The following is a 57,671-nucleotide window of genomic DNA, read 5'->3' as shown; positions in this document are numbered from 1 at the left end:
TTGATCACAGGGATAATACAGTTGGTGGTGCAGGACGCATTGGACACAATGCGGTGCTGACGTTCGAGCAACTGGTGGTTCACACCGTAAACCACCGTGGCGTCAAGATCATGAGCGCCCGGATGCGCGAACAGAATTTTTTTGGCGCCAGCCGCAAGCTGGGCTTCACCGTCTGCACGGCTGCCATAAACGCCAGTGCAATCAAGCACGACGTCAATGCTCAGTTCGCCCCACGGCAACTGGCTGGCATCAGACTGATGAAGTAAACGGATGGAGTCATCGCCGACGTAAAGGTTTTCACCTTCCTGGCGGACATCCCAGGCAAAGCGCCCGTGGCTGGAGTCGTATTTAAGCAGATGTGCCATGCCTTCAGGGCTGGCGATTTCATTGATGGCAATGACGGAGATTTCCGCCCGACGCCCGGATTCGTATAACGCGCGCAATACGCTACGGCCAATGCGACCAAAGCCATTAATTGCAATACGTATTGGCATACATCTCCCTGTTACACGGTTGTTACTCAATATCAGTAACACCTATAGTAATGCAGCGTGCGTTTACGGTGAATCACCATCATCATCTGTCCGCACAATGCATGCGGCAGAAAAGTTTCAGTTTCAGGCACGATAACAACCTGGTGACGATGTTAAGCTCAAATAGCCTGACTGAAACGGTTCAGCTGAGAATAAACCAAACGATGAATAAAAGGAATAATTCGTAGAACAACCCCGCATTAATCGCGCCGATCGCTGAAAAAAACACCAGTCGATTCTGTGTATTCACAGTGATTTTACTTTTTCGTCACCTTTTCGACAGTGATTTTTCGCAAAAAATGACCGAATGAAACATTTTCAGAATGCAGGCAGTGTAACCGAGTCCGCGTCAGAAGGGTTTGACCTGCGTCATTTCGTACGAAACTGAGAACCGGCGCATGAAAATGCAGGCGAAAAAAAAGCACCCGAAGGTGCTTTTAAGCAGTTTTAAGAAAGCGGGATTACTTCAGTAACGCCTGTGCCTGAGCAACAACGTTATCAACAGTGAAACCGAATTCTTTGAACAACAGTTCTGCTGGCGCAGATTCGCCGAAGCTGTGCATTCCGACGATAGCACCATTCAGGCCAACGTATTTGAACCAGTAATCAGCAATACCGGCTTCAACCGCAACGCGCGCAGAAACGGCTTTCGGCAGGACAGATTCACGGTAAGCCGCGTCCTGTTTGTCGAAGGCATCCGTGGACGGCATAGAAACCACGCGCACTTTAGTGCCCGCAGCAGCCAGTTTGTCTGCCGCTTCTACCGTGATACCGACTTCAGAGCCGGTCGCGATCAGGATCACTTCCGGCGTACCGTCGCAATCTTTCAGCACGTAACCCCCGCGCGCCACGTTGGCCAGCTGTTCAGCGGTACGTGGTTGCTGGGTCAGATTTTGACGGGAGAAGATCAGGGTAACCGGACCGTCATTACGCTCGATGGCGTATTTCCATGCCACGGCAGATTCAACCTGATCCGCAGGACGCCAGGTGCTCATGTTTGGCGTAACGCGCAGGCTGGCGATTTGCTCAACCGGCTGGTGTGTCGGGCCATCTTCGCCAAGACCGATGGAGTCATGGGTGTACACGAACACGTTGCGGATCTTCATCAGTGCGGCCATACGCACGGCATTACGCGCATATTCCACGAACATCAGGAAAGTCGCAGAGTACGGCAGGAAACCGCCGTGCAGCGCGATACCGTTGGTGATCGCGGTCATACCGAATTCACGTACGCCATAATGGATGTAGTTACCTGCCTGATCGTCGCCGATAGACTTCGAACCAGACCACATGGTCAGGTTGCTTGGTGCCAGGTCAGCAGAGCCGCCCAGGAATTCAGGCAACACTTTACCGAACGCTTCCAGCGCATTCTGGGAGGCTTTACGGCTGGCGATGTTCGCAGGATTAGCCTGCAATTGTTCGATGAATTTCTGTGCTTCGGTTTCCCAGTTTGCTGGCAGCTCGCCGTTCACACGACGTTTGAACTCTTTTGCCAGTTCAGGGTGCGCTTTAGCGTAAGCGTCAAACTTGTCGTTCCACGCAGCTTCTTTGGCTTTGCCGGCTTCTTTCGCGTCCCACTGCGCATAGATATCTTGCGGGATTTCAAACGCCGCGTATTTCCAGCCCAGTGCTTCGCGGGTAGCGGCCACTTCGGCTGCGCCCAGTGCAGCACCGTGTACATCGTGAGTACCGGCCTTGTTCGGCGAACCGAAACCGATCACAGTTTTACACATCAGCAGGGAAGGTTTGTCGGTAACTTTGTGCGCTTCTTCAATAGCCGCTTTGATAGAGTCAGGATTGTGACCATCAACACCACGTACAACATGCCAGCCGTAAGCTTCGAAACGTGCCGCAGTGTCATCGGTGAACCAGCCTTCTACGTGGCCGTCGATGGAAATGCCGTTATCATCATAAAACGCGGTCAGTTTGCCAAGTTTCATGGTACCGGCCAGAGAACACACTTCGTGAGAAATGCCTTCCATCATGCAGCCGTCGCCCAGGAATGCATAAGTTTGGTGATCGACAATGTCATGGCCTGGTTTGTTGAACTGTGCTGCCAGCGTACGTTCTGCGATAGCAAAACCGACGGCGTTCGCGATGCCCTGACCCAGCGGGCCAGTGGTGGTTTCAACGCCAGGCGTATAACCGTATTCCGGGTGGCCCGGGGTTTTCGAGTGCAACTGACGGAAGTTAGCCAGTTCGCTCATCGGCAGATCATAGCCAGTGAGGTGCAGCAGGCTATAAATCAGCATAGAGCCATGACCATTGGACAGCACGAAGCGGTCACGGTCAGCCCAGTGCGGGTTAGTCGGGTTGTGATTCAGGTAATCGCGCCACAGCACTTCGGCAATGTCTGCCATGCCCATAGGGGCGCCAGGGTGGCCGGAATTCGCTTTCTGCACGGCATCCATACTAAGTGCGCGAATAGCGTTCGCAAGCTCTTTACGAGAGGACATGTTCTACTCCAGGTCGGATTAAAAAAGCAGTCAAGAAAGTCATTTTCTCAGACTCGGCATTAAAACGGCAATCTCTAATCACTCTCGTGATTAAGTTCACAAAATCCGCTTTTAAATCAGGGCGTTTTTTCGGACTTACACTATAGATCGTGCACTGCGAAAAACCTACCTTAACGCTATCCTTACAACCAGAGCCTTTTTCAGGCTACAGTTTCTGTTTTGTTAACTTTTTCTGGGAACACAAATTGATGAAATTTCACCCTCTTCTGTTAAGCCTTTTTACCGCGTCACTGGTCAGCGGTTGTGCGACCGTCAATACCGACACTTTAATGCAGTCCGGCGCGCAGGCTTATCAGGCGTATACCCTGAGCGATGCCGACGTCAAAACGCTGAGCGTGCAGTCTTGTGAAGAAATGGATAAAAAGGCGCAGATAGCACCCGACAGCAGCGAATACGCACAGCGCCTGAAAAAAATCTCCGCTGCACTGGGCGATAACATTAACGGCACGCCCGCCAACTATAAGGTTTACCTGACCAAAGACGTCAATGCCTGGGCAATGGCCAACGGCTGTATCCGCGTTTACAGCGGCCTGATGGACATAATGAACGACAATGAAGTGGAAGGCGTGCTCGGCCATGAAATGGGCCACGTCGCACTCGGCCACACCCGTAAAGCCATGCAGGTCGCCTACAGCGCCACGGCGGCACGTTCCGCGATTTCGTCACTCGGCGGCGTCAGCGCAACATTGTCACAATCGCAGCTGGCGGATCTGGGCGAGAAATACGTCAATGCGCAGTTCTCGCAGAAACAGGAATCCGAAGCGGATGATTACTCGTTTGATTTGCTGAAAAAACGCGGTATCGACCCGACAGGTCTGGCAACCAGTTTTGAGAAACTGGCAAAACTGGATCAGGGCAGCAGCATCGGCTGGTTTGATGATCACCCGTCTTCAGAAGCACGTGCTAAACATATTCGCGAGCGAATTGCTGCCGGGAAGTAATAAAGAGATGCATAACAAGTCATCCTGCGGTTCGTCACTAAAAACGTCGGGCCTCTGACTTTTAATTTCCGTGCTAATCATCCAGGCACCTTCGGGTGCCTTAATATTTTTCCTTTCTGCCTCCCCTCCTCTTCAGCATGTCATTACGCCTGTATGTTATGTAAGCAAACAAAACCTGATTACCTTATCCACCTTCAATAGCACAATTTGTTTATCATTTTCACGGATTTTAAAACTAAATCCATCATATATTTTGATATATATTTCTATGCAGTTTTCCATTTCAATTAGAAAAATCGATCCTTAAGATCTCTTTATCTGATAATTAATAACTTCCCTAAAAATAAAATTCAATACTTAAAAAATAATTCTGGGGTTCATTACAGATCCCACAATGAAATATTTAGTTACATTCATATTGCAGTGTGTACAACTTGATATAAACAACAACGTAATTATAATTCCCCCTTAGTAAGTCTTTGAAAAAAGCTTATTTAATTCACTACTACTTTTACTTTACTATTTTGTTATTTTCATAATGAAAAGGACATTTCATGAAAAAAATTAAGACGCTCTTCCCTTTATCCGTCTTTTGTCTGGCATTCGGCAGCTTATCTGCCCAGGCAGCGGATTTGGGATTAATTACCTTTGATGGTGCGGTCTCTGACACGACCTGTGAAATCACCACTAACAACGGTATTGCAGCGAATAATGTCACTATCTCAATGCCTGTGGTGACGAAAGCGGCAGTGGATGTCACCACTCGCGCTGCTGGCGGTGTCGGTGCCAAAGAGTTCGAGTTAATGCTGAATGATTGCGCCGAATCAGTGAAAAAAGCCTCCGTCAGCTTCTCTTCACAGCAATTTGCTGAATTGTCCAGCGGTACGCTGAAACCTGATGCTACCGTCTCTGGTAGTGCGCAAAACGTCAGTGTTGCGCTTTACAACAACACAGCAACCAACGTTAGCCAGGTTCTGATCGGCGACCCGACTGATGTGGCACAAAGCGTGGCTCTGGTCGAAGGTCGTGGTGTGTTTGCCTATAAGGCAGCCTATGTACCTAGTGCTGACTGGTCTGCAACAAATAGTGTTCAGTCGGGTAAAGTGAATACTAACGTCACCTTTACTATGAACTACGAATAATATTCAACGTTAATTAATGATTAAGCGTACCCAATGAACAAACAGGTGCGCTTTTATTATAAAATTTAATAGAGGGAAATATGAATTTTATACCGACACCAAAAATTGTTTCATTCTGCCTTGCCGTTCTGGGATTTATTGCTTGTGATGTCTGCGCAGATGTTGTCATTTCTGGTACCCGGATTATTTATCCGGCTCAGGCGAAAGAGATTACGGTGAAACTGGATAACCGCGGTGAAAAAGCCTTGCTGGTTCAATCCTGGCTGGATGATGGCCGCGAGGATGTGAATCCGCAGGAGATGAAAATTCCTTTCCTTGTGACCCCCCCTATTTCACGAATGAACGCCAAACAAGGCCAGACAGTGAAAATTGCCAGCCTTGGGGGCGAATTACCCAAAGATAAAGAAACTGTATTTTGGTTTAACGTTCTTGAAATTCCGCCTAAAGCCAAAAATAGTACCGATGAAAATTTGCTTCAGTTGGCTTTTCGTACCCGCATAAAGTTGTTTTATCGTCCTGAGGGGCTGAAGGGTTCAGCTTCTGAAGCAGCGACGGCATTGACATGGAAAATAGTGAAAAATGGTCAACAGGTTTTTGCAGAAGCGAAAAATACCACCCCTTACTTTGTCACGGTGAATGAAGCTTTTCTGAATACGAATGGCCGCAAGTACGAACTGGAAACAAAAATGATCGCCCCCGATTCCACTCAGTTGATGAAAGTCGACGGGCTGACGACGACGGTAAACACAGGGAAGATAAATTATACCGCAATTAATGATTATGGCGGAAATATAAAATACGAAGCATCCCTTTAAATAAACCCTGACGCCATCTGATTCATAAAAAAAGCAATATTATGAAAAAAAATAAAATCACAACGGGATTATTACTGCTTCCATTGACTATAGGCGTCAGCGCTGTGTGGTCACCCAGGTCCGTGGCGGAAACTGCGGTTACCAATGATAAATCCGATGAGCAAGTTGGAGATGATGATGAAAATGTAGAGTTTGATAGTCAGTTTCTCTACAGCACAGCAAACAGTGAAAAAATAGACACCCGCCGTTTTAGCAAGGGCAATCCTGTTGTGCCAGGCGTTTACAGCGTCGGTATTTTTATTAACGGTTCATTAAAACTAAACTCTAAAGTCAATTTCGTTGATAACGGGACGAATATTGCCAGCCCGTGTCTCACGCAAAAATTGCTTGAGCAGTTAGATATCCTCATCGATATCGATAAAGAAGATACTGCAGATATTTCGCCGGAAGGCGGGGAAACAACGTGCATTAATCTGACCGAAAAACTCAGTCATTCAAAGGTCAAATTCAATTCATCGGAACAACGCCTGGATATTACTATTCCGCAGATTTATCTCGCAAAACGTCCTTCTGGTTATGTCAATCCGGCTCTGTGGGAAGAAGGCATTCCAGCGTTCATGCTTTCTTACGACATGAATGCCTACCGTTCAAGCGCTGACGGAGATTCTCGCGACAGCGCCTATGCAGGGCTGAATTATGGCGCGAACTTATCTGGCTGGCGTTTTCGTGCCAGAGGTTCAACCAACTGGGATCAGGAAAATGGCCTGTCCTATACCAGTCAGGATGCTTATGTTCAGCACGATATCACCGGATTAAAAGCCCAGTTCGTTTTGGGTGATACTTACACTCAGGGCGATGCCTTTGATTCCATCAATCTGAGAGGATTCAGGGTGTTCAGTGACAGCCGCATGCAACCGGGTTCATCTAACAACTATGCGCCAGTGATCCGCGGCACCGCAAACAGTAATGCGAAAGTGACTGTCCGCCAGAGCGGTACGGTGATTTATGAAACCACCGTACCGCCGGGACCTTTTGCTCTTGATGACATTAACCCAACGGGTTATGGCAACAGTATAGACGTGACAGTAGAAGAATCAGATGGCACCCGGCGTTCTTTCTCAGTGCCCTTCTCCTCGGTCACACAGATGTTACGCCCCGGTAATAGCCGCTGGGATGTAGGCTTCGGCAAACTCAATGAGAGTTCATCCAGCAACTCCCCCGAGGTGGCGGTGCTGACTGGCTATTATGGGATCAATAATACCTTCACCGGCTATGCCGGTGCTGAAGCGATGTCATCGGACTACCTTGCGCTGCTGACAGGGGTTGCGATGAATACCCCGGCGGGTGCATTTGCCTTCGACATTACCCACTCCCGTGCCGATATCGACGACGACCGGTCACTCGACGGTCAGAGCTATCGAATCTCTTACAATAAGCTGTTGACTGAAACCAATACGTCGCTGAATGTTGCGGCTTACCGATTTTCGACACAGGACTATCTGAGCTTACGCGATGCCGCTTCACTTCAGGATGAACTCAGCCGGGATCCAATGAATGAAGAGGAAACTTTTAAAAATTACGACAGAATGAAAAACCAGATACAAATTAATGTTAACCAGCCTCTGGAATATCGTGAACAGAGTTATGGTTCTCTTTATATGACGGGCAGTTGGGAAACTTACTGGAATCAAAATAAGAAAACGTCTCAGTTTTCTCTCGGATATAACAATAGCTATCGTTGGGCAAACTATAGTATTTCCCTTCAGCGTGAGTATAACGAGAATGGCGACCAGGATAATCGACTGTATGTTAATCTGAGTATTCCTCTGGAAAACATTTTCACGCAGGGTAAACGTCCCGGTGGATTTACCAACCTAAATGCCGGCATAAGCACTGACTTTAAAGGCTCCTCGCAAATGGACATGAGTGCTGGCGGTTATAGCGAGGATAATCGCTACAACTACAGCGTTAATACGTCATCTTCACTCGCCGACTCAGAGAATTTAAATCAAATTGGCGGATACGGAAGCTATAACAGCGCTTACGGCCCCGTGAGTCTTTCCGCCTCTTTAACCGATGACGGAGGACGGCAGGCTTCCTTCGGCTCCAGCGGAGGTATGGTTATTCATGCTGACGGGATTACATTTGCTCCCGGAAACATCAATGACTCCGATACGCTGGCACTGGTCAGCGCCAAAGGGGCGAAGGGCACAAAAATGAGTACGGGTGAAGGTCGGATTGACAGTAACGGATATGCAATCACACCTTATCTTTCACCCTATCAGGAAAATACGGTGGGTCTGGACATCAGCACACTGGAGGCAGACGTTAATATTGTTAATACCAGCACGATTACCTACCCGCGCAGTGGTTCAGTGGTATTAGTTAATTTCGAAACCGATGAAGGCCGCTCAGTTATTATGGAGTTGCAACGTTCCGATAACGGATTCATTCCTTTAGGTGCTGATGTTTTTAATGATAAAAACATCCTCGTGGGAAATATGGGCCAGGGCGGAATGGCTTTCATTCGCGGTATCGATGATAAAGGGATACTGCATGTTGTCTGGGGAAGTCAGTCTGACCAATCCTGTCAGATTAATTATTCCATCCCGGAAACCCCGGAAAAAGTGAACATGACAATCATGTTAAAAAATATCCTTTGCACAATCACCCATTGATTTCCGGGTAAATAGAATAAACAGGAGAAAAAGAATGAGAAAGGGATACAGAATATCATTCTCGATATTTTCAGCTTTATTTATCAATATGAACATGACACCGACTTTCGCACAAAATGTTAACGTTACTTTTAGCGCTAATATTATTGAAACGACGTGTGAAATGAGACTGGAAGGCGGTTCAGGAAATGGCATTAACAATACCATTCCTGTTGGTTCGGGCGGAAAGGTGGGGTTAGATAAAATTATTGCCGGTGATAATGCTGCTACGGCAACCTTCAAAATAAAAATTGTGGAATGCCCGGCGGGAGTCACATCGATTAAAACCACCATAAGGGGCACGCAGTCAAATTATGCTGACACATTGATTACTAGTGGAATTACAGGTGAAGGGGCATCCTCCTTTTTGGGCGTTTCTATTGCACGTGCCTCGGCGTCAAACCAGCCTTTTGTGATTAATTCCACCAATGACAGCCAGCGGCTCAACTGGAGCAGCGCAGAAATCAATGCAAAAGAGGTCACCCTGATTTCACGCCTGCAAGAAACGCAAGCAAATAAAGGAACAACGGGGAATTTCAGCGCCGTTGCCACCTTTAACTTTAACTATGAATAAAATAGAAAAAACAGGTTATGAAAGATCTGCATGGAGAAAAATAACGTGAAACCCAAACAAATTTTACTGCTTTCAGCAGCATTCATCATGACGTGTTCAGCACATGCCGTTGAGCTCACGCCGACTGAAAATTTAACCGCTACTTTTACTTCTACTATTGAAGCAGGGACTTGTGCTGCCCAGATTCAAAACTCATCAGGGACACCGACATCCGCCATTAACTTTAATGATGTCTATAAATCAGAACTGAAACAGAAAAGTAAAATTCAGCCTTTTAAACTGGTTTTCAGCGATTGCTCCGGCGTTAAATCCGCCGAGATCACCGCCAACCCAACAGCAGGAGCCTGCTCCGGTACCGGAGCCAGTGGTGATTCATTTGCCAACAATGGCGGCACTGCAGCGGCGACTGCGGTTGAACTCTGGCGGAATGCACCTGACAGCGGCACTCAGTTCAGTTGTGTCGACAGAGCCACACCGCAAACGGTCACACTCACCACTGCGGGCACAACCCTGAATATGAATGCCCGAATGGTGATTGCAGCAGGCAGTACACTATCAAATGTTACCTCAGGGAACTTTATTGCACCGATCACGTTTGTGATTATCTATCAATAAATCGCCGAGCAAAGACTAATGGAAGGAATATGATAAATCACCCGGTGAATATGAATAACACATTATTACGCTTGTTAACGGTATTAGCCGTGGGGTTTCCTTTGGTCACCAGTGCGGAAAGTGATCTCAACCTGAATATACAAGCTAATATTCTCGAGACGACCTGCCAGTTAACCGTACAAAATGGCGGCGCCATTCATTTACCTACCGTTAGCGTCAATTATTTTGATGATCGCGGTTCCCCGCCTGCGCCAATATTACCCACCGATCAGCTGGGCGGTTATCCGTTCACTGTTAGCCTGAGCGAATGCACGGATGTGATAGAGAATGTTCATTTCAGTTTTGCCCCGCAATCAGGAAATTTCGCACCTGGCTCTAAACAGGTATTTATCAGCGAAACAGACGGTGCAGCAGATGGCGCCGATAACGTGGGCCTGGTGATATTTTCCCAGAAATACAACACCAATGTGCTGGAGGCAGACGGTTCTTCCGATGTGAATTTCCCGATAAACGCCGCAACACCCGTTGCTGAAATAACGGACTATCACTTCTATACACGTTATCAGAATACAGGTGCTGTCTCAGCAGGCCGGGTTACATCAAAAGTATTAGTGAGTGTTAGCTATGAATAATCATTTACCTTTTAATACAGTGTATATACGGTCGTCTCGTTTCATCCGTACATTCATTTTTACCGCTTTATTAGTACTAACGGGGGATTTAACCGTTAAACCGGCTGAGGCGGCAGTAGAATGTTATTTCAGGGATGCCCCCTACACCGCAACATTAAGCTTTTCCGGCTCTGTGGTTTCCCTGTTACCGCACGTGGCCAGGACGCAAATGATTACGGACTTAAATCAAAAAGCAACCACAACTAAGAATGCGCGTACCGATTGTAGCCCGGGTGATTCTGGTGAGATTTTATATGGGATCGCCGGCGCCATTCCTCAGGTTGACGATTACGCGGGTGTTTCCCCCAGTGCGGGGTTATATGCCACCAATATCCCGGGGATCCTCTATTCAGTTCAAATCAGAGGCACCGGGGCCAGTTACAGAGTTCAAGCTTTTATGCCTTATTTTTTCTCTGACAATGAAACCACGGCACAGAATACCACCAATTTGGAAAACTCAATGGATGGGGGTCAGTGGTATGATTACTATATTGTGCTTTTTCAGACCCCCCAGTTCACCGGTATACCCGCAGGTGTAACCTCCATTCGACCGGCTTCGGCGGGTTATATTGGTGGATTCAGGGTGGGTAAGGAGGACATTAACAACCATCGTATTAGTCTGAATATGAGTACTTTCTCCTTCCCCGTGCAAACGCCAACCTGTACTGCGCTGGTCAGCAGTGCGGGCGGCGGTACTATCCCGCTGGGGGATTACAGTGCAGCAAAAGTCAATTCAGGGGCTACCAGCGTGACGAAATTCAGCCTGAATGCTTCCGGCTGTACGAATGTGAACATGTTTAAAACCCGGATGACGACGAATATTGTCGCGCCGGGGAACAATATGTTGTTGGGTAATTCAGTGACATCAAATGCGGCAACGGGTGTGGGTGTGAAAATTACCACAGGTTCTGGCAGCCAGTTGAAACCTAACGACACCAATTCCGTTTACTCAGTGACTGATTTGAATATGCCCTCATCTAAACAATTACAGTTCAACGCGCAACTGGTCGGCGATTCCAGGAGTATTTCGGTAGGACGCTTCTCTGCCACCGGTACTTTTGTTGTCAATTATGAATAGTAAAAAAATGGCGAAGGAGGACCCCTTCGCCATATTATTGTGACGGTAATACGACGTATTATTTCAACGAATTACTCATCTTCTTCCAGATACGTATAACCGTATAATCCGGATTCAAACTCTTCAACAAACTGCGCCTGCAATTCCGCATCCAGATCAGTTTCTTTTACCTGATCGCGGAAACGGGCCAGCAACACATTCGGATCCAGTTGCACGTATTCCAGCATATCCGCCACGGTATCGCCTTCGTCGGACTGCTGCACTTCAATGCTGCCGTCAGGGAAGACAAAGACATCTACTGCTGCAGTATCGCCGAACAGGTTATGCATGTTGCCGAGAATTTCCTGATACGCACCGACCATAAAGAAGCCCAGCACCGGCGGATTCTCAGGGTCGTACGGCGGCATCGGCATGGTTGTGGCTACGCCGTCACCGTCGATGTAGTGATCAATAGTGCCGTCGGAATCACAGGTGATGTCCAGCAGCACAGCACGACCTACCGGTGGCTTATCCAGACCTTCCAGCGGCAGCACCGGGAACAACTGATCAATACCCCACGCATCCGGCATAGACTGGAACAGCGAGAAGTTGACGTACAGTTTGTCCGCCATACGTTCCTGCAATTCGTCAATGATCGGACGGTGTGCACGGTTGCTCGGATCCAGCTGATCCTGAATTTTGTTGCAGATATTCAGGTAGATATCTTCCGCCCAGGCGCGCTGCGTCAGATCCAGAATACCGTGTGCGTATTGCGAATGGACATCATGCAAATCCATCTGGCTGTCGTGCAGCCATTCACGCAATGAGCGGCGGTTTTCCGGATCGTGCATTTCGTTCCAGGTATCCCACATGCTACCCAGCGCGCGCGGTGCATCATCTTCAGGCGCAACCGGCTCTTTGAACTCGTTACGTTCAACACCAATCACATTGGAGACCAGCACGGTATGGTGCGCGGTCACGGCGCGGCCAGACTCGGTGATCACCGTCGGGTGTGGCAGGCCATGTTCGTTACAGGCATCGCCGATACCCCAGATGACGTTGTTAGCGTATTCATTCAGGCCATAGTTCACCGAGCAGTCAGACTGCGAACGGGTGCCTTCGTAATCCACGCCCAACCCCCCACCCACGTCGAAGCACTGAATGTTGACGCCCAGCTTGTGCAGTTCAACGTAGAAACGCGCAGACTCACGCACGCCGGTCGAGATATCACGGATATTCGCCAGCTGTGAACCCAGATGGAAATGCAGCAGTTGCAGGCTTTCCAGACGCCCTGCTTCACGCAGCATTTCAACCAGTTGCAGAACCTGAGAGGCCGCCAGACCGAATTTGGATTTCTCGCCGCCGCTGGACTGCCATTTACCGGAGCCCTGCGAGGAAAGACGTGCACGCACACCCAGACGTGGGATCACGTTCAGACGTTCGGCTTCTTCCAGCACCAGTTTAATCTCAGTCATCTTCTCGATAACCAGATATACCTTGTGACCGAGCTTCTCACCGATCAGCGCCAGACGAATATATTCGCGGTCTTTATAGCCGTTACACACGATCACGGAACGGGTCATCCCGGCGTGCGCCAGAACGGCCATCAGTTCAGCTTTCGAGCCGGCTTCCAGACCCAGAGGTTCACCGGATTCCACCAGCGATTCGATCACGCGGCGATGCTGGTTAACCTTAATCGGATAAACCAGGAAGTAGTCACCCTCATAACCGAACGATTCACGCGCACGTTTGAACGCCGCGTTAATCGAACGCAGACGGTGCTGCAAAATTTGTGGGAAACAGAACAGTGCCGGCAGACGCTGACCGTCCTGCTCACGCATGTCTTTCACCAGTTGTGCCAGATCAACACGGGCAGAAGGCTCGTCAGGATCCGGGCAGACACTGATGTGGCCCAGTTCGTTGACGTCAAAATAGTTGTTACCCCAATAGGCAACGTTGTAAGTGCGCAGCATCTTGCTGGCATCACGATCGTTCACGGCAACCTCCTGCATGGAGCGCAAAGAAACAGTATCGCCCGCGTGTGACGGACGGTGGGACTGGATGTCATCAGACATAGGTAAATCCTCTTTCTATACTGACAACATGGCCAGCCACTATCGCAGTAACAACAGGTGAGAACAACCCGCAAGGCTGGCTTTCAGACAGGATAAAACCCTGCGAGCCACAGCCACGGGACTGTTTTCTACTCATATCATTGTAAAACACGTTTTTAGACTCCGTGTAACGAGTCGGGAGAAATCAGGGGTGGATGCCCCGGGAGATTGCAGGCTACATCAGTTATATGTCGGGAATGCGATGTTCACGCAGACCTGAGCTTACTGAGTAGCGTACCGATGTCGGTGACTGACCTGTCTGTAATCAGGCTGTCTGAAACATCGCAGAGATGACAGACGCTTTTCTGAATGAAGGTCTGAAAGAAGTGCTGCAGAACGCAATAAAGGCTGCAGGGGATGCTGTTGAAATGTTACAAACGGTAAAAAGTGGGTCATTAAACTAACCACCTCCACACGTGCCACGCATCACCCGCGGGCATTCGAGCTGAGAAAACAGTAATTACTGGAATACGCTGCTTCTGCAGGGCCTGCAGAAATGTGCATAGCGCGCGCCGTTTATACCGATAACACGCTGTAAATGCAAAATGAAAATGCAGTAGAAATAGTTTCAGACCGTGAAAATCACTGCAAACCCGCACAATAACACCCACTCCGTCACAAAAATGACTGGCATTCAGAACGCCTGCTATCCTAAAATAGCCATCCAGATGTTAATCCGTCCACACGCTTGGGTGGTTTAACGCGCAAACTGCTTCAAGGCTTTGCCTAATGGGGACATGCAGGACGCATTGCGACAATGGCGAGCTCTGCTCCTCATCTGCCAGTCTCCCCAGTGCTATGCAGTGATATCTAACCCGTCGTATGTAAGGTAAAGAACATAATGGCTAAACATCTCTTCACGTCCGAATCCGTTTCGGAAGGACATCCAGATAAAATCGCTGACCAGATTTCCGACGCGGTACTGGACGCAATTTTAGAGCAAGACCCAAAAGCACGTGTTGCATGTGAAACTTATGTCAAAACCGGCATGGTCCTGGTTGGCGGTGAAATCACCACCAGCGCATGGGTCGACGTTGAAGAAATCACACGCCAGACTGTTCGTGAAATTGGTTATATCCATTCCGACATGGGTTTCGACGCCAATTCCTGCGCAGTGCTGAGCGCTATTGGTAAGCAATCTCCGGATATCAATCAGGGCGTTGACCGTACTGATCCGCTGGAACAAGGTGCGGGCGACCAGGGTCTGATGTTTGGTTATGCGACCAACGAAACCAGCGTACTGATGCCAGCGCCTATTACTTATGCTCACCGTCTGGTGCAGCGTCAGGCTGAAGTGCGCAAATCAGGCACCCTGTCATGGCTGCGTCCGGATGCGAAAAGCCAGGTCACTTTCCAGTATGACGAAGGCAAAATCGTCGGTATCGATGCCGTGGTATTGTCTACTCAGCACTCTGAAGACATCTCGCTGAAAGATTTGCAGGAAGCGGTGATGGAAGAAATCATCAAACCTGTCCTGCCAGCAGAATGGCTGAACGCCGGTACCAAATACCACATTAACCCGACTGGCCGTTTCGTTATCGGTGGCCCGATGGGTGACTGCGGTCTGACCGGTCGTAAAATCATCGTGGATACCTACGGCGGTATGGCCCGTCACGGTGGCGGTGCGTTCTCTGGTAAAGATCCGTCGAAAGTTGACCGCTCAGCGGCCTACGCGGCACGTTATGTGGCGAAAAACATCGTGGCTGCCGGTCTGGCAGATCGTTGCGAAATCCAGGTGTCTTACGCTATCGGCGTGGCAGAACCGACTTCCATCATGGTGGAAACCTTCGGTACCGGTAAAGTCTCCAACGAACAGCTGACCCTGCTGGTGCGCGAGTTCTTCGACCTGCGTCCGTACGGTTTGATCCAGATGATGGATCTGTTGCACCCTATCTATAAAGAAACCGCCGCATACGGTCACTTTGGTCGTGAACATTTCCCTTGGGAAAAAACCGACAAAGCCGCTCAGTTGCGTGAAGCCGCAGGTTTATAAGAAACCCACGCGTCATAAAATCTCTCAAACCCCGCCCCAGGCGGGGTTTTTTATTGCCCCTTATTCCCCTTTCGTTTCTTATTCCTTTCTTTTTCGCCATTTAAATACCCAAACAGCTTACAACAACCGTTAACCGAAGATGTTATATCTAAATGATTTTAATGGATAATTTCAAAATCACGTTTATATTCATTTAACTTAATACATCATGTAGATGTGCGCCAGTTTGAAATTAGCCGTCTTCATTTAGTTAACATTCACGATTATAAAAACAAAATAACGAATAAAATCCCTTCATAATCATGAAAGTGAAAATCATGCCAAATGTTATATTTATGTTGAATATCATTTATAGCCAAATAAATAACATAAATAGCTAATTTGCATGCCATTGACCTGAACATTCATTGAATCTATTATTCACCCCATCGAAAGCAACCAAACAAATATCAAGTAAAAGGAATTAACGAAATATTCTTCAGGATAGCGACTTATTAAACATTGAGAAAATGACAATGCCATTAACAAAATTGAAATCATGGGTAATGATTTTAGCGGCTTCCCCATTACTTTTATCAGCATCATCATTTGCAGGAATAAGCGTCTACCCTATTTCGGTTCCTATGCAGAAAAGCGGTGGTGCACAAATTAGCGTAACAACAAACTCCGCCACCACGGAATATGTAAAAACGACGGTAAAGAAAATAAATAACCCGGCAACGCCGCAGGAAAATGAAACAACAATAACTCAGTCATCTGGTAACGGTATTGTTGTGACACCGGAGAAATTCGGACTGGCACCCGGCACCACCCGAATTATACGTCTGATTAATATTCAGCAACCGCAAACAGAAGAAGCCTATCGCGTTTACTTTGAAGGTGTTCCGGGGCTGAATAATAACGGTGGGAAAAGTGACCAGAAGAATCAGACCAAACTCGGCATCAGCATGATCTGGGGCGTACTGGTTACCGTCCCGCCTGCCGCACCGCGACTAGACTTCACGCTGGATCCGGCGACTCGCGTGGTGAGCAACACCGGCAATATTCATCTTAAAATTAACAGTATCGGCTTATGTCCTCAGCAACTCACTGATGACGGATGTAAATGGAGTAAACCGGTAAAAAATAGCATTTACCCTAATCAGCGCGCAACGTTATCTCCGGAATTATTTAAAGGAAATAATTACCGTGTGGTGAAAGTGAAATACTTCAACTGGACAGATAAAACCGTTGGCGTAAAAGAATTCAGCGCAAAATAGATCTCATTATTTTACGTAAAGAATAACTCTTGTTATAAACCCCGCATAGCAATATGCATCTTCTTAATTAGGAATTAAAAATGAAATCAATTATCAAACCACTGCTGGTCACTGCAATCATGGGCTTCGCTATTAACGCTTCTGCTGTACAGAAAGATATTACTGTGACTGCAAACGTTGACGCCACTCTGGATATGACCACTGACACTGGCGAAGTATTACCTTCTACGATGGAAATGACTTATATGCCTGGCGTAGGTCTGGAACCTGTTACACAGATGACCAAGATCTATTCTAACGATGCTGAAAAAGATGTGAACATCAACCTGGCAGGTACCCCGCAATTAATGGATACCGTGGGTACCAACCCAAATATCCCACTGACTGTTAAATACGGCGAACTGACACTGACTCAGGCTCAGCAGACCATGGCTGCAACTACCCTGTTCCCGAACGGCGATACCACTAACGGTTCCATCATTCAGCCTCTGAAAGTCAGCCAGACCACTCAGGCACCTGTTGCTTCCGGTAACTACAGCGGCGTTGTCAGCGTGGTACTGACTCAGGCAACTGAAACGCCATAAGCGTTCATTCCACCTGAATCACTCCTCATCGCCTGTTAATCAGGCCGATTCTTTTCACCTCTCAGATTTTTGAATAAAGGAAAAATAATGAAACCTAACTTGAAAGTGTCACTTTGCTTTCTGGCAATTCATTTTGCTTTATTCAGCAATCTTGCTTTAGCTGGCTCTGACGTTCCTCCGGGTTTCGAAGAGCTGGTCTCAGGTCAGAACGTCTGGCTGAACGTCAATCTGCTCGGCCAGTCTGCCGGCTTATTTGAAGCCAACGTCACACTGGAAACCATACAGTTTAAAGACCCGCAGGCGGTACTTACCGCACTGAATCTGCCGCTGAAAACTGGCACGCCGGATTACCAGAAAATGCTGGCGACCTTGTCTGCGCCGCTTCCCCGCCATGGCAACCTGGCCTGCAGCAGCAATGCCGACGCCAGGGGCTGTGGTTATCTGGAAACCGACTCGCTGGCGCTGATTTACGATGAAAACAACAGCGCCGCCGACGTCTTTGTCAGCAAAGCACTGGTGCCTGATGCTGATAAAAAAGCCCTTTATTACACCCCGACCGCGCAGACTGAAAATGCCTTAATTCATCAGCAAACCCTGAACGTGGCAGCGCAGGATCAATACCAGAGTCTGTCACTACAAGGCGCCGGCGCACTGGGCGTGCTGACCAGCGGCTATGTGGGTTTCGACTGGTCGCTTGATTCTTACAAAAGTGACGACAGTGACAGCCAGACAGTATCTGTCGATGATCTCTATTTCCGCCAGAGCTTAGGTAAGCGTCACTACGTGCAGGCCGGACGCATGGACTCACGCGACCTTTCCAGCAACCTGGGCGGTAATATCAGCTTCTCGCTGTTACCGCTGAATGCGATCGATGGCGTCCGTGCCGGGAGTTCCCTGAGCTACCTGAATCTTGATGAAGCCAGCAAAGGTTCACCGCTGGTGGTACTGCTTTCCAGCAAATCCCGCGTCGATGCTTATCGCGGCAATCAGTTGCTCGGCACGTTTTATCTCAATAACGGTTCAAATACGCTGGATACCGGCAACTTCCCGAGCGGTAGTTATGCCGTCACCCTGCGAATTTATGAGAATAACCAGCTCGTGCGCACCGAAACCCAGCCGTTTACCAAAACGGGCGGGATCAGTGACGGGCATATGCAATGGTTTGTACAGGCCGGTGAAACGGCAGATAACAAAGTCGTCAGCTCAACAGATGACGAAGAAAATGACAGCACATCACGCAAACCGGTGATGCAAGCCGGTGCGCGTCTGCCGGTGTTTGCCGAGCTGACGGCGACGGCAGGTATTGCCAATACCGATAATGAAAATTATGGCGAAGCGGGCCTGCAATGGACACACGGTTTTAACGGAAAAGTGATCGACGGCGTGCTGGATATGCAGACCAGCGTGTTTAGCGGCACCGACGGTTCCAAAGGTAACGTTGAGCAAATCAGCTACAACGACGGTTTTTCCATGAGCGTCTATCGCAATGCCGCATACGGTAAAAGCTGCACCAGTGCCGATGTCGGGGAAAATGATTATGCGGATATTGGCTGCTACGAATCAATTAACGCCACACTTTCCGTGCCGGTTAAGGGCTGGTCTGCCTCTCTGGGCTACACTTACAATAAAAATACCAGTCTCTCACCGGACTCTGCGACGTACGATCCTTCAAAACCTTTTGAAGACAACATGATCAACAATACCGAATCACAGAGCACATCCAAAACCTTGCAACTGAGCCTGAATAAAAGCTTCAACTGGAAACAGATGACGATCACCACGCGTTTTGGTGGCTACCGTCGTCAGAGCAGCAGTGACAGCGATAGTGACAAAGGTGTCTACGTCGGCTTCTCCCTGTCACGTAATACGCCAAAAGATGCGCAGCTTCGCAGCAGTAACACTTCATTCAGCACCGATTATCAGGGCAGCCAGAACGGCGATGCGCAGATGACGTATAACGCCAGTCAGAACTGGGACTGGGGCAGCAATAACGACCGCGAACTGGGTATTGATGTGGGCGGCACAGATACCGATAACGCTAACGCCTCGGTTCATGGCCGTCTCAATGGCCAGTATGGCGAAGGCGAACTGACCGTTTCCGACAGCTATGACAATGAGCAAAAAAACCATCAGGGCGCAGTGACCGGCAGCTACAGTTCTTCCGTTGCGGTATCTAAATCCGGCTTCTTCTGGGGGCCAGGCGGTACAGGCTCACCGGGTGCTGCGGTAGCCGTGAAGGTGAAAGGCAGTAATGAAGAAGAGGCAGATGCCGCAGATGACGCACTGATCGACGTTTCAGTTCAGGGCGGCGGCGCGGCCCACATGAAGCAGAACAGCAAAGCGTTATTCCCGGTGACCGGTTTTGAAGAAGGCAAGGTGTCCGTTGATGAAAGCCGTGATGTCAGTTCAGGTAGCCAGGCCAGCATTACACAGGGCGCAGGCAGCCAGAAATTGTTCCTCCTGCCGGGGAAAATGAAAGTACGCGAAGTGACGATGGAATCGCATTATACCTATGTCGGACAACTGGTTACCGCCACGGGTGACCCCCTCAATGGCGGCAACATGCTCAATGCCAATGCTTTCAGCAGTTCGGAAGATGGCGGCTTTACCGCAGAAATGACGTCATTAGCAAAAACGCTATATGTCAAAAACGGTGAGCAAAATTACCAGTGCGCAGTCACCGTGCAATCAAGCCGCGATGTCGTGCGTTATGTCGGTAAAACATTGTGTAAACCGGTTCAGCCCGCGGATTTGCCCGCTGCAATTCGAGAAAGAAAATGAAACATAAACAACTTCTGACTGCTTTATTTATTTTACTGAGCACCCTGTTAGCCACGTTGTCCGATGCGCAGGCTGACACGGTTGCTCCGTTGGATCACAGCATCAATACAGAACTGAACATCGCGAAGGGTACCGCATCAACGGTAAATATCTGGACACAAGAAAGCGGCGGATACGACTCGACTAATTCCGGTCGCTGGGGCCTTAACTACTGGGCCTGCACGTCAAGCACCAGCGATGAAAATGGTAAATGCCCAACGGGTAAAGGCGGATATGCCGCCTATCTGCCGGTTTATCTTAAATTTACGGAAAAGCGCAGTGGCGCAACGCAGACTCTCGAATTGCAGGGAACACGCGAAGCCTACTGGTATAACGGAAATTGCGCGATGTATGGCGATCCTAAGCCCATGAATCAAAGCGCACAAAACTCCTGCAGCGGTGATTCAACAGATGGTGTTAACTTAACCCTGAAAATCCCTGCCGCCGAACTCAATAAGTTACCGGTTGGCGGCATCTGGACTGCTCAGCTAAAAATTCTTCTCCATAACAGCAGCGAAACCGAGGTTTATCACTGGGATTCCAACATCACAGTCAATCTCACCGACAACAATAACCAGCAAATCTATTTACCCGAATTTGGCGAAGCCGCACCGCGCGTTGACCTTAACCTGCGCCCGCTGCCCGGCACTAAAGGTAATCAAACGCAAATGAACGGCTCGGCTACTATAGATATGTGTTTGTACGATGGGTATGGCTCGAACAGTACCAGTTTCACCCTGAAATTTGACGATCAGCAGCAGGGGACAACCGAGCGCAATAACGGATACTTCTCTATTTATTCTGATCACGGCGACACTAATTTGGATTCAGGACGCATTGATTATTATGTGCGAATGCAGGCACCCGACGGCAAATACGTCAGCGTAATACGCGGTGATGATCTGGTGATTTCTAATATTCAGACCGCTCATATCCGGCCTGTACATCTGCCAGGGATCCCACAGGCAGTATTGTGTGTTCCTGCGCCACTGGAACTCAGCACCAAGACAATGGATATCAACAGTAAACAAGCCGGGAATTATACCGGACATCTGATTGTGAATTTTACACCGCAGCTTTAAGGAAAGTGGATATGTCCGTTAAAAGAGCATGTTTTTTTGCACTGTTTGCCACTCTGGCACCTGTGCTGACAATACTGCCAGCACTTGCAGAAAGCGTGCCTCCTGCCGGACGAGATACGCCTGTAAGCGCAACTTTTGACAGAGGAACACCGCCCAGTACACTCGGCATCTGGACGCATGAAAGTGGAGGTTATGACACCGAAGACCCGAGGTTATGGGGGAGAAATAACTGGCGGTGTTTATCAAATACGTCTCCGGAGACCGGGCAATGTAAAAGTGGCGAAGCCAAAAATGCGAATGGAGACTGGGGAGCAACAGGGGATACGCTTATTCCTACTCTCTTTACTGAGAAGAAGAGCGGCCTGCAAGCCGTTATTAATCTCAAAGGCTACCATTCGAGTTCGGCAGATGGCACGCATTTTTTAGTCACTGCGGGGGCTGACAACGGTGCCAAAGAAACCTTTCTCTATATGTTTATCAACGGGGATGAATTGAAAAAACTTCCGGTTGGCGGAGTCTGGGAAGGTACACTGGCGCTGGATCTGTGGCAGTGGTCCCCGGGTAAAAATCTGGCCAGATGGACAGCGCACATCACTCTCAACGTCACTGACAACAATAATCAGCAAATCTATTTACCCGAATTTGGCGAAGCCGCACCGCGTGTTGACCTTAACCTTCGACCGCTGCCCGGCACTAAAGGTAATCAAACGCAAATGAACGGCTCAGCTACTATAGATATGTGTTTGTACGATGGGTATGGCTCGAACAGTACCAGTTTCACCCTGAAATTTGACGATCAGCAGCAGGGGACAACCCAGCGCAATAACGGATACTTCTCTATTTATTCTGATCACGGCGACACTAATTTGGATTCAGGACGCATTGATTATTATGTGCGAATGCAGGCACCCGACGGTAAATACGTCAGCGTAATACGCGGTGATGATCTGGTAATTTCTGATATTCAGACCGCTCATACCCGGCCAGTGCATCTGCCAGGGATCCCACAGGCAGTATTGTGTGTTCCTGCACCTCTGGAACTCAGCACCAAGACAATGGATATCAACAGTAAACAAGCTGGGCATTATACCGGACATCTGATTGTGAATTTTACGCCACAGCTTTAGGCTGGGGACAACATGAACCTGACAAAAACGTATTTTATCGCGGCACTGTTAATGCTGGCCGGCGCCTTGACAATACAATCGGCAAGAGCCGAAAGGGTTGAGCCAACCGGGCGTGATACGCCCGTCACAGCCACATTTGATAAATCCAGTCCACCTTCACAGATTGATATCTGGAAAGACGAAAGTGGGGGGTATGATACGGATAAAGATTCGTTATGGGGCCGAAACACCTGGATTTGTTTATCCAGCTCCAACCCCGTTAATGGTCAATGCAGTACCAATGTCACCGGGGTGGTCAGTGGCAAAACTTCCATTCCCATTCTGTTAACCGAGCAGCGGTCTCATACAACGGCCATTATTAATCTCACCGCTTTTCACTATTTGACGTCCGATATCGGGACATCTTGCTGGCCTGCGGGCAATCTCTGGGGCCCCTATCTGGTCAATGCCGGCATGGAAGTCAGCTGTTCAGATGGAAATAAAACCGATAATTCATTACTCAACGTCAATATTTCTGCCAATGAACTGAAGAAACTCCCTGTCGGAGGCATCTGGAAAGCTGAGTTAAAAATGAGCTTAATGCAGTGGGATCCGCGTATTAAACTCGCAGACTGGAACGCCCATATCACCCTCAACGTTACTGACAATAATAATCAGCAAATCTATTTACCCGAATTTGGCGAAGCCGCACCACTGGTGAATCTCAATATGCGTCCGTTGCCCGGCGCAGGCACCCAAAAAATGTCTTTTACTGGCAGAGCAAATATTGATGTCTGCTTATATGATGGTTACAACGCCAACAGTAGTACCTTTATGCTCACCCTTAACGATGACTTCACCGGACAGAGTGACCGTTCAGGACTCAATTTTTCCATCGTACGCCAGGGGGGAAATGTGAATGAAAAAAGAGATCGCATTGATTACACGATTAATATTCTCAACCCTGATACGAATACCATGCAAACCGTGAGCCGTGCCCGTCAGATAAATTTCACAAAGATACAACAGGCACATATCCGACAGGTACATTTACCGGGCATCCCGGAACCGGTCATTTGTGTGCCTGCACCGCTTGAGCTCAGTACCGATTATATAGAAGTGAGCAGTAAAAATGCCGGATATTACCGTGGCACACTTCAGCTTAATTTCACCCCGTCTCTTTACTAACTTCACCCGAAGGCGACATATATGCCAAGAAGAAATTTTTCCGTCTCAGCCATGAAACTGCTCCCGGTACTGATGCTGGCGATGCCTGCCCTGTGCTTAGCCAACATCACCGTTTCGCCAATGAAAGTAACGCTTAACGAACAACATGCTGCTGCACTGGTCATCAGTTCTAAAAGCGAAACTACTCAGTATATTCAGGGAAAAATCACCGAGGTTCATAACCCCGGCACACCACAGGAAAGTGAAACGCCTGCACCACAGGGCGCACAAAACAGTCTGGTGGTCTCGCCGCTAAAATTTGGTTTGCCCGCCGGTAACAGCCAGCCGGTGAGGATCGTCGGCCTCGGTGAAAGCAACGAAGAAAAAATCTACCGCGTGCATTTTCAGTCAATGACTCCGGAAGAATTCAAAAACCCTGCCAGCAACAAAAATTTCACCAGCGAACTGAACCTGACCATTGTGTGGGGGGTCGTCGTCATGGTGCCGCCAGCAAAACCGGTCGCCAGACTGGGTTGGGATCCATCTACTCAGCAAATTACCAATACCGGCAATATCCATCTGCTGGTACAGCGTATTGGCCTGTGTGACAGCGATAAAAAGGAAGCACGGTGCCAGTGGAAAGAGCTGAAGAAAAACGTCTATCCGGGCAAGCCATACAGCCCATCGTTACCATTTTCGGCTTCAGCATCGTCTGAAAAAGTCCGAATTGAGTATTTCAACGATTACACTCAAAAGCAGGAAGCGGGAAGTTTTATGGCCAGATGATGGCTAAAATGAAAACGGTTACAGAAAATAATTTGTTATAAATTAATAAGTTATTTGTATATGTAAAAGTTTGAAACACTGTATTGATTGATATAAATCAATTTATGGGCTATTACTCTCAGGCACATCTCCTTCCTGTTACGCTATCCGTTTGAAACCCTTCAGAAACAAGATACCCAGCCACGCCTATTAGTGTAAACGATTACAACACTGTGACCGGGTTCACGTTAAGCTGTGTGCAGGGTTAATAACATAACAGCCTAAGCATTATTACAAACTCAAAACGATTGCATTATTTTGGAGACCGGATGAACAACTCAACTTCGACCAAAGGAAAACGCTCGAACAAAAGCGTCACTTTCTTTGTCTGTTTTCTTGCTGCACTTGCCGGACTGCTGTTCGGCTTAGATATCGGCGTCATCGCGGGCGCCCTGCCCTTTATCAGCCATGACTTCCAGATTACTAACCACCAACAGGAATGGGTTGTCAGCTCCATGATGTTTGGTGCCGCCGTCGGTGCTGTCGGCAGTGGCTGGCTGAACTTCCGTCTGGGACGTAAATTCAGCCTGATGATCGGCGCAGTTCTGTTCGTTGTCGGCTCCCTGTGTTCCGCCTTTGCGCCCAACACAGAAGTGCTGATTGTTGCCCGTGTTCTGCTGGGTCTGGCTGTCGGTATTGCCTCTTACACCGCACCGATTTACCTGTCAGAAATCGCACCGGAAAAAATCCGCGGCAGCATGATTTCCATGTACCAGCTGATGATCACCATCGGTATTCTGGCCGCATACCTGTCGGATACCGCGTTCAGCTACACCGGTGCATGGCGCTGGATGCTGGGCATCATCACCATTCCGGCATTGCTGTTGCTGGTTGGCGTCTTCTTTCTGCCGGACAGCCCGCGCTGGCTGGCCGCTCGTGGCGATGACGGTAAAGCACGCCGCGTACTGGAAAAACTGCGTGATTCCAGTGAGCAGGCAAAACATGAACTGGATGAAATCCGTGAAAGTCTGAAAGTAAAACAAAGCGGCTGGGGTTTGTTCGTTAATAACAAAAACTTCCGTCGTGCGGTTTACCTCGGCGTTCTGTTGCAGGTCATGCAGCAGTTCACCGGTATGAACGTCATCATGTACTACGCACCAAAAATCTTCGGCATCGCCGGTTTCGCCAGCACCTCTCAACAGATGTGGGGCACGGTGATCGTCGGGCTGGTTAACGTTCTGGCGACGTTCATCGCCATCGGTCTGGTTGACCGCTGGGGCCGTAAACCTACGCTGAAACTGGGCTTCCTGGTGATGGCAGTCGGTATGGGTGTGCTGGGTACTATGCTGCATATCGGTGTCGAATCCGATGCGGCGAAATACTTCTCCATCGCCATGCTGCTGATGTTCATCGTTGGTTTTGCGATGAGTGCTGGTCCGCTGATTTGGGTACTGTGTTCTGAAATTCAGCCGCTGAAAGGCCGCGATTTTGGTATCACCGTGTCTACTGCGACCAACTGGATCGCCAACATGATTGTCGGCGCAACCTTCCTGACCATGCTCGACAGCCTCGGCAACGCCAACACCTTCTGGGTGTACGCCGCGCTGAACGTGGTCTTCATCTTCATCACTATTGCGCTGATCCCTGAGACCAAAAACGTCTCACTGGAACACATCGAACGCAACCTGATGAAAGGTGAAGCCCTGCGCGACATCGGTAAGTAAGTTAGCAATAAATAAGCCTGCCATTCCTCCCCTGCAAAGGGGAGGAATTCCATATTGCATCTCTCCCCCGCCAGATTTATCCTTCGCCAGATGAAAACCTCACGTCTCCCCATCGCCCTGCAACAAGCCGTTATGCGCTGCCTGCGGGAAAAACTCCAGATGGCAAATCAGTTTTTTGGCACCGATTACACGGAGCCGGAAATCAGCTATCAGCAACGCGGCACCAGCGCGGGAAGCGCGTATCTGCAACACTGGCAAATCCGCCTTAATCCGGTATTACTGCTGGAAAATCAGCAACCGTTTATCGATGAAGTGGTGCCACACGAGCTGGCCCATTTGCTGGTATACCGCCGTTTTGGTCGCGCTCCTGCACCGCACGGCAAAGAGTGGCGCTGGATGATGGAACATGTGCTGGGTGTCTCAGCGAGCAGAACGCACAAGTTCGAAGTGGCATCCGTGCAAAGTAAAACCTATCCGTATTTATGCGCCTGCCGCGACCACCAGTTGACCGTGCGACGCCACAATAAGGTGATGCGCAAGGAGTCGGAATACCGCTGCCGCCATTGCGGCGAACTGTTACGTTTTAACGCTAACGGCATCACTAATTGCTGATTTTTCAATCACTCATTAGCAGCAAAGTCCCATTGTCACATCGCGCCGCATCCGTTACCCTTCCGGCCTTTTAGTCCTGGGTCTTTCAGAAACATGTTTCATAAAACGTTCTTATCTTTTCTGTTTATCAGTGCGCTGACACCGCTGAGCGCCTTCAGCCAGTCCGGCAACGCCATCAATAACTTCAGTCAGGCCAAAGCCGCTGCCGTGAAAATCAATCAGGGCGCGCCAACATTTTACTGCGGCTGCGATATCAGCTGGCAGGGGAAAAAAGGCACGCCGGATCTGCAATCCTGCGGTTACGCGGTACGTAAAAGTGAACAGCGCGCCAGCCGGATCGAATGGGAACATGTGGTTCCCGCGTGGCAGTTCGGCCACCAGATGCAATGCTGGCAGGATGGCGGGCGCAAAAATTGCGCGAAAAGCGCCGACTATCGCAAGGTTGAAACTGACCTGCACAACCTTGAACCGGCCATCGGTGAAGTGAACGGCGACCGCAATAATTTCATGTACAGCCAGTGGAACGGTGGCGAAGGTCAGTATGGCCGCTGTGAAATGAAAATCGACTTCAAAGCCAAAGCCGCCGAGCCGCCAGCCCGCGCCCGTGGGGCCATTGCGCGCACTTACTTCTACATGCGTGACCAGTACAAACTGAATTTATCCCGCCAGCAGACACAGCTGTTTACCGCCTGGGATCGCCAGTATCCGGTCACATCATGGGAATGTGAACGCGATAACCGCATTGCCAGGGTGCAGGGGAATCACAACCCTTACGTTCAGCAGGCTTGCGTGCAAAGAAAAAGCTAACCTACTATAGGGCACAATAGTCAGCGACAGGGCTGGCAACCGTTGCCAAAATAGCCCACTTCACCACTTTAAGGACAGCAGTCACACATGCGCATACCCCGCATTTATCATCCGGAAATCCTGACCGCTCACAGCGAGATTGCGCTGAGCGAAGATGCCGCCAATCACGTCGGGCGCGTTCTGCGTATGCAGCCGGGTCAGGCGATTCAGTTATTTGACGGCAGCAACCAGGTCTTCGAAGCCAGCATCACGCAGGTTGATAAGAAAAGTGTGAGTGTCAGCCTGAATCAGGGGGTGCTGGCGGATAATGAATCCCCGCTGAATCTGCATCTTGGTCAGGTGATCTCGCGTGGCGAGAAGATGGAATTCACCATTCAGAAATCTATTGAGCTGGGCGTGAATACGATTACTCCGCTGTTTTCCGAGCGCTGTGGCGTCAAACTTGACGGCGAACGTCTGGAGAAAAAATTGCAGCAGTGGCAGAAAATCGCCATTGCCGCCTGCGAACAGTGCGGACGTAACCGTATCCCTGACATTCGTCCGGCGATGCAGCTCGAAGCCTGGTGCAACGAGCAGGACGACAGCCTGAAGCTGAACCTGCACCCGCGCGCCAGCCACAGCATTAACACCCTGCCGCTGCCGGTAAGCCATGTCCGCCTGCTGATCGGTCCGGAAGGCGGTTTATCCGCTGAAGAAATTGCAATGACCTCCGGCTACGGATTTACTGATATCCTGCTGGGACCCCGTGTTCTGCGTACAGAAACCACAGCACTCACCGCGATTACAGCCTTACAGGTTCGTTTCGGCGATCTGGGTTAAGAGGAAACCAAATGATTAAGCTTGGCATCGTGATGGATCCGATCTCTTCCATCAACATTAAAAAAGACACCAGTTTCGCTATGTTGCTGGAAGCGCAGAGTCGTGGTTACGAACTGCATTACATGGAAATGAATTCCCTGTATCTGCGCGGCGGCGAAGGCCGTGCGACCACCAAAAAACTCAGCGTGAAGCAGGATTACGATGGCTGGTATGAGTTTGGCACAGAGCAGGATATCGCCCTGCAGGAACTGGACGTGATCCTGATGCGTAAGGATCCGCCGTTCGATACCGAATTCATTTATGCCACTTACATCCTCGAACGTGCCGAAGAAAAAGGCACGCTGATCGTCAATAAACCGCAGAGCCTGCGCGACTGTAACGAGAAGCTGTTCACCGCGTGGTTCCCTGAACTGACGCCAGATACGCTGGTTACCCGCAATGCAGCGCAGTTGAAAGCGTTCCATAAAGAACACACTGACGTGATCCTCAAGCCACTCGATGGCATGGGTGGCGCTTCCATTTTCCGTCTGAAACCTGAAGATGCCAACGTCTCCGTCGTTATCGAAACACTGACCGAACACGGCAGCCGTTTCTGTATGGCACAAAACTACCTGCCAGCCATCAAGGACGGTGACAAACGCGTTCTGGTGGTCGACGGCGAACCGGTGCCTTACTGCCTGGCGCGTATTCCGGCGCAGGGTGAAACCCGCGGTAATCTGGCTGCCGGAGGCCGTGGCGAAGCCCGTCCGCTGAGCGAAAGTGACTGGGCAATTGCCCGTACCGTTGCGCCAATCCTCAAGCAGAAAGGCCTGATTTTTGTCGGTCTGGATATTATCGGCGATCGTCTGACGGAAATTAACGTCACCAGCCCGACCTGTGCACGTGAAATCGAAGCCGCCTTCCCGATTTCCATCACCGGCATGCTGATGGACGCCATCGAGAAACGTCTGGCTTCACGATAAGCACAGATTAAAATCGATAAACGGGTTGTTCAGCATTGCTGGATAACCCGCTTTTTTTGGCGAGCCTGACGTAATAAACTGGCCTGCCTGCACTGATTTCAATTCTGAGGTTAAACATCCTGCATACCATGAATCTACAACATCACTTTCTTATTGCGATGCCTGGCCTGGATGAACCCCAGTTCAAACGTTCGGTCGTGTACATCTGCGAACACAATGAAGACGGCGCCATGGGGCTGGTGATTAACAAACTGGTCGACGATTTCACCATTGAAAGCGTACTCGACAAACTCGACATCACCCCCGAACCCCGTGACCTGAGTATTCGTCTTGATCGCCCGGTTTTTTCCGGGGGGCCGCTGGCAGACGATCGCGGTTTCATTTTGCATACGCCGCGCGAAGGTTTTGGCTCCAGCATCCGCATCTCTGACTGCACGATGATCACCACCTCGAAAGACGTGCTGGAAACGCTGGGCACGCCCGATCAGCCAAAAGATGTGCTGGTGGCACTGGGTTATGCCGCATGGGAACAGGGCCAGCTTGAAAAAGAATTACTGGAAAACTCGTGGCTGACCATTGAAGCCAGCAGCGATATTTTGTTCCGCACCCCCATTGCTGACCGCTGGCGCGAAGCAGCGAAAATGATCGGCGTTGACGTCGGACAGCTCGCCACCCATGCGGGGCATGCATAATGGCAAACCGCACGGTTTTTGCTTTCGACTTCGGCACCAAAAGTATCGGTCTGGCTATTGGTCAGGAAGTCACCGGCACCGCCCGTCCGCTGACCTCGTTTAAAGCGCAGGACGGCACACCGGACTGGCAGAAAATTGAAAAACTGCTGAAAGAATGGCTGCCGGATCTGGTGGTTGTCGGTTTGCCGCTGAACATGGACGGCACAGAACAACCTCTGACTGCCCGTGCGCGCAAATTTGCCAACCGTCTGCATGGCCGTTTTGGCGTTCAGGTTGAACTGCACGACGAACGCCTGAGTACCGTAGAAGCCCGCGCTGATTTGTTCGATCGCGGCGGTTTCCGTGCGCTGGATAAAGGCAGCGTGGATGCCGCTTCCGCCGTCATTATTCTGGAAAGCTGGTTCGAGAAACAGTGGAGTCAGTCCTGATCTTCCGCCAGTAATCCCGCACGTTGCCGCTGCTGACGGCTTTGTGCGAACGTCTGCATGCCGGCCTGCGCGCCGGTTTGCAGGATATCCGCCAGCTGATGAGTTTTCCCTTCACGGATTAAATTGCACACCGCCGGTGTGGAAGTCAGCACTTCAAAAAGCGCTACCCTTCCCGCTTTTCTACCGTCCTTTTCTTCAGTCACCGCCAGTTTTTGCGCGATCACGGCCCGCAGGCTACCCGCCAGTTGCGCGCGGACAAACGCTTTTTCTTCTGCCGGAAACACATCAACCAGCCGGTCAATGGCCTGTGTGGCGTTGCGCGTATGCAGTGTCGCGAGAACCAGATGGCCGGTTTCTGCCGCCGTCAGCGCCAGCCGGATACTGTCAGTGTCACGCAGTTCGCCCAGTAACAATACATCCGGATCTTCACGCAGAGCACCGCGCACCGCTTCACCAAATGAACGCGTATGCAGCCCGAGTTCGCGCTGCTGAATCAGACAGTGCCTGCCAGTATGGATAAGCTCAATGGGGTCTTCCAGCGTAATAATATGGCGCTTCGCATGGCGGTTGAGATGATCAATCAGCGCCGCCAGCGTGGTGGATTTCCCGCTGCCCGTCGCACCGGTGACCAAAATCAGGCCGTCTTCCTGCATAATGACATGCTGCAAGATATCCGGCACCCTCAACGCAGCCAGCTCGGGACAACGGGCAGGCACCGGTCTCAGCGCCGCAGACAACCCGTGCAGTTGCTGAAAGATATTGAGCCGCATCCGCACGCCATCCCCCAATGTCAGCGCTTTATCCACCTGTCCGGCCAGCTGCAAAGTATGTTGTTCAGTGGCATCCAGCCACGCATGGATCAGCCCCAGCATCTGCGAAGCCTCCACCACCGGCAGATCTTCACAGCGACATAATTCCCCGTCAATGCGCAACACAGGCGGATAGCCGGTACAAAGGTGCAGATCGGAGGCATTTTGCTTTACACTACGTCCCACTAATCCATCAATATCCATGTTGAAATCCTCCTGAGTCCCTATGAGCCTTAGTCAGCAAAACGCTATTGAGCAGAACTTACAGAATGTCCGCGAGAAAATCGCAGCCGCTGCACAACATTGCGGCAGGTCTCCAGAAGAAATTACCTTGCTTGCAGTCAGCAAAACAAAACCTGCGAGCGCTGTCGAAGAAGCGATTGCCGCCGGGCAGTTAGCGTTCGGCGAAAACTACGTGCAGGAAGGCGTGGATAAGATTGCCCACTTTGCCGGACATCAGCCTGCGCTGACCTGGCATTTCATCGGGCCATTGCAGTCGAATAAAAGCCGCCTGGTGGCGGAGAATTTCGACTGGTGCCATACCATCGACCGCCTGAAAATCGCCCAGCGGCTGAACGAACAACGTCCGGCCGGTTTAGCGCCTTTACAGGTGCTGATTCAGGTCAACATCAGCGATGAAGCCAGTAAATCCGGCATTGCAGTGGGCGATATCGCAGAACTGGCCCGACAGATTATGGCGATGCCCCGCCTGATACTGCGCGGCCTGATGGCGATTCCGGCAGTGGAAACGGATCACGCGCGACAGCTTGAGGTCTTCGGCAAGATGCGGGATGCGCTGAAAGATTTACAAAATATTTGTCCGCAGGCCGATACGCTGTCGATGGGTATGACCGATGATATGCCTGCGGCAATTGCGGCTGGCAGCACGATGGTTCGCATCGGGACCGCCATTTTCGGTGCCCGTGATTACAGCATAAAACAGTAACCTTTATCTTTGGGTTTACTGCTTTACTCTTGATAGGCTCAATTCAGCCCCCATTAAAAGCAAGGAGCATGAATGCAACATCGCAAAATCAGTTTTATCGGCGCCGGTAATATGGCGGGCGCAATTATTTCCGGCCTGGTCGAAAGCGGCTATCCGGCAAATCTCATCAGCGTTTGTGCCCCTTCCACCACGCATCGCGATGCGCTGGCTGATAAATATGGCGTGCAAAGCAGCAGCGATAACAGCGGCTGTGCAAAGGAGGCGGATGTCGTTGTTTTGTCGGTAAAACCGCAAATGATGGCCGATGTGTGTAAAGCACTGCAAAAAGACGTGGATTTTAGCGACAAGCTGGTACTGTCGATTGCCGCAGGCGTCAGTGTGGCGCGCTTCTGCGAGTTGCTGGGCGATAATCTGAACATCGTGCGTATCATGCCGAACACGCCATCTCTGGTCGGGAAAGGCATGAGTGGCCTGTACGCACCTTCTCAGGTTTCTCAGGCAGACCGTGATTACAGCGGCGAACTGATGACCGCCGTCGGGAAAATTTGCTGGGTCGATACCGAAGAAGGTATCAACCACGTAATTGCCGCCGCAGGCAGCGCCCCGGCGTATTTCTTCCTGTTTATGGAAGCAATGCAGGCTGAAGCGCAACGGCTGGGTTTCAGCGCTGAAACCGCACGGATGCTGGTTGAGCAAGCCGCCAGCGGCGCCAGTGCTTTAGTCGCCGCCAGTCCGGACACGCCATTGTCACAACTTCGTGAGAATGTGACGTCCAAAGGCGGCACGACGTTTGAAGCTCTGAAGGTTTTCACCGACCGTAAATTACCGGAGATTGTCTCCGAGGCCATGCAGGCCGCCATTACCCGCGCGCAGGAAATGGAAAAACTGTTCTAATAAGAGCAAATAATAAAATAACACTGCCCAAAATCATTCGTGTTGCGTCAAGACGACACGCGAAGGATGAAGGGCATAGGAGAATTATGTTAACGCTGACGTTTCTGGTTAAAACCCTCATAGATCTCTACGTGATGGTTCTGCTACTGCGCATCTGGATGCAATGGGCACGTACAGATTTTTATAACCCGTTTTCACAGTTCGTGGTGAAAATTACTCAGCCTGTTATCGGCCCACTTCGCCGGATTATTCCGCCGCTGGGCCCGATTGACAGCGCGAGTTTGCTGCTGGCGTTTATCCTTTGCACCATCAAATTCCCGCTGCTGTTGCTTATTCAAAGCGGCGCTATTTTCTTTGGTCTGAGCAGCCTGCTGATTGGCCTGATAGGGCTGGTTAAAGCCGCCGGTTATCTGGTGTTCTGGCTGGTGATTATCCGCTCGCTGATGAGCTGGGTGAGCCAGGGCCGCGGGCCGATGGATTATCTGCTGATGCAACTGACTGAGCCGCTGATGGCGCCAATCCGTCGTATTCTTCCGGCGATGGGCGGCATCGATTTCTCGGCGATGGTGGTGATCCTTATCCTCTATATGCTGAATTATCTGGGGATGGATCTGCTGGGTGCGTTGTGGTTCCAGCTTTAAGCCCGGCGTTCTGGCAATCTGATGCGCTGGTTTTGCGGCTGGTTATCCAGCCCAAAGCCAGCCGCGACAGCCTGGTGGGTTTGCATGGCGACGAACTGAAAGTCGCCATCACCGCCCCGCCGGTTGATGGTCAGGCGAACACACATCTGGTGAAATTTCTCGCAAAACAGTTTAAAGTCGCCAAAAGTCAGGTCAGCATTGAAAAGGGCGAACTGGGCCGCCATAAACAAGTCCGCATTACACATCCGCAAAATATCCCGACTGAGGTCGCGGTACTGCTCGCAGAATAACGTTTACGTCAGGACTCTCCCATGCAGAAAGTCGTATTAGCTACCGGCAACGCCGGTAAAGTGCGTGAGCTCGCACATCTTCTGGCCAGTTTCGGGCTGGACGTGGTCGCACAAACGGAACTCGGTGTTGAATCTGCCGAAGAAACCGGGCTGACGTTCATTGAGAACGCCATCCTGAAGGCCCGCCATGCGGCAGCGGTCACCGGTTTGCCAGCCATTGCTGATGATTCAGGTCTGGCGGTGGATTTTCTCGGCGGCGCGCCGGGGATTTACTCCGCACGCTACGCAGGCGTTGATGCCAGCGATCAGCAAAACCTCGATAAACTGCTGGTGGCGCTGAAAGACGTGCCACAGGGTCAGCGCGATGCGCAGTTCCATTGTGTGCTGGTGTATATGCGCCACGCTGAAGACCCGACGCCGCTGGTGTGTCACGGCAGTTGGGCTGGTGAGATTACCTTTGCCGAAGCAGGCGAAGGCGGCTTCGGTTATGACCCGATTTTTTATGTTCCTGAGCTGGGCAAGACCGCCGCAGAACTGACCCGTGAAGAAAAAAGTGCGGTCTCGCACCGTGGACAGGCACTGAAACTATTGCTTGCCGCGATGAAAGAGGCTGTACAGAAGAATGCGTAAGTTACCGCCGCTGAGTCTCTACATCCATATTCCGTGGTGCGTGCAAAAATGCCCTTACTGCGATTTCAACTCGCACGCGTTAAAGGGTGAAGTGCCGCATGACGATTATGTCGCGCATCTGCTGGCTGATCTGGATGCAGACCTGCATCTGGTGGGCGGACGCAGTGTGGGGACGATTTTTATCGGCGGCGGAACCCCAAGTCTGCTGAGCAGCGAAGCGATGCAGAATCTGCTCGACGGCGTGCGCGCGCGTTTGCCGCTCGATGCTAATGCTGAAATCACCATGGAAGCTAATCCGGGTACCGTCGAAGCAGACCGCTTCAGCGGCTATCAGCGCGCCGGTGTGAACCGTATCTCCATTGGCGTGCAAAGTTTCGATGCGCAGAAACTGGAGCGTCTGGGGCGTATTCATGGCCCTGACGAAGCCACACGCGCGGCGCATCTGGCGACCGGCCTGAACCTGCGCAGCTTCAATCTGGATCTGATGCACGGCTTGCCGGATCAGACGCTGGAAGAAGCGCTGGACGATTTGCGTCAGGCTATTGCACTCAACCCGCCGCATTTGTCGTGGTATCAGCTGACTATTGAGCCGAACACAATGTACGCCTCGCGTCCGCCGACCCTGCCGGATGACGATGCACTGTGGGATATTTTCGAGCAAGGCGATCAGTTGCTGACTGCCGCCGGTTATCAGCAGTATGAAACCTCGGCGTATGCCAAACCGGGCTACCAGTGTCAGCACAATCTGAACTACTGGCGCTTCGGGGATTATCTCGGCATCGGTTGTGGCGCGCATGGCAAACTGACGCAGCCCGACGGGCAAATCCTGCGTACCGTAAAAACCAAACATCCTCGCGGCTATATGCAGGGACGTTATATGGACAAACAACATCCGGTCGAAACCGAAGATTTGCCGTTTGAATTCTTCATGAACCGCTTCCGCCTGCTGGAAGCGCGCCGCGTGAAGAGTTTGGTCTGTATACCGGGCTGGATGAGTCGGTGATACGCGCACAGCTTGACGAAGCGATCACCAAAGAATATCTGGTGGAAACCGCCACGCACTGGCAGATCACCGGCAAAGGAAAATTATTCCTCAACTCACTGCTGGAGCTGTTTTTGGGGGAGTAAGGTGCAGTTCACAAAGGACGGTTCGTTTTCCAACAAAAAAACCGCGTAATCGCGGTTTTTTTGTGTCTGTCATTTAGCCGGTTACTTTTTCAAATCCGCCAGCAAGGCTTTGTGCTGAGTATCCAGATTCGTCACACGCTTACAGACGTCATCGCCAAAGGCTTTGAACTCTTTTTCCTGCTTGTTCCACTCTTCCTGAATGGCTTGCTGCAGCCCGCCAAGATTACCCATCATCGCCTGCAACGGATTCCCACCGCTGGTAGCCTGTTTGAGGCCCATTTCGTTGATGCTGTCCTGCATCACGCCGCCCATGGTTTGTTCCATCAGCTTCTGACCGTTTTGCTTAACCTGATCCACCGCTTTATGGTGGAAGGTCAGACCGTCGGCGCGGTGCTCAATGATCAGGTTCATTTGTTGCTTCAGTTGCTTGTCGAGCGTGACCAGACGGTTACGCACGTTGCTGTCGGTGCCCAGTTTCTCGACGATCACCCGATCTACCGCCACGCGGCCTTTTTCGAGATGCGCCGTCGCACCCTGATCAATCCACGGCAGGTCGCGGCGCAAACCGGCCTGATAATCGATCGCTTCCTGACGCTGTCTGGCGCTCAGGGTCATGTCTTTACCGTTGAGGGTCACGTTACCATTTGGCGTGATCAGCAAATCACCGCTGTTGCCGACCACCTGAACGGTCTGCGGCTTAATGATCACATCATCTTTAGGCTGTACGGCACACTGATAGTCCGCCTGTGCGCTCCACGCACTGAGAGCCAGCAACGCAGCAAGTCCGGTTTTTACCACTCCACTTTTTACTAACATGTACTCTCCCTTAAGACAGCAAACTCAAAAAATTGAACGGCCAATACGTTGCGCCAGTAGTTCTAAGGCAGCAATACCTGCCAAAGAGTTCCCTGCCGCGTCAAGTTCCGGCGACCATACCGCGATACACATCTCCCCCGGCACCACGGCAATAATACCGCCGCCGACACCGGATTTGCCCGGCATCCCGACGCGATAGGCGAACTCACCCGCACCATCGTACATACCGCTGGTCACCATCATCGCATTAATCTGCCGTGCCTGACGGGCATCAATGAGCGGTGTCTCGCTACCCAGCGGATGCCCTTTATTGGCCAGATACACAAAGGTGCGCGCCAGCTCTTCACAGCTCATGCGCAATGCGCAGTAGTGAAAATAGGTGTGCAAAACGGTGATGACGTCGTTGTCGAAATTACCGAAAGACTTCATCAGATACGCAATCGCCGCATTGCGGTCGGAGTGCTCAAACTCGGAACGCGCAACGTGCCGATCGTAGTTGAGATCTGCCGATCCGGCCAGCTGACGCACCACTTCCAGCATTCTCTGCTTCGGTGCCGAAAGCCGGGTTTGCAGCATATCGCAGACCACCAGTGCGCCCGGATTGATGAACGGGTTACGCGGTTTACCCTGTTCCAGCTCAAGCTGTACCAGAGAATTGAATGGCTGACCGGACGGCTCTTTGCCGACACGCTGCCAGATTTCGCTTTCCTGATAACGGGTCAGCGCCAGCGTCAGGCTGAGAACTTTTGAGATCGACTGGATCGAGAAACGAATATCGGCATCACCGGCACGAAAGATCTCCCCTTTCGTGGTACACACGGCGATTCCTAAATGATCGGGGCTGACTTCCGCCAGAGCAGGAATGTAACCGGCCACTTTACCCCGACCTATCAGCGGCCTGACCTGCGCAAGAATATCTTCCAGCAAACTGTTATCAAGTTCGGTACCCAACGTCCTGCCTCCAGATGTAACAAAGGTGCCGGAAGGCACCTTTATGAGATTCAGAGATCCTCAGGATCTGCCTAAATCATTCGAGTTGTATCAAGGCGACAACTGAACTTATCCCCGGGAGCTTACAAAAGTAAGTGACCGGGGTAAGTGAAGGCAGTCAACGCAGAGACAATTCGAAGGATGACGGCAGAATCAGTCCCACCAGATATCGAATAACTCAGAAACTTCCACGTCTTCCATTTTATGGTCTTCTAACCATTTTTTGACCAGCGCACGTTGTTCATCAGTGCAATGGCCGATGTCCTGACGGCAAACCAGACCTTCCCATTGCAGATAGCCACTGCCGTCGAAGGCCAGCTTGTTTGGCTCGATCACACCGTCAATGAATTTATCCAGTGATTCGTCAATGGTTTCTACCGCGGTACCTTCCGGGAAACGCCATTTTACAGAGAAGCCCAGTTCCTGGAACTCGGCAATGTGTAACTTCTTACGTAAACGACGACTGCGATTTGTAGCCATTATTGCTTCCTCTCAAACATCAGATCCCATACGCCGTGGCCTAAACGCTGGCCACGCATTTCGAACTTGGTCACCGGGCGGGATTCCGGACGCGGGACATAATTGCCCTCCTGCGACAGGTTCACCCAGTTTTCTAAACTGGTCATGACGTCAAGCATGTGCTCCGCATAAGGCTCCCAGTCGGTTGCCATGTGGAATACACCGCCCACTTTCAATTTTTTGCGCAGCTTCTCAACGAACTCCGGCTGCACGATACGGCGCTTATTATGACGCGCTTTGTGCCACGGGTCAGGAAAGAATAGCTGCACCATGTCAAGCGAGCCATCCGGAATCATTTTTTCCAACACTTCGACCGCATCGTGACACATTACGCGCAGGTTACTGACACCCTCTTCATGCGCGGTCGCAAGACAGGCACCGACGCCAGGCGAGTGAACTTCAATGCCGATGAAATTCTGGTCCGGGTTCTGTTTCGCCATCGTGACCAGCGAGGTGCCCATCCCGAAACCGATTTCCAGCACAACCGGTGCCGGGCGACCAAACAAGGCATCAATTGCCAGAGGTTCTGCCTGAAACTCCACGCCCATCACCGGCCAGAAATTGTCCAGCGCGAATTGCTGACCTTTGGTCAGACGGCCCTGACGGCGGACAAAACTACGGATACGGCGCATCGCGCGACCGTTCTCGTCGAACTCCGGTGAAATGACGTCGTTTTTCATGGTGTTTCCACTCCGATTGGCAAGACGCGGTACCCGCGCGCGGATGCCTGTGCTTTGGTCACTGAATATAAGGAAAGGCGCATTATCCAAACTTACTCCCGATTAGCAAGGTTTGACGGCAGGAAATCCGTCAATACAGTGCGGAAAGTTCCGGTTTACAGCCAGACGGGAACTGTGATGTGATCAGCCCCGTCTTTTAACCCTGCCGGACTGTAATTCACCCATGATGGAAACCCCTGGTTTTATGGAAGCAAAAAGTTTTTCGCCGCTGGTGCTCGACTGGTATCAGCGCTATGGCCGCAAAACGCTGCCCTGGCAAATCGCAAAAACCCCCTATAAAGTCTGGCTTTCTGAAGTGATGTTGCAGCAAACGCAGGTAGCGACTGTCATCCCGTATTTTGAACGCTTTATGGAACGTTTCCCGACGGTGTCTGATCTCGCCGCCGCGCCACTCGATGAAGTACTGCATCTGTGGACCGGGCTGGGTTACTACGCCCGCGCACGAAACCTGCATAAAGCAGCGCAAACTATCGTCAGCCAGCACAGCGGCGTATTTCCAACAACCTTTGATGAAATTCTTGCGCTGCCCGGCATTGGCCGTTCCACAGCGGGTGCCGTTTTGTCGCTGGCACTGAATCAGCATTACCCCATTTTGGACGGCAATGTGAAACGTGTGCTGGCCCGCTGCTACGCCGTTGACGGCTGGCCGGGCGAGAAGAAAACCGAAAATAAACTGTGGACAATCAGTGAAGATGTCACACCTGCCGAAGGGGTCGCGCAGTTTAATCAGGCAATGATGGATCTGGGTGCGATGGTGTGTACCCGCAGTAAGCCGAAATGCGAGCTATGTCCGGTGAAGTCAGGCTGTGAAGCCTATGCACATCACAGCTGGGCAAAATATCCGGGGAAAAAACCCAAGACGACGTTACCGGAAAAAACGGCCTTTATGCTGATGATCCAGCAGGAGGATAAAGTCTGGCTGGAGCAGCGTCCGTCCGTCGGCCTGTGGGGCGGATTGTTCTGCTTCCCGCAATATTCGACCGAAGACGAACTCACGCTGGGGCTGCAAAAATACGGTGTTACGCAAAATGCGTTGCAGCAGCAGACCGCCTTTCGTCACACTTTCAGCCATTTCCATCTGGATATCGTCCCGATGTGGTTAAATCTGCGTTCTCCGGCAGGTTGCATGGATGAAGGTGCGGGTCTCTGGTATAACTTAGCGCAACCACAATCCGTCGGGCTGGCTGCGCCGGTTGAACGTCTGCTGGTGCAATTAGCAAAACAGACCGCTGGTAAATAACCGCCCCAAAAGAACGATCGATAAGGAATTAGCATGAGCAGAACGATTTTTTGCACCTTTCTCAAGCGCGATGCCGAAGGGCAAGACTTCCAGCTGTACCCTGGCGAGATTGGCAAACGTATTTTCAATGAAATTTCCAAAGAAGCCTGGTCACAGTGGATGGCCAAACAGACCATGCTGATCAACGAAAAGAAACTCAGCATGATGAACCCGGATGACCGTAAATTGCTGGAACAGGAAATGGTGAATTTTCTGTTTGAAGGTCAGGACGTTCATATCGAAGGCTACACCCCGCCATCAAAATAATCATTTGTAACAATGGTTGAAACATTAAGGCAGGCGCTCCGGGCGCCTGCTTCTTTCAGCAGAAACGGCTTGTAAGATGAAGAAAATTTTAGCTTTGCTGATTATCGCGCCAATGTTGATCTCCTGCTCCGGCAGTAAGAAAAACCAGTTCAACGAAGCTTATGTGAAAGATACCAACGGATTCGATATTTTGATGGGGCAGTTCGCCCATAACATCGAAAACATCTGGGGCATAAATGAAGTGCTGATCGCGGGTCCGAAAGACTACGTGAAATATAGCGATCAGTATTACACCCGCAGCCACATCAACTTTGATGCGGGTACCATCACCCTCGAAACCATTTCAGGCACCGATCCGGCCGCCAGCCTGCGTAAGGCAATTATCAGCACCTTACTGGTGGGCGATGACCCGGGTAACGTTGATCTCTATTCAGACGTCAACGATATCCAGATCAGCCGTGAACCGATGTTGTACGGTCAGGTTCTCGACAACACCGGTCAGCCAATCCGCTGGGAAGGCCGCGCAGCCAGCTTTGCCGACTATCTGATCCAGAACAAGCTGATGCGTCGTCAGTCCGGTCTGCACGTGATTTATTCCGTGACGATTCAGATGGTGCCAAACCACCTGAATCAGCGTGCGCATAAATACCTGCCGATGATCCGGGAAGCGTCCGCGAAATATGGTGTCGATCAGTCGCTGATACTGGCGATCATGCAAACAGAATCGGCCTTTAACCCGTATGCGGTCAGTAATGCTGATGCGCTGGGTCTGATGCAGGTTGTGCAGCACACCGCAGGCGTAGATGTGTTCAAATCCGAAGGGAAATGGGGCAAGCCGAGTCGCAGCTATCTGTTTGATCCGCAGAATAATATTAATACCGGCACCGCGTATCTGGCGATGTTGCAAAACGTGTATCTGGGGAATATCAGCAACCCGACATCGCGTCGTTATGCGGTGATTACTGCTTATAATGGTGGGGCGGGCAGCGTGTTGCGCGTGTTCTCAAGTAATAAAACTCAGGCGTTTAACATCATCAACAATATGTCACCGGGCGATGTCTACACCACCCTGACGACCAAACATCCGTCCGGGGAATCGCGCCGCTATCTGTATAAAGTGAACAATACTCAGCGCAGCTATCGCCGCGTGGATTAACATTTTGTCAGCAAATAGCCCTGAAGCGGAGGCAGAATAGCCGCCGTTTCAGGGCAAGACTTGTTCGATCGCCTTCAGATAACGGGAAATAACGATCTTTTCATCGAACTCCCTGACCATCTTTTTCCTGCTCTCATTACCCATTTCCAGGCGTTGCACATGAGTCATATTAATGAGCCGCTCCATCGCCCGCGTTAAGCAGTCCGTATCTTGCGGCTCACACAGAAAGCCATTTATCCCGTCATCTACCGTATCCTGACAGCCAATATTACGGGTGGTAATCAGCGGCTTTCCCATCGCTCCGGCTTCAAGTAATGATTTCGGCACGCCTTCACGATAAAAAGAAGGCAGCACAATACAATCAACCTGCGCGATTTCCTGCTCAACATTATCGGATGTCCCCAGATATAGAATATTACCTTCCTCAATCCAGGCGGCCATACGCTCAGTCTTCACCGCTGCCGGATTGCTAACATCCAGAAATCCCAACAAGCGAAATTCGCAGCGTTGACCATGACGCTTCTTGAGTTTACGTGCGGCTTCAACATAATGCTCAACCCCTTTGGAATAAAGCATGCGTGCAATCAGGGTGAAACGCACGACATCATCGTCGGGTGCCGGTGTCACATTAAAACGAACCAGATCAACCCCAGAACCCGGTAAACGTTCGGTATGTAAGTAATCAGGCAGCATTTCAGTCAGGAATAATTCGCGGTCATCCTCATTTTGAAAAAATATTTTGGCCGCGTAGCGCTGGCTGAACCGATACAGGTGCTGACAGATTACCCTTACCATCCCTTTGCTCATGAAAACACTGCCCAGTCCGGCGATATTATTAATGGCTGGAATATTCAATACCTTTGCTGCGAGCGTAAAGTAGATATTATTTTTAGGTGTAAAATTCAGAATGACATCCACTTTTTCTTTACGTAATACATACCAGGACGAAAGCAGAGTAATAGAATCTTTAATAATGCTAGTCCCACCAGAGTCTATTTTCACTGAAACGGTTTTACATCCCAGTTCAGCAAGCCGGTGAGTATATTCATCCACAGGTGAGATGGCTATAACCTGATAGCCACTCTCTAACAGAGCAAGAATAGTATTTTTACGAAAATTATAAAGATACCAACTGGTGTTGGCGGTGATTGCGATGATGTTTTTCTTATCGATTCCATTCAAAATTATAGTTCCTTTTTGTGGCAGAAAATAACTTTCAACTCTTATTGCAATACATCCTGATTTATCCTTAAAGATTTCCAGCATGAATCAGAATACTTTTCTATTGCAGGAAGATTGTTACCTGTCGCAGCATTGACATTACAAATGCTGTAATCTCCTTTACTTGCAGATGAACTCCGATTATCAAAAATGTGAAAATTATTATTAACATGAATTTTAGGAATTGCCGATTTGATGAGAATACCTCTGACAACCTTGTCGAAGATATTACCTTTGATCGTGACGTTATCAGGAACAGTCCCTCCCGCATGCCTCAGGCTTATCACAATAGCAGCCATTCCATGCACATCAGTGAAATGATTACGACTGATCATAATGTTATAAATGCGCTGAAGCGAAGTGTTAGGTTCCAGATCAATGCTGCCTGGCATTCCTTTACGTGAAATACGGGTAAAGCGATTTCCATCAATAAGGATATCATGCCCGTCAATAATACTAATGCCATTACGGTTACTGAAGTTAACGCCGTCAAAGATGACGTTTCTTATCACAATATGGTGGTTTGAAACAACATTCCCCTGCCCGACATAAACTCCATCGCCACGAAACCCTGTGAGGTTTAAATTTGAAAGCGTAACATCGTGCGCATTGAATATACTGATCAGAGGATCATGTTCTGCAAAGCCGTTTTTTTCTGCGCCGCCAATAAAATAAACCCCCGAAATTTGCACATTACTGACAGCCCTTGTGCTATCGCCCGAAGAAATATTTATCACGCCAACAGTATCCGGTAAGGTAAAAGTCTGTTGAATTTGCGCACTTTTTTCACCGGAAAGCGAGGTATTGCTGTCAATGAAGAGAGGATGACTGAGGAAACAGCCAGGGTGAATTATTTTAATCTGCGTATTTTTTATTTCCCTCTCTTTAAAAAAGTGATAAATGTCAGGCGTAATCAGGCAGTCAATGATGACTGTCTCAGCCCGACATAAAGAGCCGCTCATCAGCACTATCAGTACGACGCAACAAAAACAAAGAGGATGTTGCACCCTAAGCGCTCCTGCGGGAAAGCAAATAATCTTTATAGTGGCTGAAGAAATCAAAGCGAATTCTTTCTAATAACTCAGGTTGATAAAAACGCGCCTTATTAAACGAGTAGTGCGCCATCATTAACATTTCATGACGGTTATTCAGTAATTTCTCAATGTTTTTTGCCAACCCATTGGCATCATCGGGCTTATGCAAATATTCGCTTTGACATAACTCAGGCATTCCTCCGGCAGAACTGGTGATCACGGGGCAGGCTCGCGACATGGCCTCTATCACAGCCCGTGGCAACCCTTCCTGATTACTCGGCTGCACATAGAGATCGACAGTATCAAGAAATGAAAAAATGTCTTTCCCCGGCGTCCTTGGTCCGGAGAAAATAATATTGTCACGCAGGGATAATTCATCAATCATTTTAATATTCTTGAATTTACTTCCCGCACCCGTGATTTCAAGAACGATCGAAAAGCCTCTGTTTTTTAGCCGATAAATTGCTTGATAAAGGGTATTAAAACCTTTGTGTGGACTGTCAAGAGAAGCAATCATACCTATTTTGAAAGGCCCGCTGGAAGACGCAGTGATTTTATGCAGCCTTTGATTAAGAACATAAGCCGAAGTCGGCAATAATTCTACGTTAGAAGCAGACACTACATGATGTCTGTTGGGATAGCGTTTTTGCAAAAAACTGCCTGTCACATAAATAGCACCCCAGGCTTTTTTAATCGCCTGCTTCACTCGCCAGGTTAATACCGGGGCATAGAGTAATCCTTTCAATGAGCCGTATCCGACCATCGCATCCCAGGGGCACGCGACCACCTCAACGACATAAGGAATATTCATCTGCCGCGCAAGCTTTGCGGTAATAAGACCTGTTTCGCTGGGTAACCTGATCACAACGCCATCACAGCCTCTGAGAGCTTCTTTAATTGCGATGACATTTTTACGGGAGGGTAATAACACAGACTTCAAAGAGGAATGATTTTCTATTTTTTTGAAAACCATTCCATCGCCGCTGGCCAGAGTCCAGTGCGGCGAAAATGAGGAATCACTTTTATAACGAGATAAAACTATTATTTCATTAAAATGATGAAAATACCGGGCAAAAGCAGAATAAGGAAGTTTACCAGGAGAATATACTTTCTCATCGTGATGAATAAAATAGTGGTCATGCGCAAAAACCATTTTCATGGTAATTCCTTAACTTTCATTGCAGGGGATCCAGCATACACCCCCGCCGTAAGGTGTTTTTTGGTAACAGAATTCGCCGCTACCACGACGTCAGAATCAATGACCGAACCTGCCAGGATCCTTACTCCGCATCCCACCCATACATTTGAAGCAATACAAACATTTCTCAGGTCGAGCGACTGATATTTAAAGGGCTGTCCGCACAATTCGTAACGATGTTCAAAGGAGATGATCGAAACAGAATGTGCAAACGATACATCACTGCCCACAGAAATATTTCCGGCAGCATCAACATAAGCACGTTCATGAAAACTGATATTACTACCCAGTGAGAGGTTTTGCGGATTTTTGAATACGCACCATCGTCCGATATAGACATTCTCTCCGCACGTTTTTACCAGCGTACGAATAAGAATATAACGGATCCCTACCCCGATTCTTCCGGGAAAACCGGAGAAGACATCCAGAAGATAAGCGCGGAAAATTTGCGGTAAAAGAGACGTTATGGCACATAAAACAAGAATAACTCCCCGCCAGCGACGAAAAGACGCACGGCCAGTTTTAATATTTTCAGGCATATAACCTCAATATTTCTGCCGCATTCTGCCCGATTGAAAAGCGCCCTGTTATTACATCAGTATTGATTTTTTTCGTTGCTGACTGAGTCATCAATACATCAATCTCTGACGTCCATGCGCAGAGATCGCTGAGTGACTGATGGGAAATACGCTCAGTCACATCAATAAGCCGCGGAACGTGCAAGGACGCGATGACCGGTAATCCGGCAGCCTGAGCTTCAATAGCCGCAAGCCCGAGACCTTCGTGCAGCGACGGGAACAGGAACACATCCATAACATCGCGTAAAATTAACAATGCATCATTTCTTGCGCCGGTCAGGATAACTTTGTCAGCGAGACCCCGCTCCACGGCCCTTTTGTGCAAGTCTTTTCGCAAACTTCCTTCACCTACAATCAGTAAACACACATCTTGATCCCGGTATTGCGACAGTATTTCAAGCAGGAATTTGTGATTTTTGACGGATTCCATTCGCCCGACGGTTCCCAATACGAACGTGCTTTCAGCAATGCCCAGATCATGTTTAAGGCTGGTGGGAGCAGTAGACACAAGACGATGGAAATCTTTGCCACAGGGAATAATATTGACCACAGGCGCCCCTGTTTTATAGTGGCAACGCGCTGAATCTTCACTTACCGCGACGCAACAGGTTGAATAACGCTTAGCCAGGAGAATTTTGAAACTAATTTCAATGCGTTTTATCGGACCAGCATTTTGGTAGTACAGCGTTCGATCTGAATGAGCATGGGAAATAATCCGTGCTATTCCACACCTTTTAGCAATGTACGCCACGAAACCATTATTGAAGCTGACATGACTATGACAGACGTCATATTTGTTATTCCTGAAAACGGAGAATAAGGCAGCCAGGTATTTCAGCGGTTTTTTATAAGAAGGAATATGTATTATTTTGCAATCCATAGCTAATAAAGCATCTTCGTAAAACCCTTTATGGGGCTTATCGACGATAAAGGTGTGTTGAATACTTCCTGAGGTTTCTATCGCAAAATCAAAAAGCCAGCTTTCAATCCCACCGATATCCAATTGACCTAACAGGTGTACAACTTTAATTTTCTTCATCTGATGTCCCTGAGGCGTAGGTTCTTAAATAAAGCAATATGGAGAAAATAACCAGTGGCATAATTAGCAATTGTTTTCTGAAAACGGCATCCCCCACGCTTCCAAAAGTATAATCGGTACGGATAGCGTAGAACCCAACCAACGTCATTACGGCAGAATAAATCAGGACACACATAATCGATGACATCAGTCTGGAGTCCAAAATGAGTGTGGTATATTTTATTGTCCTGATAATAAGAAGAACTAAAGTCACAATGACACAGAGCGCAGGTAGTAATGTAAACCCTTCATAATTCATCCACTGCGCAGGGTTAGGGGCCATATACATAAAAGCAAAAATCATTGGCCAGTTAATAATCAGCAGAATAGATTTGAAAAATGCGGCCAGCATGAGAATAAAAAAAGCCCCTAACGTGATGAACTTCATTGCCCGGTAATATTCCAGAGTAAAAACCACATACAGAAGTGCCGTTACGGGAGAATAAGGTCGGAGCAGGAAACAATAGCCAGCCAGCATCAGTATCACAACGGCCTTTAATAATCGCATCACTTTCCCCTGCGTCTTACAAAAATCGACTAACGCCAAAGCCAGAAGGATTGTCAGAAAGAGAATGAATATATCTTTACCAAAAACTGAAGAAAAATAATTAAACGTTGGAGAAACAATAATCAGGGATATCAGAACACAGCGAAAATCAACTGAACTCACATTAGAAAATAATCGACTCATTGCCGCGATGCTCATCAATTTAAACATACAATTGAAAATAACAATATAAAATGGATCTTTGGCAGGCATCAAACTATAAAATATTTGAACTGGCACCCCGAAAATAAAGAAGGATCCCGGCCCTTCAGTCATGCCGTTCTCATGCATTGTGGCCATTCTCGCCACAGCACCGGATAAAATTTCACCCAGCGAATTATTTGACAGTAAAAAATTATAATATCGTACGGCATCTATCCCGGGGAAAATATTAAAAAAATTAATACAATAAAAAGTATAGATAGCAGAAAATAGTAATGCCGCAATGATCAAATAATTATACCGGGCCCCTGGAATGGTAATCGCGGGAATGCTCAACGCGGTCAAAGTAAAAATCACCACGCCTGCAGCATCACGGGCATCAAAAATAAGATGTGTTATACTTACAGAAGTGAGCATCATCAAACAAAGGTAAATAACACCACGTTTAAAATTAATATTCACTGTTACCTCACTGGTCGCTCTCTGTCACAGGCCTGAACACAGTTATATACATCAGCAAAGCAACAAAACTATTTGAGAAAAACAATACCCATGGTACAGAAAACACGTTCATAAACTTACAGACCAAGAATAATATAACACAATGGATAACCCCACCTGTAAAAGTACAATAAGAAATTGCTTTACTCTTCCCATGAAAAAAACAAGTCGATGCCATAATCAGATAGAACCCCTGCGATAAAAATGCAGGTACCATAATGACTACAAATCGTTTAACGTCCTTATACTCCTCACCCGCCACCAGATTGTATACTCCCTCGGGAATTAACTGTGCCACAATGGTTACCAGTGTGCTCATAAAAAAATACCCAACGAAGATCAGTGTAAAGTGTTTACGGCTGATTTTATTATTTTTCAACTGACTGTACAGATGAGGTGTTAATGCTTTATTCAGGGCCATCAGCACCACAGTAATAATTACGCTTAACTGAAATGATGCAGAGTAATTTCCCAGCGTGGAGCTGGAAAAATAGTTACTGATCATAATCCTGTCCAGTCCTGACCGGGCCAGAAAGCTCATATTATGAATAATGAGTGGAATACCAAAAAGTAGCAATTGTGATGATGTTTTTTTAACGGTATCAAAACAAAAATCGGCCTGCTTCAGCCAGTTTCTGTTGGACCATGAAGAAATAAATATTGAAATCAGGAAACCAAGAATAATCGCGTAAACCCTGATTTCATAGCTTACCTTAAAACAGTACAGGAACAATAATGTGATAACGAATGACATTGCTGCATTAAGGACTTGAGCAGTCATGTATTTCTTCGCTTCTCTCCTGGACTGATTAATCGATACGAGGTTTGTATAAATACATTGAAAATATCCCGCAATCGCGGCAAGAATAATTATATCACTCGGATAAAAAGCATATACCCCAGCAACGCAAAGGATAAAGACAACGGATGATATAATGACAGAGGAGAAGAAATAGTCTGACGAGTTGTAATCTTCTTGCGTATATTCGTACTTAATTATTGCGGCAGATGCGTTTAGTCCAATGAAGACAAAAAAGACCGCGACATAGGCATTAAATAAGGATATTTTCCCATACTGCTCAGGGCCTAAAGCACGTGAGAGAACAGGGAGAAGAAGGAAGGGGAAGATTTTTACAATCAGTTCCCCGCCGACATAAATAATACTATCACTGAATATCTTTCTCATTATTTTTCACTAACTGGCATGATAAGCATCGTGATTCAGTCTTGATTGTCAAAAATAAGAATCTCTGTTAACCCCTGCAATATCAAAACTCAGTGGTAAACTCTCATGTTTCAGGCGAATGATATTCATATATTTCTTTTTTACCATAGTTATAAAACCCTGAAGGTTTATTAACTACTGCGTTGAGTATCACTCCATTAATATCAATATTATTTCTGTTAAATACTCTGATTGCGGATTCTATTTCACGCACTGTGCTCTGCTCAAATTTAGCGACCAGCATAGAAATACCTGCATACCTACCTATAATAACGGCATCGCTTACCGCAAGGACTGGTGGCGCATCAAGTATGACGAAATCATAATTGTCTGAGGCCCAATGAATAAGATCGTGATACTGCTTACGCAGCAAAAGCTCTGAAGGGTTTTTTGACCACTTCCCGCGAGTGATAATATCCAGTCCGGGGATTTTAGTACTCTGAACAGCTTCCTGACATGTGATTGAACCCGTAATCGCATCGGTTAATCCGACGTTCTTAATATCGAAGATCCGATGCGCATATCCTTTTCGCATATCACAGTCAATATATAAGACCCGCTTGTCAGCCTGACTCACTACCACTGCAAGGTTGGAGCTGATGAATGTTTTCCCTACCTCCGGAGTGGCACCGGAGATCATCAACACATTTGAACGAGCTTCCATCATCGAGAAATACAAACTGGTTCTTAAATTCCTCAGAGCTTCTATCGCAATATCTGATGCTTTTTCAAGTGCTAACAAACTAACAGGCCGAGTATCACTCATAGAATGAGAATAGTGATTATTCCTCCACTCTGACAGAGGCACATTTGAAACGACATTAAGTCCGATATCTTCAAGTATTTCTGCGGAGTCGATACCCTGCTGTAATGAGACCTGTGCCAGTATAAATCCAACTGATGAAATCAATCCCAGGCAAGCAAAGATAAATATTACCAGGACTTTATCAGGCTTAACCGGTTTTAATCCTGTGACGGCACTGTCAATAATTCTGACAGAGCCAATAGTACTTGCCTGGCTGATTTTAAGTTCTTGCTGCTTATTCAACAACTGCATATAAACGAGCTGGCCCGATTGGACATCACGCGTCAATCTGACGACTTCCTGTTGCGTCAGAGGTAAGGTGCTGACTTTTTCATTCAGATTTTTCTTTTCATCTTTCAGAACCTGGATTTTTTCAATCAATGCTAAATAAGCCGGATGTTGTGTTGTATATAACTTTGAAATTTCGGTTTCTTTAAGGATAAGCTGATTAATCTGACCATCGAGTTGCACCATGCTATCGAGAGTTGATTTTGCTTCCATCGGTAAATCTACGGAATTGTTACGGCTTCTGAAGGCGTTTAATTTCGTTTCCGCGATTCCGAGATTGTTTTTTACCTGCGGAAGCTGACTCTTAATAAATTCCAGACTTTTCTCCGCTTCTTCCGCTTTTCGGTGAATACTTTGACGAGCATAGCAATCAATGATTGTCTGAAGGATGTTCTTAATTTGTTTACGATCCCTGCCATTGTAGCTAATAGTCAAAATACCGGTATCTTTGCCCTGATCGATGACGTTGACATTAGCTCGTAACTCCTCAATGACCTTGAGTGTTTCAACTTTGGTAACAGAAAACTTATCTCCCTTAAGAGCATGTATTTCGTTCACTTCGATACGAAATTCAGGAGTTTCCAGCATCTTCCCTGCCGTTCCAGATATGGTAGTACCGGACGGTGACGTTATCTGATACTCAGCATCATTGAGAATTTCAAGCGTATAAGAACCTCCGATAACACCTCTGCGTGGCTCAAAGATATCCACCGCGATCCGCGGTACTCCAGGCTGTGAGTAACGTCGTATCGCCTCTCCGATGATGGGGAAACTGATAAAACGAACTTCAGTATCCAGATTCAGTTTAGCAACCGTTTCTCCAAGGATTGCCCGAGAGGTAACCAGTTGCATTTCTGTTGCAGAAACAGGCGATTTCGCCGGCAATAATTGCGAGATATTACTCATCATGTCGATTTCACCTGAGTGATCGACCTGAACTAAAGCGTCAGCATGATAAACCGGAGATGATAAAAAGGCATATAACAAACCGACAAAGACAAAAATAAAGGTAATCACAATAATAATGTATCTTTTATCAATGATAGCGCCCATATTTTTACGTAAATCAAACTCGTCCGGGATACATTTATTTCCTGACTGACCCGTCATTTTTCCAATCATTTTAAACCCTGATAATTTAAAGCAGCCTTCCAGCCAGATACTGACTCTTTTATAAGAGAGAATATATAATCAAATGCTTCCATATCTTTTCCATAAGGATCGGGAATTTCTTTCCGCTGATTCCAGTGGCCCAGCAGCATAATTTTCCCTCTGATTTCGGGTAAAGAATGAGTGATGGCACTGATATGTGTCCGCTCCATCACCAGAATAAGATCAAACTCCTTACCCCTTTCTGGTGTGAACGGCTTCGCCTTATGATTTTCCAGTGATATCCCGTGGCGTTCTGCCACCATTTTTGCCATGTGATCAGCCCTTTGTCCCTTAAGCGCAGATAAGCCTGCCGACTGTATATTTTTTTCAGGCAGACATTGTTTCATCAAGGCTTCGGCAATCGGTGAGCGACATATATTCCCCACGCACACCACCAGGATAGAATTAAATATCACCTTTTCTTACCAGTTTCGAATATAACGGGCAGTTTCCGTCAGATCATGAACCCCGGTAATGGTTGGCAATAATTGTCCGATAATACGGTTCCATTTAGCCAGCGGAGCTGTCGTCACATAAACAATATCGTAAGGCTCAAGCTGGAATTCGGTTCCCAGCACCAGTGCCGTAGCATCGCTTGCATTCAACTGGTAGATGTTCGCTATTTTCTTTTTAGCATCCCCTTTCAGGGTTCTGATGACAAATACCCCTGTGGCATCCGACGTTAACGGATCCATGCCTTCGGCATTAGAGAGGGCTTCGGTCAGTGTCATGCCGCTACGATCCATGCGAAGTGTCGTTTGCTTTTTCACTTCGCCCATCACGAACACTTTCAGCTCGTCGTTTCTCGGGACATACAGGATATCTCCCGGCTCAAGCAAACGGTTCTGCCGCATATCTCCATGCTTCATTAAAGACTGCAGTGAAATGAGAGATTTCTCGCCATTATGCGACAACACGATATTATTCCAGTCCGCATTTTCACTTAATCCCCCCGCCAGATTAATTGCGTCCATAATGGTCATGGGAACGTTAGTGACAGCTAACTGACCGGATTTTTCCACCTCACCGGTGACATAGACTTTCTGCGAGCGGAACGTCGCAACATTGACATCGACCTGCGGCGATTGAATATATTGGGTGAGCCTGGCGGTAATATCACGACGAATTTCAGAGGTCGTTTTGCCTGCCACGTTGACCATCCCTATGTAAGGGTAAAATATGGCACCTTCGGCGTTAACCCAGTTCCCGGCATCGCCGGCACTTCGATACTGACCGGCAGGTGTCGTCAGTTCAGGATGATCCCATACCGTAATTGTTAATATATCGCCGATGCCAACATAGTACTGGTACTTGTTAACACGTGAATCAAGGTCGCTATTGACTGTCGCAATGGCAGGGTGACGAACAAGTGACTCCACCAGTTTAGGCGTGATGGGATAAATATCGACCATTGCATTAATATCCTGATAAGGGCCGTTTTCTTCCACGACATTTTTACCCGAAGTACTTATACCGATACCAGGCGATAACGAACATCCACAAAGCGATACTACAAATATGATGAGTGGAATAGTAACAATCTTAACTTTCATAACGTTTTAACCGTTTATTTTCATGGGGAGTAGATTTAATGGTGTTGTTTTTAGCAAAATCTTCACAAGGAGTCTGGAGGGAATATTGTTACTCAATTTAGGGATCGATAAATATTGCGATAGCATTGAGTATTTTTTCACGCTACCGCCCATGGATGTTGTAGACATCCATTAGAATAATAAAATCACCAATAAGTCCTTTACAAAAAATTTAATATTAGCCAGTCTCCGCTTAAAAAAAGCAGAATTTAAAAATATCTATAAATTAGTATAAATGCCGACGACAATAACAGATCGTTTATCGTCGTGTTTATTGTACTGATATTTCTATGGTTTCATTATTATTCTCATCTCCCGGGGAGACTTCTGAATATTTTGTATGAATCGCCAGCCAGTGACGAACAAAACAATAGATGACAAAAATCAGGCAGAATAAAAATAAAGACAGCAGTTCATTTACTTTAAGAATATTTAATCCGATACCAAATGCATTCATCAAAAAAGAGCCAAGAAGAATAATACTGAGAGTTTTTTTATTGGAGAAACCATAATTTATGAGCAAGTGGTGCAGATGCGTTCTGTCTGGCTTGAAAGGAGAATGTCTTCGGATGAGACGCCCAAACATCACCGCAACCAGATCCATCAGTGGGACAGCGATCAACCAGATTGCGGTTGCAGGTGCCATCACGGCGTTATATTCCCCGGTGGCCAGCATGATAGCCCAGATAACCGTAAACCCAAGGAATGTACTCCCCGCATCTCCCATAAAAACTTTCAACCTGGAACAGCTGACATTCAGGATAATGAAAGGAACAATTGCCGCAATAAAAAGCTGACAGTACAGCGCCATAGGTATTTTCCCTGCCACAGCAAAGCAGATTGCCAATCCCGTAAATGAAAGAATACTTAACCCGCCTAACAGCCCGTCAATTCCGTCTATCATATTGAAAGCATTAACTGATGCCCAGACAGCCAGCAATGAGACGGGGAAACTTAAGATCCCCAACCTAAGCTCGTAATTGTTCCACAAATTGCCGAAAGAGCTAATATATACGCCGTCAGACATAATGATAATTGCACCTGCCGCCTGAACAATCACGCGAAGAAATACTGAAAGAGCATAGCGATCGTCAAGAACACCGATACAAACCAGAAGGAAGCTACTCATCAGAAAAGCATTATTGTGCGCAACGGAAGGAAAAAAAAGTAAATTTATTACTACCACCGTGAGATAGATAGCAATGCCGCCTACCAGCGGAATATTACTGCTGTGTTTTTTTCTGTAATCAGGCTTGTCGACCAGTTTTAATTTAATACTTACAGCCCTGGCCGCCAGTAAAAAAATAAAACAAATGATAGGGGTGACAAATAAAAATCCGTACATCCCGTTAACATCCTTTTCCATGGAGTTTTTATTTTAACAGTTGAAGTAAGCTTGGCAATTTATAGGAACGGAAAGTAAAAAGCAACATCTGGAAACAAGTTTGATTTGAAAGTTGAGAGGAAGAACATGAAAATAACACGTACAATTAATATCACACAAAGCATACAAAAAACGAATTATTCTCTGTAATTAATAACACAAACAAATAATCAAACAAACTAACACAGACTATTTATATTAATGGCAATACTTGAAACAATAAAACATTCACAAAGCATATCAATATCATAAATAATGGAGAGGTTATTGCCTCCCCATTATTTGAAAACCAGCAAGCGGATAATTTATTTTTTACAGCAAATTACGCAGAAACCACATACCCCATCACGCGCTTCCAGCCGACCGTTTTTTTCTCAATATACACACCCTGCAATTCTGGGGAGAAACCCGGCAGCAGATTGATACCTTCTTCCAGCGCCATAAAATAGCGCTGAACCGCCCCGCCCCACAGTTCGCCCGGCACGACACATAGCACGCCAGGAGGATATGGCAGCGCGCCTTCCGCAGCGATACGGCCTTCGGCATCACCAATTGCCACCAGCTCGATGTTATCGCGGATAAACTCGTTATGCGCATCCTGCGCATTCATCACTACCTTCGGGAAACTCCTCTCACGGAACATCTCTTTCTGTAACTCTTTCACATCAAAGCTGACGTAGAGATTATGCATTTCCTGGCACAGCTGGCGGATGGTGTAATTCCGGTAGCGGTCTTCGTTTTTGCGATACACCGTCGGCAGCACTTCGCTGAGCGGCGCATCTTCTTCGATGTATTGCTCAAACCGCACCAACTCTTCCACCAGTAACTGCATTTTGGCCGGTGTTTCCGCCGGGGTAAGCAGGAACAAAATCGAGTTCAGGTCACATTTCTCCGGCACAATGCCATTCTCGCGCAGATAGTTCGCCAGAATGGTCGCCGGTATGCCGAACTCCGTGTATTTACCGCTGGAAGCATCAATGCCCGGCGTAGTCAGCAGCAGCTTGCACGGATCAACGAAATACTGTTTCTCGGCATAACCGTCGAAGGCGTGCCAGCGTTCACCCGGCACAAAATCAAAGAAACGCACATCGTTGGCCATTTCATTGGTTTCATGATCCTGCCAGCGTTTGCCGCCGACGGTTGGAGGAACGAACGGTAAAATCATCGAGCACTGATCAAGCAGCATTTTGCGGGTTTCGATACCAAGCTTCACGCACTCCATCCACATGTGTTTTCCGCTGCCACCGGCATGAATGCGCGCATTGACGTCAAGCGCGGCAAACAGCGGATAAAACGGGCTGGTCGAGGCATGCATCATAAACGCATTGTTGAGCTTTTTATGGCTGCAATGACGCTTCTGGCCTTTGATGTGATTGTCTTTTTTGTGGATCTGCGAGGTCTGCGAGAATCCGGCCTGCTGCTTATGTACCGACTGCGTAACGATAATGCCAGGGTCATTTTCGTTCAGCTCCAGCAGCAGCGGCGAGCATTCTTTCATCATCGGGATGAATTGCTCGTAACCGACCCATGCGGAATCAAACAGGATGTAATCACACAGATGACCGATTTTATCGACCACCTGACGCGCGTTGTACACGGTACCGTCATAAGTACCAAGCTGGATAATCGCCAGGCGGAACGGACGTTTTTCAGTCGCGCGATGTGGCGCCACTTCTTTGATTTGTGCTCGCAGATAAGTTTCATCGAAACAAGCCGCATCAATGCCGCCGATAAAACCGAACGGATTACGTGCTGTTTCGAGATAAACCGGCGTAGCGCCCGCCTGCAACAGCGCACCGTGATGGTTTGATTTGTGGTTATTACGGTCGAACAGCACCAGATCGTCGCGGGTCAGCAGCGCGTTGGTGACGACTTTATTGGCCGCAGACGTGCCGTTGAGCACGAAATACGTTTTATCCGCGCTGAAGACTTTAGCCGCATACTTTTGGGCATCTTTCGCTGAACCTTCGTGGATCAGTAAATCGCCCAGTTTGACGTCCGCATTACACATGTCGGAGCGAAAAATATTCGGGCCATAGAAATCATAAAACTGGCGCCCTGCCGGATGACGACGGAAAAACTCGCCGCCCTGATGCCCCGGACAAGCGAAAGTGGCGTTCTCCATCTCGACATACTTTTTCAGCGTATCGAAAAACGGCGGGAATAAGGCTTCTTCATAAACCTGTGCGGCAGACTCAATCTGCGCGGCATAAAATGCCTGATTGGCGTCCGATAGCGTGATTACGCCTTTCAGCAACGGCAGAAACTCAGGTGAAATCTGCTCTGTACCCTGCACCGCAACAAACGCGGGAATACCAAATCCCAGCGTTTCAATATCCGCCAGCCTGCCGTGGTTCAGGTCACCGACAGAAATAATGATGGCCGCAACGTCCGCGTAATCGGCGCGACGCAGGTCAACGACCAGACGTGCTGTCTGGAGATAAGGGGCGACGGAAGCGCTTGCTGCAAGTTTTAAGTGTTTCATTCAGGCTCTCAAACGGTTAAGTAAGAGGGTGTGCCAGGTGGCACGGCAATGAGCTGGCGCATACGTCATTAAAGGTATAGAGCGCAGAGTCCAGCCCGGCAAATGACGTTGGCTAAAGCGAGATATCGAGTGCAACAGAACAATGCCGGTATGGCAAAGTGGTGACAAATCGGGTTTCAGGCCAGGCCACGTCTGATAGACAACATTAAAATCAGAGAACTGCTCTGTTTTATTCTCTGTTTTTAATAATGCCTGACAGCGAGCAAACGGTAGCCTTACCGCATGAAAGAGACTACAAATGGAGGAAAACTGAAATCGTGGTGTTTACAGCACCCGGAGATCATCATCAGATTGTTTGTGCACTGACGAACAGTGCGATGTGATAAACCAGCCATGCCGCAACCCTCTTGAGCTGTCGCGTGAAAACGGGATCAGAGTTGTTTAATAAATCGGCGCAATAATGGCATCTTTTACCCCCCTGTTCAACCCTGAACATTGCGCGAATTTCTTACAGAATGCGACATGGATTACGCCCGGAATTTCCGCGCTTTTCGGGATTATTGCCGGGTACGAACGGGGTAAGCGGCCTGAACCCTAAGTTAAATCGTCAAATTGTCGTAAAAAGCATCAGTCGGTTGACGAACCCCGCGGTTGTCACAAAAAGCCGTTGACGGCACATGCCCGATACGGTTTAATGCGCCCCGTTGCCCGGATAGCTCAGTCGGTAGAGCAAGGGATTGAAAATCCCTGTGTCCTTGGTTCGATTCCGAGTCCGGGCACCATATTTAAAGAAACCCGCCT

The 57,671-nt window shown here is 48.6% G+C and carries 51 protein-coding genes, 1 tRNA gene and 1 pseudogene (1 of these 53 running past the window's edge); 33 read left to right on the top strand and 20 right to left on the bottom strand.

Features of this window, described 5'->3' with window-relative positions:
* Both epd and tkt read right to left on the bottom strand, forming a co-directional pair.
* Positions 1 to 494, bottom strand: the 5' end (the start) of a protein-coding gene (gene epd / locus UC14_RS02470; protein WP_013576804.1) for an erythrose-4-phosphate dehydrogenase. It extends 523 nt beyond the left edge of the window; the window shows 494 of its 1,017 coding nt (coding positions 1-494); the start codon lies at positions 492 to 494; its stop codon lies off the left edge, out of view.
* Between the two features lie 500 nt (positions 495 to 994).
* Positions 995 to 2,989: a transketolase gene (tkt, locus tag UC14_RS02465; RefSeq protein WP_013576805.1), complete on the bottom strand. Its 1,995-nt coding sequence runs from the start codon at positions 2,987 to 2,989 to the stop codon at positions 995 to 997.
* A 248-nt stretch (positions 2,990 to 3,237) separates the two neighbouring features.
* Here tkt and UC14_RS02460 point away from each other — a divergent pair, with 248 nt between their 5' ends.
* The 8 genes from UC14_RS02460 to UC14_RS02425 all read left to right on the top strand — a co-directional run bounded on the left by UC14_RS02460 (position 3,238) and on the right by UC14_RS02425 (position 11,602).
* Positions 3,238 to 3,990, top strand: coding sequence for a M48 family metallopeptidase (locus UC14_RS02460; protein WP_013576806.1), 753 nt, complete (start codon positions 3,238 to 3,240; stop codon positions 3,988 to 3,990).
* A 554-nt stretch (positions 3,991 to 4,544) separates the two neighbouring features.
* Complete coding sequence (locus tag UC14_RS02455) at positions 4,545 to 5,132, top strand: fimbrial protein StkA (protein ID WP_013576807.1); 588 nt, start codon at positions 4,545 to 4,547, stop codon at positions 5,130 to 5,132.
* Positions 5,133 to 5,212: 80 nt separating this feature from the next.
* The gene (locus tag UC14_RS02450) at positions 5,213 to 5,947 is read left to right on the top strand and encodes a fimbrial chaperone (protein WP_112197173.1); all 735 of its coding nucleotides are present in this window, start codon (positions 5,213 to 5,215) and stop codon (positions 5,945 to 5,947) included.
* A 41-nt stretch (positions 5,948 to 5,988) separates the two neighbouring features.
* Complete coding sequence (locus UC14_RS02445) at positions 5,989 to 8,625, top strand: outer membrane usher protein (protein ID WP_112197172.1); 2,637 nt, start codon at positions 5,989 to 5,991, stop codon at positions 8,623 to 8,625.
* Between the two features lie 34 nt (positions 8,626 to 8,659).
* Entirely contained in the window at positions 8,660 to 9,238 is a 579-nt protein-coding gene (locus UC14_RS02440; RefSeq protein ID WP_013576810.1) for a fimbrial protein, read from the top strand.
* A gap of 30 nt (positions 9,239 to 9,268) precedes the next feature.
* A complete protein-coding gene (locus UC14_RS02435; protein ID WP_112150881.1) occupies positions 9,269 to 9,853 on the top strand; it encodes a fimbrial protein in 585 nt (194 codons plus the stop codon).
* Between the two features lie 50 nt (positions 9,854 to 9,903).
* Entirely contained in the window at positions 9,904 to 10,485 is a 582-nt protein-coding gene (locus UC14_RS02430; protein ID WP_232829632.1) for a fimbrial-like protein, read from the top strand.
* Positions 10,478 to 11,602 carry a fimbrial protein gene (locus tag UC14_RS02425; protein WP_112150882.1) on the top strand — a complete coding sequence of 375 codons (1,125 nt, stop codon included), beginning with the start codon at positions 10,478 to 10,480 and terminating at the stop codon, positions 11,600 to 11,602. Before UC14_RS02430 ends, UC14_RS02425 begins: the two co-directional genes overlap by 8 nt.
* Before the next feature lie 71 nt (positions 11,603 to 11,673).
* Here the strand turns inward: UC14_RS02425 and speA are convergent, their stop codons facing one another.
* Positions 11,674 to 13,656: a biosynthetic arginine decarboxylase gene (speA, locus tag UC14_RS02420; protein WP_013576814.1), complete on the bottom strand. Its 1,983-nt coding sequence runs from the start codon at positions 13,654 to 13,656 to the stop codon at positions 11,674 to 11,676.
* A gap of 880 nt (positions 13,657 to 14,536) precedes the next feature.
* On the opposite strand from speA, the gene metK reads away from it, so the two are divergent.
* The 15 genes from metK (at position 14,537) to ruvX (ending at position 30,515) form a co-directional block, all read left to right on the top strand.
* Positions 14,537 to 15,688 (top strand): methionine adenosyltransferase, encoded by a 1,152-nt coding sequence (gene metK, locus UC14_RS02415; protein WP_112150883.1) that lies wholly within the window; start codon positions 14,537 to 14,539, stop codon positions 15,686 to 15,688.
* A 623-nt stretch (positions 15,689 to 16,311) separates the two neighbouring features.
* A complete protein-coding gene (locus UC14_RS02410) occupies positions 16,312 to 16,947 on the top strand; it encodes a fimbria/pilus periplasmic chaperone (RefSeq protein ID WP_223509085.1) in 636 nt (211 codons plus the stop codon).
* 80 nt (positions 16,948 to 17,027) lie between these two features.
* Positions 17,028 to 17,531, top strand: a complete 504-nt coding sequence (locus UC14_RS02405) for a fimbrial protein (protein WP_013576817.1) — start codon at positions 17,028 to 17,030, stop codon at positions 17,529 to 17,531.
* An 87-nt stretch (positions 17,532 to 17,618) separates the two neighbouring features.
* Complete coding sequence (locus tag UC14_RS02400) at positions 17,619 to 20,312, top strand: TcfC E-set like domain-containing protein (RefSeq protein ID WP_112197170.1); 2,694 nt, start codon at positions 17,619 to 17,621, stop codon at positions 20,310 to 20,312.
* The gene (locus UC14_RS02395; RefSeq protein ID WP_112197169.1) at positions 20,309 to 21,433 is read left to right on the top strand and encodes a CfaE/CblD family pilus tip adhesin; all 1,125 of its coding nucleotides are present in this window, start codon (positions 20,309 to 20,311) and stop codon (positions 21,431 to 21,433) included. The genes UC14_RS02400 and UC14_RS02395 overlap by 4 nt, the downstream gene beginning before the upstream one ends.
* Before the next feature lie 11 nt (positions 21,434 to 21,444).
* The gene (locus tag UC14_RS02390; protein WP_112197168.1) at positions 21,445 to 22,560 is read left to right on the top strand and encodes a CfaE/CblD family pilus tip adhesin; all 1,116 of its coding nucleotides are present in this window, start codon (positions 21,445 to 21,447) and stop codon (positions 22,558 to 22,560) included.
* A gap of 12 nt (positions 22,561 to 22,572) precedes the next feature.
* Positions 22,573 to 23,727: a CfaE/CblD family pilus tip adhesin gene (locus UC14_RS02385; RefSeq protein ID WP_013576820.1), complete on the top strand. Its 1,155-nt coding sequence runs from the start codon at positions 22,573 to 22,575 to the stop codon at positions 23,725 to 23,727.
* A 21-nt stretch (positions 23,728 to 23,748) separates the two neighbouring features.
* Entirely contained in the window at positions 23,749 to 24,492 is a 744-nt protein-coding gene (locus UC14_RS02380; RefSeq protein ID WP_013576821.1) for a fimbria/pilus periplasmic chaperone, read from the top strand.
* A gap of 308 nt (positions 24,493 to 24,800) precedes the next feature.
* Complete coding sequence (locus UC14_RS02375) at positions 24,801 to 26,195, top strand: sugar porter family MFS transporter (RefSeq protein WP_013576822.1); 1,395 nt, start codon at positions 24,801 to 24,803, stop codon at positions 26,193 to 26,195.
* Positions 26,196 to 26,285: 90 nt separating this feature from the next.
* Entirely contained in the window at positions 26,286 to 26,807 is a 522-nt protein-coding gene (locus tag UC14_RS02370) for a SprT family zinc-dependent metalloprotease (protein ID WP_037033267.1), read from the top strand.
* Positions 26,808 to 26,900: 93 nt separating this feature from the next.
* Positions 26,901 to 27,614 carry a deoxyribonuclease I gene (endA, locus tag UC14_RS02365; protein ID WP_013576824.1) on the top strand — a complete coding sequence of 238 codons (714 nt, stop codon included), beginning with the start codon at positions 26,901 to 26,903 and terminating at the stop codon, positions 27,612 to 27,614.
* 87 nt (positions 27,615 to 27,701) lie between these two features.
* Complete coding sequence (rsmE, locus tag UC14_RS02360; RefSeq protein ID WP_112197167.1) at positions 27,702 to 28,433, top strand: 16S rRNA (uracil(1498)-N(3))-methyltransferase; 732 nt, start codon at positions 27,702 to 27,704, stop codon at positions 28,431 to 28,433.
* An 11-nt stretch (positions 28,434 to 28,444) separates the two neighbouring features.
* Positions 28,445 to 29,395, top strand: coding sequence for a glutathione synthase (gene gshB / locus UC14_RS02355; RefSeq protein WP_013576826.1), 951 nt, complete (start codon positions 28,445 to 28,447; stop codon positions 29,393 to 29,395).
* Between the two features lie 128 nt (positions 29,396 to 29,523).
* The gene (locus tag UC14_RS02350) at positions 29,524 to 30,087 is read left to right on the top strand and encodes a YqgE/AlgH family protein (protein WP_013576827.1); all 564 of its coding nucleotides are present in this window, start codon (positions 29,524 to 29,526) and stop codon (positions 30,085 to 30,087) included.
* Positions 30,087 to 30,515 (top strand): Holliday junction resolvase RuvX, encoded by a 429-nt coding sequence (gene ruvX, locus UC14_RS02345; protein ID WP_013576828.1) that lies wholly within the window; start codon positions 30,087 to 30,089, stop codon positions 30,513 to 30,515. The genes UC14_RS02350 and ruvX overlap by 1 nt, the downstream gene beginning before the upstream one ends.
* Here ruvX and UC14_RS02340 read toward each other — a convergent pair.
* Positions 30,506 to 31,528 (bottom strand): type IV pilus twitching motility protein PilT, encoded by a 1,023-nt coding sequence (locus tag UC14_RS02340; protein WP_013576829.1) that lies wholly within the window; start codon positions 31,526 to 31,528, stop codon positions 30,506 to 30,508. The two genes, ruvX and UC14_RS02340, sit on opposite strands and share 10 nt — an antisense overlap.
* Positions 31,529 to 31,550: 22 nt before the next feature.
* On the opposite strand from UC14_RS02340, the gene UC14_RS02335 reads away from it, so the two are divergent.
* The 6 genes and pseudogenes from UC14_RS02335 (at position 31,551) to hemW (ending at position 35,853) form a co-directional block, all read left to right on the top strand.
* Positions 31,551 to 32,270 (top strand): YggS family pyridoxal phosphate-dependent enzyme, encoded by a 720-nt coding sequence (locus UC14_RS02335; protein ID WP_013576830.1) that lies wholly within the window; start codon positions 31,551 to 31,553, stop codon positions 32,268 to 32,270.
* A 72-nt stretch (positions 32,271 to 32,342) separates the two neighbouring features.
* Positions 32,343 to 33,164 carry a pyrroline-5-carboxylate reductase gene (gene proC / locus UC14_RS02330; RefSeq protein ID WP_013576831.1) on the top strand — a complete coding sequence of 274 codons (822 nt, stop codon included), beginning with the start codon at positions 32,343 to 32,345 and terminating at the stop codon, positions 33,162 to 33,164.
* 86 nt (positions 33,165 to 33,250) lie between these two features.
* A complete protein-coding gene (locus UC14_RS02325) occupies positions 33,251 to 33,805 on the top strand; it encodes a YggT family protein (protein ID WP_112150889.1) in 555 nt (184 codons plus the stop codon).
* A complete protein-coding gene (yggU, locus tag UC14_RS02320; protein ID WP_013576833.1) occupies positions 33,790 to 34,095 on the top strand; it encodes a DUF167 family protein YggU in 306 nt (101 codons plus the stop codon). Before UC14_RS02325 ends, yggU begins: the two co-directional genes overlap by 16 nt.
* 21 nt (positions 34,096 to 34,116) lie before the next feature.
* Positions 34,117 to 34,725, top strand: a complete 609-nt coding sequence (locus UC14_RS02315; protein WP_112150890.1) for an XTP/dITP diphosphatase — start codon at positions 34,117 to 34,119, stop codon at positions 34,723 to 34,725.
* Positions 34,718 to 35,853: pseudogene (hemW, locus tag UC14_RS02310) on the top strand (radical SAM family heme chaperone HemW). Before UC14_RS02315 ends, hemW begins: the two are co-directional and overlap by 8 nt.
* Positions 35,854 to 35,934: 81 nt before the next feature.
* Here the strand turns inward: hemW and UC14_RS02305 are convergent.
* The 4 genes from UC14_RS02305 to trmB all read right to left on the bottom strand — a co-directional run bounded on the left by UC14_RS02305 (position 35,935) and on the right by trmB (position 38,858).
* Positions 35,935 to 36,669, bottom strand: a complete 735-nt coding sequence (locus tag UC14_RS02305; protein WP_013576836.1) for a DUF2884 domain-containing protein — start codon at positions 36,667 to 36,669, stop codon at positions 35,935 to 35,937.
* Positions 36,670 to 36,693: 24 nt separating this feature from the next.
* Positions 36,694 to 37,620: a glutaminase B gene (gene glsB, locus UC14_RS02300; RefSeq protein WP_013576837.1), complete on the bottom strand. Its 927-nt coding sequence runs from the start codon at positions 37,618 to 37,620 to the stop codon at positions 36,694 to 36,696.
* 192 nt (positions 37,621 to 37,812) lie between these two features.
* Positions 37,813 to 38,139: a YggL family protein gene (locus UC14_RS02295; RefSeq protein ID WP_013576838.1), complete on the bottom strand. Its 327-nt coding sequence runs from the start codon at positions 38,137 to 38,139 to the stop codon at positions 37,813 to 37,815.
* Positions 38,139 to 38,858 carry a tRNA (guanosine(46)-N7)-methyltransferase TrmB gene (gene trmB / locus UC14_RS02290; RefSeq protein WP_013576839.1) on the bottom strand — a complete coding sequence of 240 codons (720 nt, stop codon included), beginning with the start codon at positions 38,856 to 38,858 and terminating at the stop codon, positions 38,139 to 38,141. Before trmB ends, UC14_RS02295 begins: the two co-directional genes overlap by 1 nt.
* A 223-nt stretch (positions 38,859 to 39,081) precedes the next feature.
* On the opposite strand from trmB, the gene mutY reads away from it, so the two are divergent.
* The 3 genes from mutY to mltC all read left to right on the top strand — a co-directional run bounded on the left by mutY (position 39,082) and on the right by mltC (position 41,620).
* Complete coding sequence (gene mutY / locus UC14_RS02285) at positions 39,082 to 40,158, top strand: A/G-specific adenine glycosylase (protein WP_112197166.1); 1,077 nt, start codon at positions 39,082 to 39,084, stop codon at positions 40,156 to 40,158.
* Positions 40,159 to 40,191: 33 nt separating this feature from the next.
* A complete protein-coding gene (locus UC14_RS02280) occupies positions 40,192 to 40,464 on the top strand; it encodes an oxidative damage protection protein (RefSeq protein ID WP_013576841.1) in 273 nt (90 codons plus the stop codon).
* Between the two features lie 76 nt (positions 40,465 to 40,540).
* Positions 40,541 to 41,620: a membrane-bound lytic murein transglycosylase MltC gene (gene mltC / locus UC14_RS02275; protein ID WP_013576842.1), complete on the top strand. Its 1,080-nt coding sequence runs from the start codon at positions 40,541 to 40,543 to the stop codon at positions 41,618 to 41,620.
* A gap of 48 nt (positions 41,621 to 41,668) precedes the next feature.
* Here the strand turns inward: mltC and UC14_RS02270 are convergent, their stop codons facing one another.
* The 12 genes from UC14_RS02270 to speF all read right to left on the bottom strand — a co-directional run bounded on the left by UC14_RS02270 (position 41,669) and on the right by speF (position 56,870).
* Positions 41,669 to 42,802, bottom strand: coding sequence for a glycosyltransferase family 4 protein (locus tag UC14_RS02270; RefSeq protein WP_112197165.1), 1,134 nt, complete (start codon positions 42,800 to 42,802; stop codon positions 41,669 to 41,671).
* 41 nt (positions 42,803 to 42,843) lie between these two features.
* Positions 42,844 to 43,848, bottom strand: a complete 1,005-nt coding sequence (locus UC14_RS02265) for a right-handed parallel beta-helix repeat-containing protein (protein ID WP_112197164.1) — start codon at positions 43,846 to 43,848, stop codon at positions 42,844 to 42,846.
* Between the two features lies 1 nt (position 43,849).
* On the bottom strand, positions 43,850 to 45,034 hold the full coding sequence (locus UC14_RS02260) for a glycosyltransferase (RefSeq protein WP_112197163.1): 1,185 nt from the start codon (positions 45,032 to 45,034) through the stop codon (positions 43,850 to 43,852).
* Complete coding sequence (locus tag UC14_RS02255) at positions 45,031 to 45,612, bottom strand: acetyltransferase (RefSeq protein ID WP_112197162.1); 582 nt, start codon at positions 45,610 to 45,612, stop codon at positions 45,031 to 45,033. Before UC14_RS02255 ends, UC14_RS02260 begins: the two co-directional genes overlap by 4 nt.
* Positions 45,605 to 46,690: a glycosyltransferase gene (locus UC14_RS02250; RefSeq protein ID WP_112197161.1), complete on the bottom strand. Its 1,086-nt coding sequence runs from the start codon at positions 46,688 to 46,690 to the stop codon at positions 45,605 to 45,607. The genes UC14_RS02255 and UC14_RS02250 overlap by 8 nt, the downstream gene beginning before the upstream one ends.
* Entirely contained in the window at positions 46,677 to 47,900 is a 1,224-nt protein-coding gene (locus tag UC14_RS02245) for a hypothetical protein (protein WP_112197160.1), read from the bottom strand. Before UC14_RS02245 ends, UC14_RS02250 begins: the two co-directional genes overlap by 14 nt.
* 7 nt (positions 47,901 to 47,907) lie before the next feature.
* A complete protein-coding gene (locus UC14_RS02240) occupies positions 47,908 to 49,125 on the bottom strand; it encodes an oligosaccharide flippase family protein (protein WP_112197159.1) in 1,218 nt (405 codons plus the stop codon).
* Positions 49,126 to 49,228: 103 nt separating this feature from the next.
* Positions 49,229 to 51,379, bottom strand: coding sequence for a polysaccharide biosynthesis tyrosine autokinase (locus tag UC14_RS02235; protein WP_112197158.1), 2,151 nt, complete (start codon positions 51,377 to 51,379; stop codon positions 49,229 to 49,231).
* Positions 51,376 to 51,825, bottom strand: a complete 450-nt coding sequence (locus UC14_RS02230; protein WP_112197157.1) for a low molecular weight protein-tyrosine-phosphatase — start codon at positions 51,823 to 51,825, stop codon at positions 51,376 to 51,378. The genes UC14_RS02235 and UC14_RS02230 overlap by 4 nt, the downstream gene beginning before the upstream one ends.
* A gap of 6 nt (positions 51,826 to 51,831) precedes the next feature.
* Positions 51,832 to 52,962, bottom strand: coding sequence for a polysaccharide export protein (locus UC14_RS02225; protein ID WP_041673164.1), 1,131 nt, complete (start codon positions 52,960 to 52,962; stop codon positions 51,832 to 51,834).
* 310 nt (positions 52,963 to 53,272) lie between these two features.
* Positions 53,273 to 54,367 (bottom strand): UDP-N-acetylglucosamine--undecaprenyl-phosphate N-acetylglucosaminephosphotransferase, encoded by a 1,095-nt coding sequence (wecA, locus tag UC14_RS02220; RefSeq protein ID WP_223509105.1) that lies wholly within the window; start codon positions 54,365 to 54,367, stop codon positions 53,273 to 53,275.
* A gap of 340 nt (positions 54,368 to 54,707) precedes the next feature.
* Positions 54,708 to 56,870 (bottom strand): ornithine decarboxylase SpeF, encoded by a 2,163-nt coding sequence (gene speF, locus UC14_RS02215; protein WP_013576854.1) that lies wholly within the window; start codon positions 56,868 to 56,870, stop codon positions 54,708 to 54,710.
* Positions 56,871 to 57,576: 706 nt separating this feature from the next.
* On the opposite strand from speF, the gene UC14_RS02210 reads away from it, so the two are divergent.
* Positions 57,577 to 57,652: transfer RNA gene (locus tag UC14_RS02210), tRNA-Phe, on the top strand.
* Positions 57,653 to 57,671: the final 19 nt, after the last annotated feature.

The organism is Rahnella sp. NRRL B-41462 (genome assembly GCF_003263525.1).
Classification (GTDB): Bacteria; Pseudomonadota; Gammaproteobacteria; order Enterobacterales; family Enterobacteriaceae; genus Rahnella; species Rahnella aceris.
Note: the sequence above shows the minus strand (reverse complement) of the source record. Positions and strands in the feature narration are given on the sequence as shown.

Bases quoted from the DNA above. Each gene is read 5' to 3' on its own strand.
- UC14_RS02395 (WP_112197169.1), top strand. From the start codon at position 20,309: ATGAAACATAAACAACTTCTGACTGCTTTATTTATTTTACTGAGCACC.
- UC14_RS02435 (WP_112150881.1), top strand. From the start codon at position 9,269: ATGGAGAAAAATAACGTGAAACCCAAACAAATTTTACTGCTTTCAGCA.
- UC14_RS02425 (WP_112150882.1), top strand. From the start codon at position 10,478: ATGAATAATCATTTACCTTTTAATACAGTGTATATACGGTCGTCTCGT.
- UC14_RS02295 (WP_013576838.1), bottom strand. From the start codon at position 38,139: ATGGCTACAAATCGCAGTCGTCGTTTACGTAAGAAGTTACACATTGCC.
- rsmE (WP_112197167.1), top strand. From the start codon at position 27,702: ATGCGCATACCCCGCATTTATCATCCGGAAATCCTGACCGCTCACAGC.
- UC14_RS02450 (WP_112197173.1), top strand. From the start codon at position 5,213: ATGAATTTTATACCGACACCAAAAATTGTTTCATTCTGCCTTGCCGTT.
- trmB (WP_013576839.1), bottom strand. From the start codon at position 38,858: ATGAAAAACGACGTCATTTCACCGGAGTTCGACGAGAACGGTCGCGCG.
- gshB (WP_013576826.1), top strand. From the start codon at position 28,445: ATGATTAAGCTTGGCATCGTGATGGATCCGATCTCTTCCATCAACATT.
- UC14_RS02305 (WP_013576836.1), bottom strand. From the start codon at position 36,669: ATGTTAGTAAAAAGTGGAGTGGTAAAAACCGGACTTGCTGCGTTGCTG.
- proC (WP_013576831.1), top strand. From the start codon at position 32,343: ATGCAACATCGCAAAATCAGTTTTATCGGCGCCGGTAATATGGCGGGC.
- endA (WP_013576824.1), top strand. From the start codon at position 26,901: ATGTTTCATAAAACGTTCTTATCTTTTCTGTTTATCAGTGCGCTGACA.
- UC14_RS02340 (WP_013576829.1), bottom strand. From the start codon at position 31,528: ATGGATATTGATGGATTAGTGGGACGTAGTGTAAAGCAAAATGCCTCC.
- UC14_RS02250 (WP_112197161.1), bottom strand. From the start codon at position 46,690: ATGAAGAAAATTAAAGTTGTACACCTGTTAGGTCAATTGGATATCGGT.
- UC14_RS02400 (WP_112197170.1), top strand. From the start codon at position 17,619: ATGAAACCTAACTTGAAAGTGTCACTTTGCTTTCTGGCAATTCATTTT.
- tkt (WP_013576805.1), bottom strand. From the start codon at position 2,989: ATGTCCTCTCGTAAAGAGCTTGCGAACGCTATTCGCGCACTTAGTATG.
- UC14_RS02350 (WP_013576827.1), top strand. From the start codon at position 29,524: ATGAATCTACAACATCACTTTCTTATTGCGATGCCTGGCCTGGATGAA.
- UC14_RS02445 (WP_112197172.1), top strand. From the start codon at position 5,989: ATGAAAAAAAATAAAATCACAACGGGATTATTACTGCTTCCATTGACT.
- UC14_RS02405 (WP_013576817.1), top strand. From the start codon at position 17,028: ATGAAATCAATTATCAAACCACTGCTGGTCACTGCAATCATGGGCTTC.
- UC14_RS02240 (WP_112197159.1), bottom strand. From the start codon at position 49,125: ATGAGAAAGATATTCAGTGATAGTATTATTTATGTCGGCGGGGAACTG.
- wecA (WP_223509105.1), bottom strand. From the start codon at position 54,367: ATGGAAAAGGATGTTAACGGGATGTACGGATTTTTATTTGTCACCCCT.
- UC14_RS02325 (WP_112150889.1), top strand. From the start codon at position 33,251: ATGTTAACGCTGACGTTTCTGGTTAAAACCCTCATAGATCTCTACGTG.
- UC14_RS02410 (WP_223509085.1), top strand. From the start codon at position 16,312: ATGCAGAAAAGCGGTGGTGCACAAATTAGCGTAACAACAAACTCCGCC.
- UC14_RS02335 (WP_013576830.1), top strand. From the start codon at position 31,551: ATGAGCCTTAGTCAGCAAAACGCTATTGAGCAGAACTTACAGAATGTC.
- metK (WP_112150883.1), top strand. From the start codon at position 14,537: ATGGCTAAACATCTCTTCACGTCCGAATCCGTTTCGGAAGGACATCCA.
- UC14_RS02385 (WP_013576820.1), top strand. From the start codon at position 22,573: ATGAACCTGACAAAAACGTATTTTATCGCGGCACTGTTAATGCTGGCC.
- UC14_RS02380 (WP_013576821.1), top strand. From the start codon at position 23,749: ATGCCAAGAAGAAATTTTTCCGTCTCAGCCATGAAACTGCTCCCGGTA.
- UC14_RS02440 (WP_013576810.1), top strand. From the start codon at position 8,660: ATGAGAAAGGGATACAGAATATCATTCTCGATATTTTCAGCTTTATTT.
- mltC (WP_013576842.1), top strand. From the start codon at position 40,541: ATGAAGAAAATTTTAGCTTTGCTGATTATCGCGCCAATGTTGATCTCC.
- speF (WP_013576854.1), bottom strand. From the start codon at position 56,870: ATGAAACACTTAAAACTTGCAGCAAGCGCTTCCGTCGCCCCTTATCTC.
- UC14_RS02280 (WP_013576841.1), top strand. From the start codon at position 40,192: ATGAGCAGAACGATTTTTTGCACCTTTCTCAAGCGCGATGCCGAAGGG.
- UC14_RS02315 (WP_112150890.1), top strand. From the start codon at position 34,117: ATGCAGAAAGTCGTATTAGCTACCGGCAACGCCGGTAAAGTGCGTGAG.
- UC14_RS02235 (WP_112197158.1), bottom strand. From the start codon at position 51,379: ATGATTGGAAAAATGACGGGTCAGTCAGGAAATAAATGTATCCCGGAC.
- UC14_RS02225 (WP_041673164.1), bottom strand. From the start codon at position 52,962: ATGAAAGTTAAGATTGTTACTATTCCACTCATCATATTTGTAGTATCG.
- UC14_RS02460 (WP_013576806.1), top strand. From the start codon at position 3,238: ATGAAATTTCACCCTCTTCTGTTAAGCCTTTTTACCGCGTCACTGGTC.
- UC14_RS02455 (WP_013576807.1), top strand. From the start codon at position 4,545: ATGAAAAAAATTAAGACGCTCTTCCCTTTATCCGTCTTTTGTCTGGCA.
- ruvX (WP_013576828.1), top strand. From the start codon at position 30,087: ATGGCAAACCGCACGGTTTTTGCTTTCGACTTCGGCACCAAAAGTATC.
- mutY (WP_112197166.1), top strand. From the start codon at position 39,082: ATGATGGAAACCCCTGGTTTTATGGAAGCAAAAAGTTTTTCGCCGCTG.
- UC14_RS02430 (WP_232829632.1), top strand. From the start codon at position 9,904: ATGAATAACACATTATTACGCTTGTTAACGGTATTAGCCGTGGGGTTT.
- UC14_RS02375 (WP_013576822.1), top strand. From the start codon at position 24,801: ATGAACAACTCAACTTCGACCAAAGGAAAACGCTCGAACAAAAGCGTC.
- UC14_RS02370 (WP_037033267.1), top strand. From the start codon at position 26,286: ATGAAAACCTCACGTCTCCCCATCGCCCTGCAACAAGCCGTTATGCGC.
- UC14_RS02260 (WP_112197163.1), bottom strand. From the start codon at position 45,034: ATGAAAATGGTTTTTGCGCATGACCACTATTTTATTCATCACGATGAG.
- UC14_RS02255 (WP_112197162.1), bottom strand. From the start codon at position 45,612: ATGCCTGAAAATATTAAAACTGGCCGTGCGTCTTTTCGTCGCTGGCGG.
- UC14_RS02390 (WP_112197168.1), top strand. From the start codon at position 21,445: ATGTCCGTTAAAAGAGCATGTTTTTTTGCACTGTTTGCCACTCTGGCA.
- speA (WP_013576814.1), bottom strand. From the start codon at position 13,656: ATGTCTGATGACATCCAGTCCCACCGTCCGTCACACGCGGGCGATACT.